At 51.4% G+C, this 56,391-nt stretch carries 59 protein-coding genes and 1 pseudogene (2 of these 60 only partly in view); 29 read left to right on the forward strand and 31 right to left on the reverse strand.

The window, feature by feature from the left end:
• Both FDX04_RS08830 and gapA read right to left on the reverse strand, forming a co-directional pair.
• Positions 1–101, reverse strand: partial view of a D-hexose-6-phosphate mutarotase gene (locus FDX04_RS08830; RefSeq protein ID WP_137370810.1) — the 5' portion only. Its footprint begins 784 nt before the window's first position; only the first 101 of its 885 coding nucleotides appear in the window; its start codon is at positions 99–101; its stop codon lies off the left edge, out of view.
• Between the two features lie 198 nt (positions 102–299).
• Positions 300–1,295 (reverse strand): glyceraldehyde-3-phosphate dehydrogenase, encoded by a 996-nt coding sequence (gapA, locus tag FDX04_RS08835; RefSeq protein WP_003030697.1) that lies wholly within the window; start codon positions 1,293–1,295, stop codon positions 300–302.
• A gap of 341 nt (positions 1,296–1,636) precedes the next feature.
• Here gapA and msrB point away from each other — a divergent pair, with 341 nt between their 5' ends.
• Both msrB and FDX04_RS08845 read left to right on the forward strand, forming a co-directional pair.
• Positions 1,637–2,050: a peptide-methionine (R)-S-oxide reductase MsrB gene (gene msrB, locus FDX04_RS08840; protein WP_006684886.1), complete on the forward strand. Its 414-nt coding sequence runs from the start codon at positions 1,637–1,639 to the stop codon at positions 2,048–2,050.
• 42 nt (positions 2,051–2,092) lie between these two features.
• Positions 2,093–2,368, forward strand: a complete 276-nt coding sequence (locus FDX04_RS08845; protein WP_079224512.1) for a YeaC family protein — start codon at positions 2,093–2,095, stop codon at positions 2,366–2,368.
• Positions 2,369–2,411: 43 nt separating this feature from the next.
• On the opposite strand, the gene yajD is transcribed toward FDX04_RS08845, so the two are convergent.
• Both yajD and FDX04_RS08855 read right to left on the reverse strand, forming a co-directional pair.
• Positions 2,412–2,756, reverse strand: a complete 345-nt coding sequence (gene yajD / locus FDX04_RS08850) for an HNH nuclease YajD (protein WP_137359980.1) — start codon at positions 2,754–2,756, stop codon at positions 2,412–2,414.
• A 94-nt stretch (positions 2,757–2,850) separates the two neighbouring features.
• Positions 2,851–4,104: a glycoside hydrolase family 18 protein gene (locus FDX04_RS08855; RefSeq protein ID WP_137370811.1), complete on the reverse strand. Its 1,254-nt coding sequence runs from the start codon at positions 4,102–4,104 to the stop codon at positions 2,851–2,853.
• Positions 4,105–4,245: 141 nt separating this feature from the next.
• On the opposite strand from FDX04_RS08855, the pseudogene FDX04_RS08860 reads away from it, so the two are divergent.
• Positions 4,246–4,823: pseudogene (locus tag FDX04_RS08860) on the forward strand (serine hydrolase); the annotation flags it as partial.
• Positions 4,824–4,862: 39 nt separating this feature from the next.
• Here FDX04_RS08860 and FDX04_RS08865 read toward each other — a convergent pair.
• From FDX04_RS08865 to ansA, 6 genes are all read right to left on the reverse strand, one after another.
• Entirely contained in the window at positions 4,863–5,279 is a 417-nt protein-coding gene (locus tag FDX04_RS08865; RefSeq protein WP_137359982.1) for a hypothetical protein, read from the reverse strand.
• Positions 5,251–7,122 (reverse strand): hypothetical protein, encoded by a 1,872-nt coding sequence (locus FDX04_RS08870; protein WP_137370812.1) that lies wholly within the window; start codon positions 7,120–7,122, stop codon positions 5,251–5,253. Before FDX04_RS08870 ends, FDX04_RS08865 begins: the two co-directional genes overlap by 29 nt.
• 155 nt (positions 7,123–7,277) lie before the next feature.
• Complete coding sequence (locus FDX04_RS08875) at positions 7,278–7,724, reverse strand: hypothetical protein (RefSeq protein WP_137370813.1); 447 nt, start codon at positions 7,722–7,724, stop codon at positions 7,278–7,280.
• A 176-nt stretch (positions 7,725–7,900) separates the two neighbouring features.
• A complete protein-coding gene (locus tag FDX04_RS08880) occupies positions 7,901–8,236 on the reverse strand; it encodes an Arm DNA-binding domain-containing protein (protein WP_170972895.1) in 336 nt (111 codons plus the stop codon).
• Positions 8,237–8,502: 266 nt separating this feature from the next.
• Entirely contained in the window at positions 8,503–9,141 is a 639-nt protein-coding gene (pncA, locus tag FDX04_RS08885; RefSeq protein ID WP_137359986.1) for a bifunctional nicotinamidase/pyrazinamidase, read from the reverse strand.
• Positions 9,142–9,154: 13 nt separating this feature from the next.
• Positions 9,155–10,171 carry an asparaginase gene (gene ansA / locus FDX04_RS08890; protein ID WP_042308891.1) on the reverse strand — a complete coding sequence of 339 codons (1,017 nt, stop codon included), beginning with the start codon at positions 10,169–10,171 and terminating at the stop codon, positions 9,155–9,157.
• A 200-nt stretch (positions 10,172–10,371) separates the two neighbouring features.
• Here ansA and FDX04_RS08895 point away from each other — a divergent pair, with 200 nt between their 5' ends.
• Positions 10,372–11,307 (forward strand): DMT family transporter, encoded by a 936-nt coding sequence (locus tag FDX04_RS08895; protein WP_249935523.1) that lies wholly within the window; start codon positions 10,372–10,374, stop codon positions 11,305–11,307.
• The gene (locus FDX04_RS08900) at positions 11,304–12,395 is read left to right on the forward strand and encodes a GlxA family transcriptional regulator (RefSeq protein ID WP_042308886.1); all 1,092 of its coding nucleotides are present in this window, start codon (positions 11,304–11,306) and stop codon (positions 12,393–12,395) included. The genes FDX04_RS08895 and FDX04_RS08900 overlap by 4 nt, the downstream gene beginning before the upstream one ends.
• Here the strand turns inward: FDX04_RS08900 and sppA are convergent.
• Entirely contained in the window at positions 12,392–14,248 is a 1,857-nt protein-coding gene (gene sppA, locus FDX04_RS08905) for a signal peptide peptidase SppA (RefSeq protein ID WP_137370814.1), read from the reverse strand. The genes FDX04_RS08900 and sppA overlap by 4 nt on opposite strands.
• A gap of 174 nt (positions 14,249–14,422) precedes the next feature.
• Here sppA and FDX04_RS08910 point away from each other — a divergent pair, with 174 nt between their 5' ends.
• The 3 genes from FDX04_RS08910 to topB all read left to right on the forward strand — a co-directional run bounded on the left by FDX04_RS08910 (position 14,423) and on the right by topB (position 18,085).
• Entirely contained in the window at positions 14,423–14,974 is a 552-nt protein-coding gene (locus FDX04_RS08910; protein ID WP_042308883.1) for an NAD(P)H nitroreductase, read from the forward strand.
• A gap of 116 nt (positions 14,975–15,090) precedes the next feature.
• The gene (selD, locus tag FDX04_RS08915) at positions 15,091–16,134 is read left to right on the forward strand and encodes a selenide, water dikinase SelD (protein WP_137359987.1); all 1,044 of its coding nucleotides are present in this window, start codon (positions 15,091–15,093) and stop codon (positions 16,132–16,134) included.
• Positions 16,135–16,138: 4 nt separating this feature from the next.
• Entirely contained in the window at positions 16,139–18,085 is a 1,947-nt protein-coding gene (gene topB, locus FDX04_RS08920; protein ID WP_038640087.1) for a DNA topoisomerase III, read from the forward strand.
• A gap of 89 nt (positions 18,086–18,174) precedes the next feature.
• Here the strand turns inward: topB and gdhA are convergent, their stop codons facing one another.
• Entirely contained in the window at positions 18,175–19,518 is a 1,344-nt protein-coding gene (gene gdhA, locus FDX04_RS08925) for an NADP-specific glutamate dehydrogenase (protein ID WP_038640089.1), read from the reverse strand.
• Between the two features lie 237 nt (positions 19,519–19,755).
• On the opposite strand from gdhA, the gene FDX04_RS08930 reads away from it, so the two are divergent.
• Positions 19,756–20,031 (forward strand): YnjH family protein, encoded by a 276-nt coding sequence (locus FDX04_RS08930; RefSeq protein ID WP_042308875.1) that lies wholly within the window; start codon positions 19,756–19,758, stop codon positions 20,029–20,031.
• Here FDX04_RS08930 and FDX04_RS08935 read toward each other — a convergent pair.
• Positions 19,991–20,404 carry a pyrimidine (deoxy)nucleoside triphosphate diphosphatase gene (locus FDX04_RS08935; protein ID WP_165407492.1) on the reverse strand — a complete coding sequence of 138 codons (414 nt, stop codon included), beginning with the start codon at positions 20,402–20,404 and terminating at the stop codon, positions 19,991–19,993. The genes FDX04_RS08930 and FDX04_RS08935 overlap by 41 nt on opposite strands.
• 79 nt (positions 20,405–20,483) lie before the next feature.
• Between FDX04_RS08935 and FDX04_RS08940 the strand changes: the two genes are divergently transcribed.
• Together FDX04_RS08940 and FDX04_RS08945 are read left to right on the forward strand one after the other, a co-directional pair.
• Positions 20,484–21,053 (forward strand): carboxymuconolactone decarboxylase family protein, encoded by a 570-nt coding sequence (locus FDX04_RS08940; RefSeq protein WP_069324284.1) that lies wholly within the window; start codon positions 20,484–20,486, stop codon positions 21,051–21,053.
• A complete protein-coding gene (locus FDX04_RS08945) occupies positions 21,046–21,669 on the forward strand; it encodes a CDP-alcohol phosphatidyltransferase family protein (protein ID WP_079224499.1) in 624 nt (207 codons plus the stop codon). Before FDX04_RS08940 ends, FDX04_RS08945 begins: the two co-directional genes overlap by 8 nt.
• 44 nt (positions 21,670–21,713) lie before the next feature.
• Here FDX04_RS08945 and FDX04_RS08950 read toward each other — a convergent pair whose 3' ends face one another.
• From FDX04_RS08950 to xthA, 7 genes are all read right to left on the reverse strand, one after another.
• Complete coding sequence (locus tag FDX04_RS08950; protein ID WP_137370815.1) at positions 21,714–23,021, reverse strand: sulfurtransferase; 1,308 nt, start codon at positions 23,019–23,021, stop codon at positions 21,714–21,716.
• A gap of 87 nt (positions 23,022–23,108) precedes the next feature.
• The gene (locus FDX04_RS08955) at positions 23,109–23,741 is read right to left on the reverse strand and encodes an ATP-binding cassette domain-containing protein (protein WP_042308867.1); all 633 of its coding nucleotides are present in this window, start codon (positions 23,739–23,741) and stop codon (positions 23,109–23,111) included.
• A complete protein-coding gene (locus tag FDX04_RS08960; RefSeq protein WP_137359993.1) occupies positions 23,741–25,276 on the reverse strand; it encodes a thiamine ABC transporter permease in 1,536 nt (511 codons plus the stop codon). Before FDX04_RS08960 ends, FDX04_RS08955 begins: the two co-directional genes overlap by 1 nt.
• Positions 25,249–26,418, reverse strand: a complete 1,170-nt coding sequence (locus FDX04_RS08965; RefSeq protein ID WP_137370816.1) for an ABC transporter substrate-binding protein — start codon at positions 26,416–26,418, stop codon at positions 25,249–25,251. The genes FDX04_RS08960 and FDX04_RS08965 overlap by 28 nt, the downstream gene beginning before the upstream one ends.
• A 31-nt stretch (positions 26,419–26,449) precedes the next feature.
• Positions 26,450–27,160: a TVP38/TMEM64 family protein gene (locus FDX04_RS08970; RefSeq protein WP_137370817.1), complete on the reverse strand. Its 711-nt coding sequence runs from the start codon at positions 27,158–27,160 to the stop codon at positions 26,450–26,452.
• Complete coding sequence (locus tag FDX04_RS08975; RefSeq protein ID WP_170975153.1) at positions 27,157–27,813, reverse strand: TVP38/TMEM64 family protein; 657 nt, start codon at positions 27,811–27,813, stop codon at positions 27,157–27,159. The genes FDX04_RS08970 and FDX04_RS08975 overlap by 4 nt, the downstream gene beginning before the upstream one ends.
• Positions 27,814–28,036: 223 nt before the next feature.
• Positions 28,037–28,843: an exodeoxyribonuclease III gene (gene xthA, locus FDX04_RS08980; RefSeq protein ID WP_038640136.1), complete on the reverse strand. Its 807-nt coding sequence runs from the start codon at positions 28,841–28,843 to the stop codon at positions 28,037–28,039.
• A gap of 444 nt (positions 28,844–29,287) precedes the next feature.
• On the opposite strand from xthA, the gene FDX04_RS08995 reads away from it, so the two are divergent.
• From FDX04_RS08995 to spy, 6 genes are all read left to right on the forward strand, one after another.
• Positions 29,288–30,508: an aspartate aminotransferase family protein gene (locus FDX04_RS08995; RefSeq protein WP_079224492.1), complete on the forward strand. Its 1,221-nt coding sequence runs from the start codon at positions 29,288–29,290 to the stop codon at positions 30,506–30,508.
• Positions 30,505–31,539, forward strand: coding sequence for an arginine N-succinyltransferase (gene astA, locus FDX04_RS09000; protein WP_079224490.1), 1,035 nt, complete (start codon positions 30,505–30,507; stop codon positions 31,537–31,539). Before FDX04_RS08995 ends, astA begins: the two co-directional genes overlap by 4 nt.
• On the forward strand, positions 31,536–33,014 hold the full coding sequence (astD, locus tag FDX04_RS09005; protein WP_137370819.1) for a succinylglutamate-semialdehyde dehydrogenase: 1,479 nt from the start codon (positions 31,536–31,538) through the stop codon (positions 33,012–33,014). Before astA ends, astD begins: the two co-directional genes overlap by 4 nt.
• Positions 33,011–34,354 carry an N-succinylarginine dihydrolase gene (astB, locus tag FDX04_RS09010; protein WP_137370820.1) on the forward strand — a complete coding sequence of 448 codons (1,344 nt, stop codon included), beginning with the start codon at positions 33,011–33,013 and terminating at the stop codon, positions 34,352–34,354. The genes astD and astB overlap by 4 nt, the downstream gene beginning before the upstream one ends.
• Complete coding sequence (astE, locus tag FDX04_RS09015; RefSeq protein ID WP_137370821.1) at positions 34,347–35,312, forward strand: succinylglutamate desuccinylase; 966 nt, start codon at positions 34,347–34,349, stop codon at positions 35,310–35,312. The genes astB and astE overlap by 8 nt, the downstream gene beginning before the upstream one ends.
• Positions 35,313–35,660: 348 nt before the next feature.
• Entirely contained in the window at positions 35,661–36,146 is a 486-nt protein-coding gene (spy, locus tag FDX04_RS09020) for an ATP-independent periplasmic protein-refolding chaperone Spy (RefSeq protein WP_003832537.1), read from the forward strand.
• A 25-nt stretch (positions 36,147–36,171) separates the two neighbouring features.
• Here the strand turns inward: spy and FDX04_RS24160 are convergent, their stop codons facing one another.
• Positions 36,172–36,312 (reverse strand): hypothetical protein, encoded by a 141-nt coding sequence (locus tag FDX04_RS24160; RefSeq protein ID WP_154050572.1) that lies wholly within the window; start codon positions 36,310–36,312, stop codon positions 36,172–36,174.
• Between the two features lie 132 nt (positions 36,313–36,444).
• Here FDX04_RS24160 and ves point away from each other — a divergent pair, with 132 nt between their 5' ends.
• Positions 36,445–37,020, forward strand: coding sequence for an environmental stress-induced protein Ves (ves, locus tag FDX04_RS09025; RefSeq protein ID WP_061381460.1), 576 nt, complete (start codon positions 36,445–36,447; stop codon positions 37,018–37,020).
• On the opposite strand, the gene cho is transcribed toward ves, so the two are convergent.
• Complete coding sequence (cho, locus tag FDX04_RS09030) at positions 36,980–37,867, reverse strand: excinuclease Cho (RefSeq protein ID WP_137370822.1); 888 nt, start codon at positions 37,865–37,867, stop codon at positions 36,980–36,982. The two genes, ves and cho, sit on opposite strands and share 41 nt — an antisense overlap.
• Before the next feature lie 126 nt (positions 37,868–37,993).
• Positions 37,994–38,824, reverse strand: a complete 831-nt coding sequence (nadE, locus tag FDX04_RS09035; protein WP_042308840.1) for an ammonia-dependent NAD(+) synthetase — start codon at positions 38,822–38,824, stop codon at positions 37,994–37,996.
• 209 nt (positions 38,825–39,033) lie between these two features.
• On the opposite strand from nadE, the gene osmE reads away from it, so the two are divergent.
• From osmE to chbG, 7 genes are all read left to right on the forward strand, one after another.
• Positions 39,034–39,372: an osmotically-inducible lipoprotein OsmE gene (gene osmE, locus FDX04_RS09040; protein ID WP_006684842.1), complete on the forward strand. Its 339-nt coding sequence runs from the start codon at positions 39,034–39,036 to the stop codon at positions 39,370–39,372.
• Positions 39,373–39,673: 301 nt separating this feature from the next.
• A complete protein-coding gene (gene chbB / locus FDX04_RS09050) occupies positions 39,674–39,994 on the forward strand; it encodes a PTS N,N'-diacetylchitobiose transporter subunit IIB (protein ID WP_003030620.1) in 321 nt (106 codons plus the stop codon).
• A gap of 87 nt (positions 39,995–40,081) precedes the next feature.
• Positions 40,082–41,440, forward strand: a complete 1,359-nt coding sequence (chbC, locus tag FDX04_RS09055) for a PTS N,N'-diacetylchitobiose transporter subunit IIC (RefSeq protein ID WP_006684840.1) — start codon at positions 40,082–40,084, stop codon at positions 41,438–41,440.
• A 54-nt stretch (positions 41,441–41,494) separates the two neighbouring features.
• Positions 41,495–41,842, forward strand: coding sequence for a PTS N,N'-diacetylchitobiose transporter subunit IIA (gene chbA, locus FDX04_RS09060; RefSeq protein WP_038640158.1), 348 nt, complete (start codon positions 41,495–41,497; stop codon positions 41,840–41,842).
• Between the two features lie 13 nt (positions 41,843–41,855).
• Positions 41,856–42,695 carry a transcriptional regulator ChbR gene (chbR, locus tag FDX04_RS09065; protein ID WP_003030617.1) on the forward strand — a complete coding sequence of 280 codons (840 nt, stop codon included), beginning with the start codon at positions 41,856–41,858 and terminating at the stop codon, positions 42,693–42,695.
• 124 nt (positions 42,696–42,819) lie between these two features.
• Positions 42,820–44,175, forward strand: a complete 1,356-nt coding sequence (locus FDX04_RS09070) for a 6-phospho-beta-glucosidase (RefSeq protein ID WP_038640160.1) — start codon at positions 42,820–42,822, stop codon at positions 44,173–44,175.
• A 12-nt stretch (positions 44,176–44,187) separates the two neighbouring features.
• Positions 44,188–44,946, forward strand: coding sequence for a chitin disaccharide deacetylase (gene chbG / locus FDX04_RS09075; RefSeq protein ID WP_042308835.1), 759 nt, complete (start codon positions 44,188–44,190; stop codon positions 44,944–44,946).
• A gap of 36 nt (positions 44,947–44,982) precedes the next feature.
• On the opposite strand, the gene katE is transcribed toward chbG, so the two are convergent.
• Positions 44,983–47,241: a catalase HPII gene (gene katE, locus FDX04_RS09080; RefSeq protein WP_137360006.1), complete on the reverse strand. Its 2,259-nt coding sequence runs from the start codon at positions 47,239–47,241 to the stop codon at positions 44,983–44,985.
• A 191-nt stretch (positions 47,242–47,432) separates the two neighbouring features.
• On the opposite strand from katE, the gene cedA reads away from it, so the two are divergent.
• Positions 47,433–47,696, forward strand: a complete 264-nt coding sequence (cedA, locus tag FDX04_RS09085; protein WP_071600734.1) for a cell division activator CedA — start codon at positions 47,433–47,435, stop codon at positions 47,694–47,696.
• A 63-nt stretch (positions 47,697–47,759) separates the two neighbouring features.
• On the opposite strand, the gene tcyP is transcribed toward cedA, so the two are convergent.
• The 4 genes from tcyP to hxpB form a co-directional block, all read right to left on the reverse strand.
• Positions 47,760–49,151 carry a cystine/sulfocysteine:cation symporter gene (gene tcyP, locus FDX04_RS09090; protein WP_006684833.1) on the reverse strand — a complete coding sequence of 464 codons (1,392 nt, stop codon included), beginning with the start codon at positions 49,149–49,151 and terminating at the stop codon, positions 47,760–47,762.
• Between the two features lie 135 nt (positions 49,152–49,286).
• Positions 49,287–49,886, reverse strand: coding sequence for a metal-dependent hydrolase (locus FDX04_RS09095; protein ID WP_137370823.1), 600 nt, complete (start codon positions 49,884–49,886; stop codon positions 49,287–49,289).
• An 83-nt stretch (positions 49,887–49,969) separates the two neighbouring features.
• Positions 49,970–50,731: a 2-dehydro-3-deoxy-D-gluconate 5-dehydrogenase KduD gene (gene kduD, locus FDX04_RS09100; protein WP_137360008.1), complete on the reverse strand. Its 762-nt coding sequence runs from the start codon at positions 50,729–50,731 to the stop codon at positions 49,970–49,972.
• Positions 50,732–50,870: 139 nt separating this feature from the next.
• A complete protein-coding gene (gene hxpB, locus FDX04_RS09105) occupies positions 50,871–51,539 on the reverse strand; it encodes a hexitol phosphatase HxpB (RefSeq protein WP_137370824.1) in 669 nt (222 codons plus the stop codon).
• Between the two features lie 167 nt (positions 51,540–51,706).
• On the opposite strand from hxpB, the gene FDX04_RS09110 reads away from it, so the two are divergent.
• Positions 51,707–52,243 carry a YniB family protein gene (locus FDX04_RS09110; protein ID WP_042308823.1) on the forward strand — a complete coding sequence of 179 codons (537 nt, stop codon included), beginning with the start codon at positions 51,707–51,709 and terminating at the stop codon, positions 52,241–52,243.
• Positions 52,244–52,299: 56 nt separating this feature from the next.
• Here the strand turns inward: FDX04_RS09110 and FDX04_RS09115 are convergent, their stop codons facing one another.
• Positions 52,300–53,160 carry a fructosamine kinase family protein gene (locus FDX04_RS09115; protein ID WP_042308821.1) on the reverse strand — a complete coding sequence of 287 codons (861 nt, stop codon included), beginning with the start codon at positions 53,158–53,160 and terminating at the stop codon, positions 52,300–52,302.
• 268 nt (positions 53,161–53,428) lie between these two features.
• Positions 53,429–54,358 (reverse strand): 6-phosphofructokinase II, encoded by a 930-nt coding sequence (gene pfkB / locus FDX04_RS09120; RefSeq protein WP_137360009.1) that lies wholly within the window; start codon positions 54,356–54,358, stop codon positions 53,429–53,431.
• A 287-nt stretch (positions 54,359–54,645) separates the two neighbouring features.
• Between pfkB and FDX04_RS09125 the strand changes: the two genes are divergently transcribed.
• The gene (locus tag FDX04_RS09125) at positions 54,646–55,404 is read left to right on the forward strand and encodes a YdiY family protein (RefSeq protein WP_042308816.1); all 759 of its coding nucleotides are present in this window, start codon (positions 54,646–54,648) and stop codon (positions 55,402–55,404) included.
• A 165-nt stretch (positions 55,405–55,569) separates the two neighbouring features.
• Here FDX04_RS09125 and yniD read toward each other — a convergent pair whose 3' ends face one another.
• A complete protein-coding gene (gene yniD, locus FDX04_RS09130; RefSeq protein WP_003030590.1) occupies positions 55,570–55,677 on the reverse strand; it encodes a small membrane protein YniD in 108 nt (35 codons plus the stop codon).
• 302 nt (positions 55,678–55,979) lie between these two features.
• Here yniD and thrS point away from each other — a divergent pair, with 302 nt between their 5' ends.
• Positions 55,980–56,391, forward strand: partial view of a threonine--tRNA ligase gene (gene thrS, locus FDX04_RS09135; RefSeq protein ID WP_032939806.1) — the beginning only. The gene runs 1,517 nt beyond the window's last position; only the first 412 of its 1,929 coding nucleotides appear in the window; it begins with the start codon at positions 55,980–55,982; its stop codon lies beyond the right edge, outside the window.

Below are 56,391 nucleotides of genomic sequence, written 5' to 3' on the forward strand. Positions count from 1 at the left end.
GGGTGATCGACAACAATGACCTCAAGCTCATCAAGCTGACGGCGGGAGAGTACCGGGGCAATTTGTTCGACTACCGGAAGTGCAAAAATTTTATTAATCATTACGCAATCCTTTTTAACCCTAAATAATTCGGGTTGCAGGACGGCGGCAAGTGAACGAACCCCGATGAGCTTACTGTAGTAAGTGATTCGGGTGAGAGAGCGTAGCCAACACACCTGCAACTCGAAGTATGACGGGTATCTTCAGGCAAAAAAAAGAGCGACCATAGTCGCTCTTACAGATTACTGTTTCATCTCAACTTATTTGGAGATGTGAGCAATCAGATCCAGAACTTTGTTGGAGTAGCCGGTTTCGTTGTCGTACCAGGATACCAGTTTCACGAAGTTGTCGTTCAGTGCGATACCTGCTTTAGCATCGAACACGGAAGTGCAAACTTCACCGTTGAAATCGGTAGATACTACGTCGTCTTCGGTGTAACCCAGAACGCCTTTCATCGGGCCTTCGGAAGCAGCTTTGATTGCTTTCTTAATTTCTTCGTAAGAAGCAGCTTTTTCCAGACGAACGGTCAGATCAACAACGGATACGTTCGGGGTAGGAACGCGGAACGCCATACCAGTCAGTTTGCCGTTCAGTTCTGGCAGTACTTTACCTACAGCTTTAGCAGCACCGGTAGAGGACGGGATGATGTTCTGGGATGCGCCGCGGCCGCCGCGCCAGTCTTTGTGAGACGGGCCATCAACGGTTTTCTGAGTAGCGGTGGTCGCGTGAACAGTAGTCATCAGACCTTCGATGATGCCGAAGTTGTCGTTGATAACTTTAGCCAGCGGAGCCAGGCAGTTAGTGGTGCAGGAAGCGTTAGAAACGATGTCCTGACCTTCGTATTTGTCAAAGTTAGCGCCTTTAACAAACATCGGAGTGTTATCTTTGGACGGACCAGTCAGAACCACTTTTTTCGCGCCAGCAGTGATGTGCTTACGAGCGGTTTCATCTGTCAGGAACAGGCCAGTAGCTTCAGCTACTACGTCAACACCAACTTCGTCCCATTTCAGGTTAGCCGGATCACGTTCAGCGGTAACACGGATTTTTTTACCGTTTACGATCAGATGACCGTCTTTCACTTCAACGGTACCGTTGAAACGGCCGTGAGTGGAGTCATATTTCAGCATGTAAGCCATGTAGTCAGCGTCTAACAGGTCGTTGATTGCAACGATCTCGATGTCAGAGCGTTCTTGAGCAGCACGGAAAACAATGCGACCGATACGGCCAAAACCGTTGATACCTACTTTGATAGTCATATATTCCACCAGCTATTTGTTAGTGAATAAAAGGTTGCCTGTAAAATTACAAAAACCTTACGCAGCGTCAAGCGGAATCGTGTCAATCATTGCGACAAATCAATCTGCTGCCTAAGCTTTGCGCAACTGACTCGCCTCACTCTTCCTTTGGGCTTGAAACCACATGGGGTCGGCGGCCCGAATTTTAAAGGGCAATCAAGATAAAAACGTGATTCTGATCACGAATTGCAGGCTGCCATTTCGCAAGGATCAAGTTTAGAACAAAAGTTCGCACTCCGGTGTTAATGTTTTGTTAGAATCTGTCTCGCGATGTGAGTTTAGATAAAGCGAGATGTGAGCAAATGGCTAATCAACCTTCTCCAGAAGAACTGAAAAAAAATTTAACAGAAATGCAGTTCTACGTGACGCAGAATCACGGGACAGAACCGCCATTTACCGGGCGTTTGCTGCATAACAAGCGTGACGGCATCTACCACTGTTTGATCTGCGATAAACCGCTATTTCGTTCCGAGACAAAATATGACTCTGGCTGCGGCTGGCCCAGTTTTTACGAGCCGGTCAGCGAAGAGGCTATCCGTTACATAAAAGATACCTCGCATGGTATGCAGCGCATTGAAATCCGCTGTGGGAACTGTGATGCGCACCTGGGACACGTCTTCCCGGATGGCCCAAAACCTACCGGCGAGCGCTACTGTGTCAACTCAGCCTCTTTGAACTTTACCGATGGCGAAAACGGTGAACAAATTAAGGGCTGAAGAAACGATTCAGCAAATTATTCTACGGAGAGGGGATTTAACATGAATCTTGATGAGATGATCAACAGCATGACGCCGGAAGTTTATCAGCGCTTATCTACCGCCGTTGAACTCGGAAAATGGCCGGATGGCGTGGCGCTAACGGCGGAACAAAAAGAGAACAGCTTACAGCTGGTGATGTTATGGCAGGCGCGCAACAACGTTGATGCGCAGCATATGACGATTGATACCAACGGTGAGATGGTGATGAAGAGCAAGCAGCAGCTAAAAGTCGAATTTGGTATTACGCCTGAGCCTATAGCAACGTTCAAATCCTGAGAATCCTGGCCCGGCAGTCACGATGTCGGGCCCGCTGTCGCTGTTATTTTTTGTTCATCATCGCCTTCAGATCGGCAAATGGATTATATTTAGCTTCGCCGACAGCCTTCTGCGCATCTTCGCCGGCAACCACCGTTGAGCCATACTGATCCGCTTCTGTATATTTGGAATGTTCGTGATCGTGGCAATACAAGCACAACATTTCCCAGTTGCTACCATCTTCCGGGTTATTGGAGTGATCGTGATCGATATGGTGTACCGTCAACTCGCGCAAATTTGAATAGGCAAACTCGCGGGAACAGCGTCCGCAGACCCAGGGGAAGAGCTTAAGCGCTTTTTCCCGGTAACCAACCTCCAGACGAGCGTAATTTTTAGGGATAAAAGCCATAAAAGCTCATGCCTCCAATAGAAAATGAATAGCTGCGCCAAAGATTGGCGCAGCGGAATTCGGTAATCATAACCTATTGTGTCAGGCGTTGGGATCAGTGTTTGATGCCCAATGAATCAGCCAACTGCTTAGCCAGTTGATTGTTGTCATCCGCACCGTATTCCCAGAACATAGCGCCTCCCAGCCCCTTACTCTTGATGTAGTCGGCTTTGATCGCCACCGAGCGCGGGTTTTCATAGGAGAGGGCAAAGAGCGCTTTCCCGTCTGCTGACTGTACCGACAGCCACGGTACTTTCGCCTCATCATCCCAATGCTGGCTAAAGCGCTTCTGCGGATCGTTGATCAGCTTCGCCACGATATCGTTGTACTTCACATAGGTATCTTTGCTCAGATCGACGCCCAGTGATTTGAACAACGCAATTTGTGCTGCTTCGAAATAGGGCTGGGTGGCAGGGTTCTTCTGCGCGTCAGGTTTGCTCCAGTCAATTCCCGGTTCAACGGCGCGTTTTGGTACGCGTCCATAAAAACCAATACCCAGATTCATCTGGTTCGGCTTTAACCCGGCGGCGAGATAGTTATTGACCACAAAATCCGCACTGTACTTATCTGCGGCGGCGACGGTCGGCCATTTCGTCGAATCATACAGGTTGGAGTTGAAATATTGAGTGCCGTAGGCCATGTCATATGTCATCAAATTGATGTAGTCGAGTGATGGCGCAATGGCTTTTACATCCACCCAGCTTTTCGGACTTTCCGCATTCGCGCCCACGGCAATGGTCAGTAGCTTTTTATGCCCTAATGCTGCCCGCAGTTCTTTTAACAGCGCGGTAAAGTTAGCGCGATCGGTTGGTTGGCTTTCGACCAGTCCCCATGCGCCATTGACCGGATATTCCCAGTCGAGGTCGATGCCATCCAGACCGTATTTCTCAATAATTTCCTGCGCAGACTGAATGAATACCGCTCGTGTTTCTTTCGTTGCTGCCGCGCCTGAGAATCCACGCGCCCCCCAACCCCCGACAGAAAGCAGAACTTTCAGATTCGGATTCTGCTTACGCAGCTCCGGGATTTTCTGCAAATCAGCCTGCACTTTCTCTGAAAGCCAAATCTGATGCAGCTTGCTGGCGTCTTTTAGGGCGTCATTGGTTTCGTCTTTCTCGTTGTTGTAGACAAGACCAAACGAATAGTTGAGGTGGGTTATCTGGCGCACATCCAGTTTATTGATATCGCCGCCTGGACCGGCAGTGACATCGCCACCGCCATTAAAGTAGCCAACTGACATCAGTGAATTGGCGGAAACAACGCTGGCGCAGAGCAGGGGGAATGCTGCCAACAAAGGCAATAGTTTCATCGGTGTTCCTCTTTGACATTTAAACAAGTAAACACGCCACGGAAATGGCGTGGCGAAAAAAACAGCTCTTGCAGATTAACAGTTCAATAACAGGAAAAATGCGAAGGGGTTCACGGCGTGCTGGAGAAGCGGTATACCAATGTGTTTAATCAACTTATTGAAGGTTTTACGCAATAGCAAATTGCTGCAACAGAGTTAAATGGTAATACTCGCGATGGAGTAATCAGTTTTCCTAACATCCGCACAAGTACGATATGGGGCCAGGTACATGATGAAAAAGCCTAGTACTCAATGGGCGGTGTATCAGGCCACGCTGGATTGTTTTCTAACACAAGCGATATGGCTGTGTTGATGCAGGTTATGCTGAATGGAGGCGGCTATGGCAACGTTAAATTGTTCGATAAGGCAACCGTCAGGGAGTTTACGCACAGTTCGCCAGAAGACGTTACGTTTGGTCTGGGGGGCGTGTAAACGGCAACTCATCGATGACGCCAACGTTTGGTGTGTTAGCCAGTTCGGAAACGTATGGTTATACCGGATGGACCGCAACGTTAACGTCGATCGATCCGGTAAACCATATGGCTATTGTGATTTTAGGTAACAGGCCACATTCGCCAGTTGCAGATCCTAAAGTGAATCCAAATGTTTTTGTGAGTGGGTTATTACCTGCTGCTACGTATGGCTGGATTGTTGATCAAATTTATGGGGCATTGAAATAAAATTAAAGAAGGGACTCTGATAAAGTCCCTTCTTTAAATTCACACTATATTTTCAATAAAAATCAAACCAGATATTAGTATAGTCAATATGAGCCAAGTGGCAGCTTCCACCCTAAAACCTGTAATCAGATAACCAGGTAGACTGCGAATAAATCTATATCCTTCCACGCTCATATCATGATTTGTAACACGATTATATGGAAATATTAAGCTACCCATTATAAAACCAATTTTTGCATAATATGCAGCCGGGGAACCAATCAAACTTGCCCCCCTTGCCATACGCGCAGTCAGAGGTAAATGGTCAAATTTTTCCTCATATAATTTCACGATTTTTTCATAGCTATCTTTATTAATTATATATGAAACAAATACTAATACAGAAAAACTAAATAAAATAGCCGTAATAAATAAAAATCTTATATTATCAAAGTTTTCTATCAAAAAGTTTTTCATATATTAGCATCCCTGATTCTTCATTAAACGTGTCGGGGGAATGGGTTAATTTATCAGGATTATTATCTATCGCATTATTAATAGTTTTTCCCCAAAACTCCCCCCATCCTTCACCTTCTTTCTCTGCTACTTTTCCAGCTACAATTCCCGTACCGATTCCTGTTACCAGGCATAGTCCCGCACCGATCGCACCTACTTCTGATGTGACAAGCCCCAATGCCCACATACAGATTGCCCTTGCTGCTGGTCCAGCGGCACCTCCCGCAGCAATACCCACTACCTGTTTAGCGCCAAATTTACTATACTCCGTTATTGCGGCTTTTCGACATTCGCTTTCTCGTCCCTTCGCGCATGCGTCATACACATTTGTTGTATAGCTGGCAAAGTCAAGGCCAATACCTACATAGCCTGTTGTTCTCATTATTTTCATCAGTTTGGCAGATTTTTCTATGTAGCTTGCATAACCTTCAATATCTTTCACACCTGTTTGATCCCACTTATGCATAATGGATTTGGTGGATAAACCCAATGCGTCTTTTATTTGTTCGTATTGTTTTAAATTCAATTGCTCTTTTGAAAATTTATTCAATATACCATCTAATTTTTTAAATAATCTTTCTCGCTGACCAAAAAATTCCTCTCCAGAAATGCGACCAGAATTTTGGTTATATGTTTTTTTATAAAGATCCTGAATTTCGTTTAGTATTTTATTTATTTCTTCATAATAACCTACGCCAGCATCCTTTATATAACCAAAAATATCCCCGCTTTGTCCTAAAGCATCGCTGTATATATTAGATGAAAATATCTCTATTGGGGTTCTGTTTTCATACAGTAATTTGGCTTCCTCAGTAGTCAGTGGTTCAAGTGCTTTATCAATTCTGTCCCTTGCTGTTTGTACTTCCGCAATTTTTTCAGGTGACTGGGATAGTGGATCAGCAACAACTAAAATTGAACCGGGCTTTTTCTTTTTTTCTGGATTCAACTGATGATATAACTCTTTTACTCCTGATGGTGGACTAACCATTAATTCACATTCATAAGATTTTGGTGTCGTCAATTCTGGTACTACACAAAAGCCCGGTTCAACTGATTGTCTCGACTTTGAAATTTGTCTTGTTGCGCGAACTGGTGGTGTTGAATTTTGAGGCCTGTTTGCTGCTTCATAGCTTGCTAAAATATAATCATCATATCTGTAGGTAATATTCAAATGGGGTATAAATCGACATTGGCAAGGACATGTACCTCTGCTGTGTGCTGAACCTGCCAGCAGGCATATGATTTCTGTCTCGTATTGAGACATATCACGACCCATTTTTAAGTAATGATTATATAATTCATTACTTATTCTGGTGCGGAATCGGAAATTAGATGTTCTATGCGAAAAAATATCTTCTTTTTCATTCTTAAGGATTATTCTTTTTCTCAGGTTTATCGTTCCCCCCGCGCTTCCGACAAATCTACTACGTTCATTTATGTTTTCAGAACCCCGAAGATAATCGGGTTGACGCCTGTACAAAGATGTTTCTTCTTTGAGTCGCTTTATCCTTGATGATGGTGATTCTATTTTTCGACCCTCCGAATCAATATCACTATCCCAGGAACTTAGGCTTGTTCGACGAAATAAACCCTTCTCTCTTTCAATCCATGAACCTTTCGGTACGCCACCTTTTATTTTATATGTTCTGCCATTTACTCCACATACATACTCATCCATTTCATATGCTATTGCCATTCCTTCGACAGTATGGCACTCCTTACCCCTTAATATAAATCCACCACAACTCGTTTGATCTCCCGGCGATAATAAAAACCCTTCAGAACGTCTATCAAAAAAGCTCATAATTTAAGCTCTCACATATAGTATCAAAGTTTGATATCAGACTATTTTTATTACTTTTATTGTGATGTTAATCTCAAACTTCAAAAAAAACCTGAATCTTTAATATGAAGATTCAGGTTGTGAATATTACACAAGCGATTCATTCGCTCAATAATTTAAATCTCTCGTTCCTTCTCAATTATCAATTGAATCTCAGTAATCCCATCATTTGCTAGCAGTATATGCATTGCTTTCTCCCATTTTATTGTTGTCTCACGTTTTTCAACAATGTAATCGTATCTATCATAATGTTTCTTGCCTATGCTTTTATTTGCATGCTGATTAACAATATCTTTCTCATTCTGAGTAAAATGAAGCACTCCTGATAATATTTTAAAAGTTCTTCTTATATCACGCATTGAAAAAATTGACTCCAAATGTTTTTTGGCGAAGTTATTCAATGGTGCTGACCAATATGAAGATCTTAACCCAATTGTAGGCTTTAATGCACGATTAAGCGGATCTTTTTTTATTTTGGTATTATAGGCATTTAGTTGTTTTTCGTAATTTTTGTTCGGAAAAAAGAAATCACTATCAGGATATTTCTTCGCTTGTCCGTCCAATATTTTTTTAGCCGATTCGCAAATGTATACAACATTATTCCTATTTAATTTAGTAAATTCTTTCGAAATGGTTAGTTTATTATTATCAGTGTCATATAAGCTTTTTTTGCATGCGCTAGTTCAAAAGGTTGTTGACCACATGTGCAAATACCTTCGTTAGCAGTACTTCTCTGTCCCTATCTTCCTTTGTATACGATAAAAGCCGCAAATATCTCTCTTAATGTTCCATAGCTCATTTTCTTAACGAAATTTTCAGTTCTTCCTTTGTGCGTCATCCCTGCTAACTCAGCGTAGCGCTGGCTAGCCTGATCTAGAGTGTAATGAGGACAATCCCCCAATGTTATTAATTTACGTTTACCGTCTAACTGGAAGCGATAGACAAAAGATTTTCGCCCTGATGGAAAAAACTTGATCCCGAGACGCCCTGTTCCGCGAGTCCCATCTTTTCTAAAAACGTAGTAAGATTGGTCAGTAGCTTTAAGGTTTTTTATAACGCTATCGCTTAACCACATGTTGTTTCTCCTTTGCGTAACGATTGCATACAGTCTGCATAACATCGGATGATGTTGTGCGTGCTGTTACTGTAAAATCGTATGCACGTATTTGAGATTTCACAACTGTTAAATAAATCGTAAAATCATGGTGTTATGATTAATTTTGCGATTAAATTGTAGTCAATGATTTTGAATGATGTAGGCCTTGTACGGCCTACAAAATTGAGTAATTATGCCATTTGAGTGGGAATAATATGCAGTTTATGTCGCCATCAGGTAAAACATTAACGTTGGGTTTCCAGCCAGTCATCCAGCGTATACAAAGTCGCACCCGCCGCCGACATTTCCATAAAAGCGTTTGCGCTGTCCTGTGGGTGAATATTGACGCCACGACAACCGTCGGTGATGACGCTGACGGCGTAGCCCAGATCGAGCGCATCCAGAACGGTAAATTTGACGCAATAATCGGTAGCCAGACCCATGATAACAAGCTCGGCAACGCGATGTTCGAGCAGCCATGCGTTCAGTGCGGTTGCCTGACGACGACCATTATCAAAAAACGCACTATAACTGTCGACCAGCGGGTTTTCGCCCTTAGTGAACGTTTGCGCTATCGCGCGCTGGTTCAGCAGAGGATGCAGGGCAGCCCCTTCGCTGTTTTGCACACAATGATCGGGCCAGAACGTCTGCGGCAGGCCATCCAGTTGCCCCTGACTGTAAGGCGCGACCTGGTGCTGGCTGGCAAAACTACCATGATTAGCTGGATGCCAGTCCAGACTGGCGACGACGCTGTCACCGCGTGATGCACACCAGTCGATCATGCGGTTGGCAATATCGATTGTGCTGTCACCTTGCGGGACGGCGAGGGCGCCGCCAGCACAAAAGTCATTTTGTAAATCGACCAACAGTAAGGCTCGGGCCATGGCATAGACTCCTTTATTCGTCTGGGGTGAGCTCGCCACGCAGATTTTGCGACATTGCTTGACGAATGCTCTGCGTATCCAGCCCCTGACTCAGCAAATAGTGCAGTTTGGTGAGGGTTGCTTCGACCGTCATATCCGCGCCGCCGATAACGCCAGCATGCGCCAGCGCGTTCCCCGTTGCATAACCGCCCATGTTCACCTTGCCAGACATACACTGCGTAAGGTTAACCACCACGATGCCGCGTGAGCTGGCATCTTCTAGCTCTTGCAGAAACTCTTTATTTTGTGGCGCATTGCCCACGCCGTAAGAGCGCAAAATTAACGCTTTAACCGGCTGGCGCAAGAAGTTGCGTACCACATCGGCAGAGATCCCAGGATAAATGGTGACCACGCCAATCGGTTGGGGCGTGATAGGGTGAACAATCAACTCGCCCGTACCGTGGGGCGCTGGTGGTGTTCCCAGTCGACGGATATGGATCCCGGCTTCCAGTAATGGGGCAAGATTGGGTGAGGCAAAGGCGTCAAAACCATCAGCGTGCGCTTTGGTGGTACGGTTGCCGCGAAACAGTCGATTATTGAAGAACAGGGTCACTTCGTTGATCGGATAATTCGCTGCAACGTAGAGCGCATTCAGCAAATTAATTTGTCCATCGGAGCGTAATTCTGCCAGCGGAATTTGTGACCCTGTCACAATGACCGGTTTACCGAGATTCTCCAGCATGAAAGAGAGCGCCGAAGCGGTAAACGCCATGGTGTCTGTACCGTGCAGAATGACAAAGCCATCGTAATCGTCATAGTGCGATTTAATGTCTTCCGCAATATGCTGCCAGTCTTCCGGCGTCATATCAGAAGAATCCATCAGCGGATCGTATTCATGGATGGTGAAGTCTGGCATCTCAGGGCGGTGGAATTCAGGCATCAATGCCAGCTGGCGCTGGAGATGACCAGAAACAGGGATATAACCCTGTTCTGAGCGCTGCATACCAATGGTACCGCCGGTATAGGCAACGTAAATCGATTTCTTTTGCATGGGCGTCACAGATTAAGTTGTGCATAAACAGGCGCAGTATAAAGTCCCTCCTGAAAAAAGACAGCGCAAATGACGCATACCGGTTGTCTGATCAATATGTCATTTACGTTCAGTGCGTTGTCCCGATTATACAGTGTGGTTCTCCCCCCTCAGTCCTACAGTATCGACCTTCTTTTACGCGTACTTTTACGGATCGAGAAATGATCAGAAAGAGAATTGATAATGCCGCTATTTTGCTGATGGTGGTGATTTGCGGTGTCTGGGGTAGTCAACAGGTTGCGATTAAATCCGCGGCTGATGATATGTCGCCGTTTCTTCAGGTGGGCTTTCGTTCTGCAATCGCCGCGCTGCTGATTGGACTGCTTTTTCACCGCCGGGATAATATATTTGGCCGCCTGCGTGAGCGCAGTATTGCCAGAATGGGTACTATCGTTGGGCTGCTTTTTGCGCTTGAGTTCGTGTTGGTTTCTGTCGGAATAACGCTGACGACTGCTTCTCATATGGCGCTTTATCTGTACACCGCGCCGTTGTTTTCCGCTGTCGGGTTACATATTATTTTGCCTGAGGAACGCCTGAGTCGCCTGCAGTGGTGCGGGCTGGGCATCGCCTTTTTCGGGATTGCCGTCGCCGTGATGTGGGTTGCGCATGACGGGAATACGCAGTGGAGTCTGGCAGGCGATTTGTGCGGGCTGTTTGCGGGCATTGCCTGGGGAACGTCCAGCGTCGTGATTCGCTGCAGTCGTCTCGCCACCATTCCTTCATCGTGTACGTTGTTTTATCAACTCGCTATCACCGGTATTGTGTTATTGCTTATTGGTTTGATGCTGGGTGAAACGACGATACTTATGACCTCGACATTGATTGCTAGTCTGACTTTCCAGACGCTGGTCGTCGCATTTTCAAGCTATCTAATCTGGTTTACTCTGCTGCGTAATTATCATGTTGCTTCGCTGGGAACGCTGGTTCTGATGACGCCTGCGATGGGGATTATCGCCGGCGTGATGTTTCTGGGAGAATCTCTACAGCCTGCGTTTATCGTAGGGGCGCTGTTGATACTGACAGGATTGCTTTGTGTTTCATTACCGTCCCGGGCAATTTTGCACCATCGCCCGGGTTTAAACCGGAGCCTGAAGTGAAGAAATACAACATTACGTTGCCCCCAGGTGGAAAAGCAGATCGCGATATTATCACCGCCATTGATGCGAACCAGACAGCGATGCCCCTCAGGCCGCAATTAAATGTCGGGATTGTACTGTGGCCTGAATTTCCTTTACTGGCACTGGCGGGGTTGACGGATGCGCTGCGTCACGCGGCGGATATGGGGGATGACAGCCAGAAGATCCGCTGTTCCTGGCGTCTGATGAGCGCTACGCCAGAACAGCCTGTTTTAAGCAGTTCGGGCATGGCGATGATGCCGGATAGCGCATTTGTTGCCCCGGAGCAGTTCGATTATATCGTGGTGATCGGTGGGCTATTGCGCAGTATGGCAAAAGCGGACCCTGCCGCGCGGCGTTACCTGCATCTTGCCCGTCAGCGGAATATCCCGCTGGTCGGTGTTTGTACGGGCAGCTTTGTTCTGGCGCAGGAGGGTTTTCTACAGGGATTAACTGCGGCGGTCCATCCCTGGCATCTGAACGATTTTAAGGCGCAATTTCCTCTGTTGACCGCCCGAACCGGCGTCGATTTCCATGAAGAAAAGGGGATACTGACTTGCCCGGGCGGTATCTCAACGATCGGGCTGGCGACGGAGCTTATTCGTCGGCACTGTGGCCCCGATAGAGCCACAAAAGCCATTTTCCAGATGTCAGTGCCTAACCGAATAGACGGCACTTCCGTGGCGGTTTCCAGAGCGATAGGCTTTACGCATGTGAGCGATAGCCGCTTACGTAAGGCCGTATTTTTGATTGAGAAAGGGTTGGTTAAACCTATCTCAACCCAATGGCTTGCCTCAGAAGTCAATCTGAGTCCACGGCAGTTGACCCGGTTGTTTAATGCTGAGTTCTCTCAGTCACCGGGGGAGTTTATCCGTAGCGCCCGATTGCGCTATGCCCATTGGCTGTTGATAAATTCTGGAGAGAGCGTAACGGAGATTGCGCTGCGTCTGGGGTTTAGCGACTGCGCGCACTTTATTCGCATGTTTAGTCGGGAATTTGGCTGTACGCCTGGGGACTGTCGGAATACCCGAATCAATGCTGCCCCATCCGGGGCAGCATTTGACAGTTAACGAACGTTGGCGCAGGTCAGGCAAAACGCATAGCGGTTTTGCGGATCGTTAAACGCGGCCAGCTTATCGGTTTCAGCTTTTACCGTACTTGCCGCAGAAGCCAGCGGAGCCGGAAGCATTGCCTGAATGGCGGCGGGCAGCATGGCGCGAACCGAACCTGACATACTGTCCATGACCATATCCACGAATGTGGGTTCGTCCTGGTAATACTCAATGTGCCATTGTTTCAGTTTGGCCAGTTCAGCCGCTTTCGCGACGGCGTCGTCAAAATCACCCAGACTGTCGACCAGACCGTTGGCTTTCGCATCCTGGCCTGTCCAGACGTGGCCTTGAGCGATTTTGTCAATCTGCTCTGGCGTTGTCTTACGTGCATCCGCGACCAGTGTGATAAAGCGCTTATAGCCGTTCTCGATGCTCAGCTGCATCATTTGCTGCACTTCAGGCGGTAACGCTTTGGTGATGGAAATGTCCGCCAGCGGGGAAGTGGCTACGCCGTCGGTATGTACGCCAATGGAATCCAGACTGTTCTCCACGGTGTTAATCACACCAAAGATCCCGATTGAACCGGTCAGCGTGCTGGGGTTAGCCACAATGTAACTGGCTGGCGTGGAGATCCAGTACCCGCCTGATGCCGCCATGCCGCCCATCGATACGACGACCGGTTTGCCCGCCGCTTTTGCCGCAGCCAGTTCAGCGCGGATCACTTCGGAGGCGCTGACGCTGCCGCCAGGACTGTTCACTCGCAGAACAATGGCTTTTACCTTCGGATCAAGACGCGCTTCGCGGATCTGTGCGGCAGTGGTGTCGCCGCCCACATTCCCTGGGGTTTCTTCACCGTCCATAATCGCGCCATTCGCGAAGATGACGCCAATGCTCGCACCGGTATCCGCCGGGGTTTTCAGTGAGTAATCGTAGTAGCTGACGGCGCGGAAGTTTTTATCCGCTTTGCTCCAGCCGAACTGTTTGGTCAGTATTTTTTCGACTTCGGCACTGGAGGCAAGGGCATCCACCAGTTTGTTGTCGAGCGCGTATTTTGCGGTATCACCCTCGACTTTTGTCAAACCGTCCAACATCGCCTGCGCGCCGGGGAACACCTGCTGGGCTGGGATCTGACGGTTTGCGGCTACCGTATCGAGATAGTTCTGCCACAGCTCGCCGATCCAGCGGCTATCGGCCTCGCGCGCGGCAGGGGACATATCATCGCGGATGAAGGGTTCTACCGCAGACTTATAGGTACCGACGCGGAACACGTGCGTTGAGACTTTCAGTTTATCCAGCAGGGACTTGTAGTACAGACCGTTAGTGGCAAAACCATGCAGATCAACGGACCCCTGCGGGGAAAGGTAAATGTTGTTGGCAAAACTGGCGAGGTAATATTGCCCCTGGCTGAAGTTATCGCCCACGGCAAAGACCGGTTTGCCGCTGTCGCGGAATTCCCGCAGCGCTTTACCGATGTACTGCATTGAAGGCTGGTCGGCCCCGGCAAAGTTTTTCAAATCCATCACGATGCCGGTGATGTTGCGGTCATCTTTCGCCTGGCGAATGGTATTCACGATATCAAACAGGGAGTTTTCCTGCAGTCGGTCAGAACTGGCGCCAAACAGTTGACGGCCAATGACGCTCAAGCGGCTGGTGCTCGAAGGTTTGTCGACAATCACGCCCGAGATATCCAGCAGCAGTGCGCCACGTTCAGCATGTTCACTGGTGTTGCTGCTACTGACCTGCATCCAGATCCCCACGCCAACCAGCACCAAAAAGATAAAGAACAGGTTAAGCACTAATTCACGGACGAAATTGAGTAATCGCCATGTCCATTTAAAAAATCCGGCAATAAATCGCCACAGGGTTCGCATGTATTCTCCCTACCGATTAACAACACGCCACCCGGTTATCCCGAAAAAGGCGTTAAGATGTGGCTATCGTAATGACCCGACGGGCACTTGTCAGCAGGAATCACCGCCTGTGCTGTAACAAAATCCGCTCACGTGTTAATTTTGTGAATAAATCTCATTGTTGGAGTTAAACAAATGGATGCACTCGAATTACTCATCACCCGTCGTAGCGCTTCTCGTCTTGTCGAACCGGCACCGGCGGGAGAGCAACTGCAAAACATTCTGCGGGCGGGAATGCGCGCGCCAGACCACAAAACGCTGCAACCGTGGCAATTCTTTGTCATTGAGGGTGAAGGGCGCGAACGCTTTAGCGCCGTGCTTGAAAAAGGCGCTATTGCCGCAGGCAGCGACGAGAAAGCTCAGGAAAAAGCGCGGACGGCGCCGTTTCGCGCCCCGCTGATCATTACCGTCGTCGCGAAATGTGAAGAAAACGACAAGGTTCCGCTGTGGGAACAGGAAATGTCTGCCGGTTGCGCGGTAATGGCCATGCAGATGGCCGCTGTTGCCCAGGGCTTTGGCGGCATATGGCGTAGCGGCGCATTAACGGAAAGCGCGGAAGTGCGCGAAGCGTTTGACTGCCGCCCGCAGGATAAGATCGTCGGTTTTCTCTATTTGGGTACGCCGCAGCTAAAAGCGTCCACGACCATTAACCTGGCCGATCCGAGCGCTTTTGTTCGTTATTTCTGATATCAACGGCAAAACTGTCTGGATTATGAGCAAAGACACCTGAATTCAGACAGTCACTCTTACCACATCATGGAATGAGCGCTACCATATCCGAATTGCAATGACAGGAGATGTCCATGAGCGAGCAAGCTATTCGTTTAACGCAATACAGCCACGGAGCCGGTTGCGGTTGTAAAATTTCCCCTAAAGTGCTGGAAACCATCCTGCACAGCGAGCAGGCGAAGTTCGTTGATCCAAACTTACTCGTGGGTAATGAAACCCGCGATGACGCAGCTGTCTACGATTTGGGTAATGGCACCAGCGTTATCAGCACTACCGATTTCTTTATGCCGATTGTCGATAATCCGTTTGATTTTGGCCGTATTGCCGCCACCAACGCCATCAGCGATATTTTTGCTATGGGCGGCAAACCGATTATGGCAATTGCTATTCTGGGCTGGCCGCTTGATAAGCTGGCGCCGGAAATCGCCCGCGAAGTGACCGAAGGCGGACGCTTTGCCTGCCGTCAGGCGGGTATCGCGCTGGCGGGCGGTCACTCTATCGATGCCCCGGAGCCTATCTTCGGTCTTGCGGTTACCGGCGTTGTACCGACTGAACGCGTGAAGAAAAACAGTACTGCCGAGGCGGGATGCAAGCTGTTCCTGACCAAACCTTTGGGCATTGGCGTCCTGACTACCGCAGAGAAAAAATCGCTGCTGAAGGACGAACATATTGGGCTGGCGACGGAAGTGATGTGTCGGATGAACATTGCCGGTGCGGCATTTGCCGATATCGAGGGCGTGAAAGCCATGACCGACGTTACCGGTTTTGGTCTGCTGGGACATCTGAGCGAGATGTGTCAGGGCGCAGGCGTTCAGGCGCAGATTGTCTACCAGGATATTCCTAAGCTTCCTGGCGTTGAAGAGTACATCGCGCAGGGCGCAGTGCCGGGCGGTACCCAGCGTAACTTTGCCAGCTACGGACACCTGATGGGTGAAATGCCGCAGTCGGTACGCGACCTGCTCTGCGATCCGCAAACTTCTGGTGGCTTGCTGCTGGCGGTAACGCCGGAAGCGGAAGCCGAAGTGAAAGCGGCAGCGGCGCAGTTTGGTATCGATCTCACTGCAATTGGTGAGTTAGTGGAAGCTCGTGGCGGTCGCGCCATGGTTGAGATCCGTTAACTCGATGCGGTTGTTTATTGCCGAAAAACCGAGTCTGGCGCGCGCTATCGCCGATGTGCTGCCAAAGCCGCATCGCAAAGGTGACGGTTTTATTGAATGCGGAAACGGACAAGTGGTGACCTGGTGCATTGGTCACCTGCTTGAGCAGGCGCAGCCAGACGCCTACGACAGCCGTTATGCGCGCTGGAGTCTGGTCGATCTACCGATTGTCCCGGAAAAGTGGCAACTGCAGCCGCGTCCTTCGGTGACCAAACAGCTCAACGTTATCAAGCGCTTTTTACATGAAGCCAGCGAAGTTATTCACGCAGGAGACCCCGATCGTGAAGGACAACTGCTGGTGGATGAAGTGCTGGATTACCTGCAACTGGCTCCCGAAAAGCGCCAGCAGGTGCAACGTTGTCTGATCAATGACCTCAACCCGCAGGCTGTCGAACGGGCTATTGAGCGTCTGCGCGCCAACAGTGAGTTCATCCCGCTGTGCGTGTCGGCCCTGGCGCGGGCGCGGGCAGACTGGCTGTACGGCATCAATATGACCCGTGCTTACACCATTCTTGGGCGAAACGCAGGCTATCAGGGTGTGCTCTCGGTCGGGCGCGTACAGACGCCGGTGCTCGGCCTGGTTGTGCGTCGCGATGAAGAGATTGAAAACTTCGTCGCCAAAGATTTCTTTGAAGTGAAAGCGCATATCGTGACGCCCGCCGATGAGCGGTTTACCGCTATCTGGCAGCCCAGCGAAGCATGTGAGCCGTATCAGGACGAAGAAGGGCGCTTGCTGAATCGTACGCTGGCCGAACACGTGGTGAACCGTATTAGCGGGCAGCCGGCGCTCGTTACCAGCTATAACGATAAACGGGAATCAGAATCCGCGCCGCTGCCGTTTTCGCTGTCGGCGTTGCAGATTGAAGCGGCGAAACGCTTTGGTTTGAGCGCGCAGAACGTTCTGGATATCTGCCAGAAACTGTATGAAACCCATAAATTGATTACTTATCCGCGTTCGGATAGCCGTTATCTGCCGGAAGAACATTTTGCCGGACGTCATGCGGTAATGAACGCAATTAGCGTTCATGCGCCGGATCTGCTTCCGCAACCCGCGGTGGATCCCGATACGCGAAACCGCTGCTGGGACGATAAAAAGGTGGATGCCCACCACGCCATCATTCCTACCGCGCGCAGTTCGTCCATCAACCTGAATGACAACGAAGCGAAAATTTACAACCTGATTGCCCGTCAGTATCTGATGCAGTTTTGTGCGGATGCGGTATTCCGCAAGTGCGTTATTGAGCTGGATATTGCCAAAGGCAAGTTTGTCGCCAAAGCGCGTTTTCTGGCGGAGGCCGGATGGCGCACGCTGCTTGGCAATAAGGAGCGCGATGAAGATAACGACGGGACGCCGTTGCCGGTGGTGGCTAAAGACGATGAATTGCTGTGCGAAAAAGGCGAAGTGGTTGAACGTCAGACTCAGCCGCCACGCCATTTTACCGATGCGACGTTGCTGTCAGCGATGACCGGGATTGCGCGCTTTGTGCAGGATAAAGATCTGAAAAAGATCCTGCGCGCCACGGATGGATTAGGTACGGAAGCGACGCGCGCCGGGATTATCGAGCTGCTGTTTAAACGCGGATTCCTGGTGAAAAAAGGGCGCTATATCCATTCGACCGATGCCGGAAAAGCGTTGTTTCACTCGCTGCCGGAAATGGCGACGCGTCCGGATATGACGGCGCACTGGGAATCTATTCTGACCCAAATCAGCGAAAAACAGTGTCGTTATCAGGATTTCATGCAGCCGCTGGTGGGAACGCTGTATCAGCTCATCGATCAGGCGCGCAGTACGCCGGTACGGCGCTTCCGGGGAATTGTCGCGCCGGGTGGCAGTGGTGGCGATAAGAAAAAGAGCGCGCCGCGTAAACGCCCGGCGAAAAAAAGCCCGCCATCCGAAGAGGCAGGCGTGTAAGTCTGTAGGCCTGATAAGCGTAGCACCATCAGGCTTTGCCGGATGCAGCCCCCGTGCCTTATCCGGCCTACGGTTCTACAGAGACAATATTAAATCACACCCTGGCCCAGCATCGCGTCGGCAACCTTCACGAAGCCCGCGATGTTGGCGCCACGTACATAGTTGGTTTGTTTGCTTTCGCCGCCGTATTCAACGCAGGCATGGTGAATATCCAGCATGATGTGGTGCAGGCGCGCGTCCACTTTCTCCGCTTTCCAGCCCAGACGTGCGGCGTTTTGCGCCATTTCCAGACCGGAGGTCGCTACGCCACCGGCGTTGGCGGCTTTACCCGGCGCGAACAGAACGCCCGCTTCGAGGAACAGGTCGGTGGCTTCGATGGTGGTCGGCATGTTGGCCCCTTCGGCGACAGCTTTCACGCCGTTGGCGATTAGTACGCGCGCCGCGTCGACATCAAGTTCGTTCTGGGTGGCGCACGGCAGGGCGATATCGACCGGAACCGACCACGGCTGCTTGCCTTCGAGATAGGTCAGGCCAAACTCCCGGGCGTAATCCGCCACGCGACCGTCACGGCTGTCTTTGATCGCGCACAGACGCGCCAGTTTTTCTTTGGTAAATCCACTTTCGTCGACCACTGTGCCGCTGGAGTCGGAAGCGGTCACCACCCGGGCGCCAAATTCCATGGCTTTCTCAATGGCGAATTGTGCAACGTTACCGGAGCCAGAGACCGCCACGCGCATGCCTTCAAAGCTGAGGCCATGACGTTTAAGCATCGCTTCGGTGAAGTACACCAGGCCATAGCCGGTCGCTTCCGGGCGGATCAGGCTGCCGCCGAAAGAGAGACCTTTACCGGTAAAGACGCAGGCGCTGTTGTTGGACAGTTTTTTCATCATCCCGGCCATAAAGCCGACTTCACGACCACCCACGCCGATATCGCCCGCCGGAACGTCGGTATCGGGACCTAAATGGCGGAACAGCTCAGTCATCAGCGCCTGGCAGAAACGCATCACTTCACCTTCGCTTTTACCTTTCGGGTCGAAGTCACTCCCGCCTTTACCCCCGCCCATCGGCAGCGTGGTGAGGGCATTTTTAAAGGTCTGCTCGAAACCGAGGAATTTCAGGATCGACAGGTTTACGGAAGGGTGGAAACGCATACCGCCTTTGTATGGGCCAATGGCGGAGCTAAACTGCACGCGCCACGCACGGTTAACCTGCACCTGATTACGATCGTCGAGCCAGACTACGCGGAACTGGATTACGCGCTCCGGCTCAACCAGACGCTCCAGCAGCGACATCTGGCGATAACGTGGGTTTTGCTCAAGGAAGGGCCACAGCGTCGTCATCACTTCACGAACGGCTTGCGCGAACTCGGTTTGGTTTGGGTCGCGCTTTTGTACATGGTTAAGAAACGACTCCAGAGAACATGTCTGATCCATAGATATAAAAACCTCTTATGTATTGATATGGTTATATTTTTGATATTTGTGTTAAGTGTTTTGCAGTTTTTGACTATACCACCAGCAGCGTGACGGGACGCAAGAAAAAATTAACCCCGCTAAGTAAATTAATATCGTGGCGTGGGTCATAACCAAAAACGATGACGGGAGGGACTAAAGTTTCTGCCGATTTATACCGTTATACTGAGCATAACTGTCAGTCACAAAGGAAAGAATATGCGCCGTTTAATCATGGCAGTAGCGTTGGTATTGGTGTCCAGCGCGACGCTGGCAAATCAGCTTTATCGCCCGGATGTGCAGGTGAATGTGCCGCCGGAAGTGTTCAGTTCCAGCGGGCAGCGAGCGCAGCCCTGTAGTCAGTGCTGTATTTACCAGGATCAAAACTATTCCGAAGGGGCGGTGATTAAAGCGGATGGTGTACTGCTTCAGTGCCAGCGCGATGATAAAACGATCAGCACGAATCCGCTGGTCTGGCGGCGCGTAAAAGAATAAAGGCTTCTAACAGTGGGATATCGGCAGGCGCCAGCGGATAACGCCGCGCCTCTTCGGGTGAACACCAGACAATATCCTGATGTTCATACGCATTCAGTTCTCCCTGAAAAGACGGCACATGCCAGGCATGTAAATGGATCAGCCGGTCCGAAACCTCACGTTGGTGGCTGGCGATATAGCGCCCAACGACTGCGTCGATGCCTAACTCTTCACGCAGTTCGCGGATCAGCGCCTCGGGCTGACTTTCGCCCGCCTCAACCTTACCGCCAGCAAACTCCCACATGCCTGGCTGATCCGCATCCGGCGAACGTTGAGCCAGTAAAATTTTGCCATCACGTTCAATGATAGCAGCGACCACGTCGAGGGTTTTCATCATATTCATCAAGATCTAACAGCAGAAAATGACATACTATATTTATCTTTGAGTTATCTAAAGTATTCAGGAGTCATCGTTGAACGATCCTCACTCGTGGGTAAGTCCGTTAACGCGTATTCCCTCCAGTTTGCAACCGCTCGTCGCGACGCAGAAAAAACATTATGGCGATGTGCTGCATCCCACGCGCTGGTGGGGGCGGATGCCGTTTCTGTTCTGGCTGGTGGCGCTGTTTGTCGGCTTTCTGGAGCGTAAAAAGGCGCGCTTAACGCCAGTGATGCGCGCATTGTTAATGACCCGCGTTTCTCAGGTATGCCACTGTGCTTTCTGCGTTGATGCCAACAGTTTGCGGTTGGCGGAACGTTGTGGCGCGCTGGATAAAGTCTTGCAGGTCGCCAACTGGCAAGAATCAGCGCTGTTTAACGCAGAAGAGCGCATAGCGCTGGCCTATGCGGATGCGGTGACCGCCACGCCACCGCAGGTAGACGATGCGCTGAAAACGCAAATGAAGCAGCATTTTACCGATGACGTCATTACTGAAATGACCGCGCTGATTGCGTTTCAAAATCTCTCGGCGCGTTTTAATGCCGCCCTCGATATTCCTGCGCAAGGACTGTGCGACAGTTTTAAAGGACGCCCGCATGCTTGACCGTCATCTTCATCCACGGTTAAAACCGCTGTTGCATCGCGGTGTGGGCATTATTGATAAACCAGCGATTACCCCGGATGGCCTGACGCTGGTCGGTTTTGCTATCGGCGTGTTGGCCCTGCCATTTCTGGCGTTAGGCTGGTATCTGGCGGCGCTGGTGGTCATTGTGCTTAATCGCTTGTTTGACGGGCTGGACGGGGCGCTGGCACGGCGCAGAGGGCTAACCGACGCGGGAGGATTTCTCGATATCTCACTCGATTTTCTGTTTTACGCCTTAGTACCGTTTGGTTTTATTCTTGCCGCACCTGCGCAAAACGCACTGGCTGGGGGCTGGCTGTTGTTTGCGTTTATGGGTACTGGTAGCAGCTTCCTCGCCTTCGCAGCCCTGGCAGCGAAATACGATATTGATAACCCAGGCTACGCGCATAAATCGTTTTATTATCTGGGAGGGCTAACCGAAGGCACTGAGACTATTTTGCTGTTTGTTTTGGGCTGTTTGTTCCCGGGATATTTTGCCGTGCTGGCGTGGGTCTTTGGCGCGCTGTGCTGGATGACGACGTTCACCCGGATCTGGAGCGGATATCTGACGCTGAAATCGGTTCAGCGTCAGGCGTAATGTCTTGCGTTGCCGGATGCGCTTATCCGGCAATCATGACCATTTTACTTGCTGCTGTCCGGACCCCGTTCACCGCTGGCGACCGGGTTTTTCGGATTGCTGCTCCACTCATACCAGCCACCGTCGTAAACAGAGACGTTTTTCCAGCCCATCGCACGAGCATACATAAACGTTTCTGAAGCACGCCAGCCGGTGCCGCAGTAGAAAGAAACCTGCTGGTCTGGCGTGATATTCCACTGTTTCCACATGGCGGCGATATCATCCGCGCTGCGCATGGTGCCGTCCGGGTTATGGAAATCTTCCATATGCGTGGAATCACTCCCCGCGTGGCCCCAGCGTGCGCCTGCGATCTCACCTTTTGGCTTGATGTAGCTATAGCCGCTGGTGGTACCAATAAACTCAGGCCACGAGCGGATGCTGACCAGCGACGCATCCTGGCGATGCAGCAGGCCGCGAGCCTGTTCCGTATTCAGCATCAGTTGTGGTTGGGCAGGGATAGCAACGCCAAAATCAGGAGCCGCTTTCACCGTCGGCGGCGTTCCGCGTTCCACCGGTAAACCTGAATCTGACCAGGTTTGCCACCAGCCGTCGAGCAGACGCACATCTTTCACGCCTGCATACAACATGATTTGCGCCACGCGCGCGGCGGCATAGACATCACGACCGTATAAAATCACCGTGGTGTCGTGGCGAATACCATGTTTTGCCAGCATGGCTTTGAGCTGCGCGTCGGAAACTTTATTCCATAGCGGTTCGCTTTCGACTTCGTTGGTATCAATGTAGCCCGCACCAGGGATATGGCTGAGCAGATACAGCTTCGGCGCGCCCCAGGCGGCTTCAATCACTTTCCAGTCACCCGACGGCTTGGCGGTCACGTCTTTTCCCTGCTGCAGGTCGTGCAGCCACTGCGGGTAAACCAGTTGTTCGAAGTGCGGCAGACGTTGCAGGCGGGCAGGATCCGCAAGGGCGTCGCTGAGGGTTAAAATATGGCTAAAACCGACTTTCTGCAGGCGGGATTTAACGGCCTGTATCTCGCTATCGCTGCCATATAACGCCACCGGCGCATCGGTTTTCAGCTGATGCGCCTTAACCCAGGCATTGAGTTGTTCATCATTCATTTTGTCGAGCCAGGCGGCAGACAGGTTCAGTGCGGAGGGTTCATGTCCGGAAGGACCATTGAGCGATTGCGGCCAGCCGTTGTAAAAAGCGCTCTGACGGGTATCGATCGCCGCGCCTTGCTTTTGCTGTAACTGGTTGAGGGTGAGGGTCTGTGCTGTTTCAGCAGCCCAGGAAGGAGCGCAAGCGAGCCCTAAAGCCAGTGCCAGCGCGGTCATTTGAGAAACACGTTTCATCGAATAGCCCGACGTTGAAAAAAGAAGACGACATTCTGTGCCGCCGGTTAAGTTAAAACCTTGCGTTAACGCAGCATATCGCCACATTCACGCCCAGTTTTCCATCTGTAATACACGGCCTGCTGGCGGGACATCCTGCGCATCATGCGTAACTTGTACCACCGGAATATTCAACTTGCGCACCTCGGTAAAGACCCACTGGCGAAAGGTATCGCGTAGCGACGCATCCAGTCTGCTAAAGGGTTCATCGAGCAGCAGCGCCTGAGGCTGAGCCAGCAGGGCGCGCAGCAGGGCGACACGCGATCGTTGACCGCCGGAGAGTGAGGCCGGGTCGCGATGATAAAATCCTGCCAGATCCGCGCGCGTAAGGGCGTTTTCAACAGTATGGCGTCTGGCGGAACCTTGCAAACTGGCGGGTAAGGCCAGCAGTAAATTCTGCCCAACGCTGAAATGGTCAAATAGCAACGCATCCTGGAACAGGATGCCAATCTGGCGCTGCGCGGTGGGCAGCGTGTCTATGCGCCGTTCATTGAGCCACAGTTCGCCTGAAGCCTGAAACTGAGGGGATAATGCGCCGACCATCCACGAAAACAGCGAAGACTTACCACTACCGGAAGGTCCCATGATAGTGACGATGTCACTTTTGTTAACCTGGAAATTCACGTCTTTCAGTAGCGTTGTCGCGCCCCGGTACACTGAAAGGCTTTGAACGATGAGCATTAACGGAGTCCTTGTCGAAAGCGGCCGAGCCACGCGGCGAAAAACGCCGTCAGTACGAAAACGGATAGCGGTAACAGAAGTTGCCATAGCGCCTGTGTCGCTAAAATAGCCGTGCTGCCGCCGCTGCTTAATGCCACCGCCTCGGTGGTCAGGGTGGGATAGCGTCCGGCTCCTAACCACAGGGTTGGCATATATTGGGCAATACTGACCGAGAAGCCAACCGCGAAGGCGATCAGTGCCGGGCGTAACAGCAGCGGGCATTTTACCCGCCAAAATATGCGGCCTCGCGCCCAGCCCAGCGTTTGTGCAATCAGAATCAATCGTGGGTCAATGCGTTGCCACGCCGGTTTGAGCACAAACAGCATCCATGGCATCACCCACAGCAGGTGGCCCCAGATGATGGTCGTCATCAGCCCATCTTGTCCGGTATATAACGCCACCAGATACTGTCCGGTGACCAGCGGCAGCGCGGGCAGGATAATGGGCAGCCAGACCCAACGGTGTCCGGTTTGCGGTCCCCATTCCAGCCACGCAAAGAGTATCAGTAATCCCAGCACGCTGGAGATGAGTCCCAGTTGCAGACTATTGCTGAGCGCCTCGCTGTTGAGCGATGAAGAGTTGGCGGAAAGCGCCAGTACCAGGGAGCATACCACTCCGCTGATGGGCAAAAGTTGTACCAGCGGGCGTGCGATTGTAGCGGACGAAAAACGCAGGCGTATTCCGTTTACTGCCGGAATCATGCTCCGCCAGCCACGCCAGAACAGATAGCCCACCAGCGCGAAGATAAATAGCAACAACACCAGCAGCAGGCTGGAGAGTGCACCTTTGGCCTGCTGTTCGGCATCACCCTGGCTGAGCCATTGCCAGCTCAGCACGGCAAGCGTGGGCGGATTTCCGGGGCCAAGGACGATGGCCACATCCACAACGGAGAGTGACCAGGCCACGACTGCCAGCATGGCTTTGCCTAAAGCAGGGGCGATGGAGGGCAGAACCAGCCAGTTCAGGCATTGCAAACGGCTGTAACCCAGCGAATCCAGGACGATAACCTGTTGTGAAAGTTGTTTCTCACTCAGCAGGGCTGAGAGGATCCACAACAAAAAGGCGCTCTCTTTCACCGCCAGCGTGATGCCAAGTCCAATCCCATAGCGGTCCGGTTGCGAGTTGAGAAAAGGCAGCCACTGCCAGAGCATGCCGCCTTCGGCAAAAATCAACAGCATGCTGGTCGCGAATGCGACGTGCGGGATCGCCAGCAGCAACGGCAGGCGTGAGCACAGTCGCGCCCAGCCAGCGCCGGGCCACAAAAAGAGGATCGCCAACAGCGCAATGGACAGTGCGCCGAACGCCGCCAGACTTACGGAAACCAGCGTTGCCAGCAACGCCTGCGGGAGTTGAGGATCGTCAAACAGCGCCAGCCAGTGCGTGGTGCTAAGCGCTGGGGCTAGCAGAGAGAACGTTGCAGGCACCAGCGGCAGATAAACTGCCGTCATGATGCCCCACAGCAACAGAATTAATGCGTACCGTAGCGGCGTAGCCATTCTTGTTCCAGAGCGTTTACCCAGGCTGCATGTGGTTCTGGCAGTACGGCAGGGAGTCCTAGCGGGATATACGCCAGCAGGGCGTCACGCTGTTCGTCTGGCAGTTTTTGCGGATCAAGCACCGAAGGATCTCCCCAGATAGCAGGGTCAGCTTTACGCAGTTGCGCTTCGGGAGACAGCAGGAAGTTTGCCACGACTTTGGCTCCGGCGCTGGCGCGGGCATTCGCCGGAATAGTGACAAAATGCACGTTGCCGATCATGCCCTGTGAGAAACCAAAACTATAGCTGGTTTTGGGCAATTCGCCGCTGGCCACTTTTTGCTGCGCGTGGGCTGGGTTAAAGGTCAATGATAAACGCAGCGTACCGGTATTCAGCAACGCATCCATCCGCGCAGGCGTGGGCGGAAAATCTTTGCCTTCACGCCATAGTACAGGGTGTAGAGCGTCAAGATAATGCCATAACGGAGCGGTAACGTTGGCGAATGTGGCGGCATCGGGCGCAACTTTCAATGCTTGCGGTTCCGTGGTAAGCATAATCAGCAACTGCTCGAGAAAAGCCGTGCCGGTAAAGTCTGGCGGGCGCGGGTAAGTTACTGTGCCAGGGTGCGCCTGCGCAAATTCAAGCAATGCCTGCGGGGATTGCGGCGGCTGGGCAGTGAGATCGCGTCTGGCAATGAAGGTTAGCTGTGCGCCGCCCCATGGCGATTCTGCCCCTTCCGTGGGGATGGCAAAGTCTTCACTGACTGGTTTCCGGGTATCAACATAGCGCCAGTTAGGCAATGCCTGCGCCCACTGGGTTTGCAGCAGGCCAGCGCCTTTTAAAGTGCGGAAGTTTTCACCGTTTACCCACAATAAGTCGACAGAACCGCCGGTTGTTCGCCCGGATGCCGCCTCGGTCTGGATGCGTTTAACGGCGTCGGCGGCATCCGCCAGCCGCACAATTTTCAGGTTAATGGCATAGTGCGTTTTTATCTCGCCGCTAACCCAGTCGAGATACTGATTAACGGCGTTATCGCCACCCCAGGCGTTGAACCATACCGTCTGACCGCGGGCGTCATTTTTGATTTGCTGCCAGCTGGCGTCCTGGGAAAAAGCCGCCAGCGGGCAGAGCAGCAAACTCAGGCACAATAAGCAGTAACGCATAATATCTCCATTGCTAAAAATGGCGTATGTCTCAGGTTTTCTTCCGTTGACGCTCAAGGTAAAGGCTTCTTGCTCCTGCAATCACCACGCTCAGGGCAAACAGGATGAACAGGCCGGTAACAAACCAAAATGTACCGCCGGTTAACAGGCTACCGGCCCACGAATAGACAATCGTGGCGGGTAACTGACCGAAGCCGGTGGCGAAGAGAAAGTGGCGAAAACGAATCGAGGTCAGGCCTGCGGCATAGCTTACCGGGTCGAAGGGCACAAAAGGCAACAGGCGACAGATGAGAATAGTGTGCTTGCCATAACGTTCGAAAAAAGTGTCCATGTTGTTCAGCACTGTTTTCCCGGTCAGCTTTTCCACCGCACTGCGACCCAAAACGCGGGCAATAAAAAAGCACAGCGCTGCGCCGACCATCGCGCTGCTCCAGGACAGTACGCCGCCCCAAAACGCGCCAAACAGCGAGGCATTGGCAAACGTAATCACAAAGGCGGGAAGCGGCGCGACGATGGCCTGTAAGATCATCAGGAAGAACGATACAACCGCCGCCTGGGTCCCATACGAACGAATGAAGTTCTCAAGAGCGCGTTGATCCAGCGTAGTAAACGCCGCCAGGCTGCCCCGGAGAAAATCACTGACGCCAGGTATCCACATCCATGCCATCAGCGCGAGCAGCAGCACAACTATTAATCCTGTCCGGTAATAGCGGGTTAATCGCGCTTTGTTCAGCTTTGTCATTTACCTGCGCACTCGTGGCTGGACGACGGATCGATATGTTTATATCTGGCCCAGGCTTTTGCCGCCTGAATAAGAATGAATAACGCCAGGCCCGCAACGCTGAGTTTGCCGACAAATGCCAGAGTCATGCCTTCGCTGGCCAGTTCGTGCGACATCAGCGTATAGATAAAGATGCCGGGCAAGGTGGTTACCGCGGATATCACAGTAAATGACCAGAACGGAATAGCCGTCAGTCCATAGGCGTAATTTTGAATATTATAGGGGAACAGTGGGACGAGTCGGGTCAGGATCAGAAAGTCCAATCCGCTATGGGCGATGCCTTTCTCGATTGCCTGAAAAGTCGCCGTGTGCCCAACGTATTTCAGCAGTAGTTCCCGACCAAGCCAGCGAGCCAGCAAAAACGACAGCGCCGAGGCGACGGTTGCCGCCACTAACGAGACAAGCGTCCCTGTGACAGGGCCAAACAGCACACCGCCGACGATCACCAGAATACTGCCGGGGATCAGACACAGCGCCGCGATGATAAACAGCAAGATGTAAAGCGTATAGCCGAACATACCGCTTTGGCGGATGACGTCTTGTAAATGCTGGAAATTGGTTATCAGGTCGGTCAGGCCGAAATAATGGAAAACTCCCGCCAGAATGCAGAACAGGACCGCGACGATCAGCAGCCGGTATTCTGCGTTATGCGAACTTCTTTTTCATGGGGGTTCTCCTGTAAAACCGAGTGTAACGCAGCGTTTTCGTCAGCGAAAAGTGCGCGCGAAGATATAATAAATTCCCGGACACAACAATGTATTACCGTCGATTTATTGATTTTACACAGAATAAACAGACTCTCCAGGCGAGGCCCGGAGAGTGAAAAATCGCAGGAGGTCAGACGCGGAATTTAGCCCATACCGGCGCATGATCGGACGGTTTTTCCATGCTGCGGATCTCATAGTCGATGCCGGTTTCTTCGCAGCGCTCCGCCAGTGGGTTGCTCGCTAACAGCAGATCGATACGCAGGCCACGGTTATCATCAAAGCCTTTTGAGCGGTAATCAAACCACGAGAACTGGTCATTTTTTTCAGGATAAGCATGACGATAGGTGTCCACCAGGCCCCAGCCCAGCAGACGCTCCATCCACTCACGCTCTTCCGGCAGGAAGGAACATTTACCGGTACGCAGCCAGCGTTTACGGTTTTCCTCGCCAATGCCGATATCGAGATCGGTTGGGCTGATGTTCATATCGCCCATGATCAATACCGGATTGTCGCGTTTCAGTTCAGTCTCCAGATAGTTTTGTAGATTCTGGTAAAACGCGGCCTTGGCCGGAAATTTGGTTTCGTGGTCACGGCTTTCGCCCTGCGGGAAATAGCCGTTGATCACGGTAATGCTGCCCAGAGGGGATGGGATTTCCGCCATGATGATACGACGCTGCGCTTCTTCGCCATCGTCCGGGAAGCCACGACGCACTGCGATTGGCGTTTCTTTCGTTAGCAGCGCCACGCCGTAATGACCTTTCTGACCATGATAAAAGACGTTGTAACCCAGCTTTGCTACCTCTTCGAGAGGGAACATGTCGTCGTGGACTTTTGTCTCCTGTAAGCCAATCACATCCGGTTGGTGTTTTTCGACAATGGCTGCCAGTTGATGAGGACGGGCACGCAGGCCGTTGATATTAAAAGAGACAAATTTCATAGTCGCTGCCGTTTTGCAAGATGAATAGTGCAAGGATGGTAGCAGAATTTCCGCTGGCTGACTGCTTCTTGTCACCTGATTCCAACAATGATTGCCAATGGTGTTAACGATGGAGCAAAAACTGCACCGTTTTGGCGCGAAGCGCGTCAGAACAGAGCAATAATTTCCGATAAATTTCGTATACGATCACAATTCCAGAATTATATTTGGCAACTGAATAAAACTGCGGTTTTTCCTCTATTTAGTCGCCTGATGCGCGAACATATTCACTTTTTATGCGCATAAAGTGAATATCGCCACGTTGTAAGCTGTTGATATTCCGTCACCGACCTTTGTTTATGCACTTTTTTTGCTGGCTGGCACGAACCCTGCAATCTACATTTACACCGCAAACACTATATTTATTAACATATAAATAACTTTTTATTTACCGTTGAGGTCGCTATGTCTCTGTCAATTACGCGTGAAAATTTTGATGAATGGATGATGCCCGTATACGCTCCGGCTCCTTTTATTCCGGTGCGTGGTGAAGGTTCACGTCTGTGGGATCAGCAGGGTAAAGAGTATATCGATTTCGCGGGAGGCATTGCGGTTAACGCGCTGGGGCACGCCCATCCGGCTTTGCGCGAGGCATTAAACGACCAGGCGAGCAAATTCTGGCACACGGGAAATGGCTACACCAACGAGCCGGTGCTGCGTCTGGCGAAAAAGCTGATTGACGCCACCTTCGCCGAGCGTGTTTTCTTCTGTAATTCTGGCGCGGAGGCAAACGAAGCGGCATTAAAGCTGGCGCGTAAATTTGCTCACGATCGTTTTGGCAGCCAGAAGAGCGGCATCGTGGCGTTTAAAAATGCTTTCCATGGCCGCACGCTGTTCACCGTCAGCGCCGGAGGACAGCCTGCTTATTCACAAGATTTCGCGCCGCTGCCGCCGGATATCCGCCATGCCGTCTACAACGATCTCGACTCAGCCCGCCAACTGATTGATGACACCACCTGTGCGGTCATCGTTGAACCGGTGCAGGGTGAAGGTGGCGTAGTACCGGCAACAAATGAATTCTTACAGGGGCTGCGTGAATTATGCGATCGCCACAATGCGCTGCTGATTTTTGACGAAGTCCAGACCGGAGTAGGCCGTACCGGCGAACTGTATGCCTATATGCACTATGGCGTTACGCCAGATCTGCTGACGACAGCCAAAGCGTTGGGCGGCGGTTTCCCCATCGGTGCGTTATTGGCGACGGCAGACTGTGCCAGCGTGATGACGGTTGGTACGCACGGTACAACATACGGCGGAAACCCGCTGGCCACGGCGGTGGCGGGCAAACTGCTGGAGATTGTTAACACTCCGGATATGCTCAACGGTGTTAAGCAGCGCCACGACTGGTTTGTGGAGCGTATTAACGCCATTAACGAACGTTTTGGACTGTTTAGTGAAATTCGTGGGCTCGGCCTGCTGATCGGCTGCGTACTGAACGCGGAATTTGCCGGGAAAGCGAAACTCATCTCGCAAGAGGCGGCCAATGCCGGAGTGATGGTGCTGATCGCCGGCGCTAACGTGGTGCGCTTTGCGCCAGCGTTAAACGTCAGCGAAGAAGAGGTTGCTAGCGGACTGGATCGTTTTGCGCTGGCCTGCGAACGCATTAAAGCAGGAGGTTCATCATGATGGTGATTCGTCCTATTGAACGCGCTGATATCACCGCGCTGATGCAACTGGCCGGTAAGACCGGCGGTGGGCTGACCTCGTTACCGGCCAATGAAGCCACGCTGATGGCGCGTATCGAGCGATCGCTACAAACCTGGCGCGGTGAGTTGCCGAAAAGTGAGCAAGGCTATGTTTTTGTACTTGAAGACAGCGCCAGTGGAACTGTGGCAGGGATTTGTGCCATCGAAGTGGCGGTGGGGCTTAACGATCCCTGGTACAACTATCGGGTTGGCACGCTGGTGCATGCCTCGAAAGAACTGAACGTATATAACGCGCTGCCGACGCTGTTTCTGAGCAACGATCACACGGGTAGCAGCGAGCTTTGCTCTCTGTTTCTCGATCCCGACTGGCGTAAAGAGGGCAACGGCTATTTGTTGTCTAAGTCGCGCTTTATGTTTATGGCGGCATTTCGTGACCGGTTTAATGAAAAGGTCGTGGCCGAGATGCGCGGCGTAATCGATGAGCATGGTTACTCCCCCTTCTGGGAAAGCCTCGGCAAACGCTTTTTCTCCATGGAATTCAGCCGGGCGGATTTTCTCTGCGGCACCGGACAAAAAGCCTTTATTGCTGAACTGATGCCCAAGCATCCTATTTATACCCATTTCCTGTCTGATGAAGCGCAAAGCGTAATTGGTCAGGTACATCCGCAAACCGCACCAGCGCGAGCGGTGCTGGAGAAAGAAGGATTTCGCTACCGCAATTATGTCGACATTTTCGACGGCGGGCCGACGCTTGAATGCGATATCGACCGGGTACGGGCGATTCGTAAAAGCAGACTGGTGGAGGTGGCGGAAGGTCAGCCTGCAACCGGCGATTACCCGGCCTGTCTGGTCGCCAATGAAAACTATCAAAACTTCCGCGTCATGTTGGTTCGCGCTGACCCGGATACCCAACGTCTGGTACTGACGGCGGCGCAACTGGACGCCCTGAAATGTCACGCGGGCGACCATGTACGTTTTGTGCGTCTTTGTGCAGAGGAGAAAACAGCATGACATTATGGATAAACGGCGACTGGGTGACGGGGCTTGGCGAGCGTCGGGTGAAAACGAATCCGGTAAGCGGTGATGTGCTGTGGCAGGGCAATGACGCCGATGCAACCCAGGTGGCGCAGGCGTGCCGGGCTGCGCGCGCAGCCTTTGCCGGTTGGGCTAAACACCCCTTTAGCGCGCGTCAGGCTATTGTTGAAAAATTTGCCTCATTGCTGGAAAGCAATAAAGCCGAGTTAACGCAGATTATCGCCCGGGAAACCGGCAAACCGCGCTGGGAAGCTGCCACGGAACTGACGGCGATGATCAATAAAATTGCTATCTCCGTGCAAGCTTACCATGCGCGTACCGGGGAGCAGCACAGTGAACTACCGGATGGCGCGGCGACGTTGCGCCATCGACCGCACGGCGTGCTGGCGGTATTTGGCCCGTATAACTTCCCAGGCCATTTGCCCAATGGCCATATTGTTCCGGCTCTGCTGGCAGGCAACACGTTGATTTTCAAGCCCAGCGAGCTGACGCCGTGGACCGGTGAAGCCGTGACAAAACTGTGGCAGCAGGCGGGCTTGCCGCCGGGCGTGCTGAATCTGGTGCAGGGCGGACGCGAAACGGGGCAGGCGCTGAGCGCGTTGGATGATCTGGATGGTCTGCTGTTTACCGGCAGTGCCAATACCGGTTATCAACTGCATCGACAGTTATCCGGCCAGCCGGAAAAAATCCTTGCGCTGGAGATGGGCGGTAACAACCCGCTGATCATTGAGAACCCGGAAGATATAGATGCGGCAGTTCATCTGGCCATTCAATCCGCGTTTGTCACCGCCGGGCAGCGTTGTACCTGCGCCCGTCGCCTGTTGGTTAAAAACGGCGCGCAGGGGGACGCGTTCCTCGCGCGTCTGGTGGAAGTTAGCCAACGTTTAATGCCGGGTCACTGGGATGCAGAACCGCAGCCGTTTTTAGGTGGGCTGATTTCTGAACAGGCCGCACAGCACGTTTATGATGCCTGGCAACGTCTGGCGTCGTTGGGGGGGCACACGCTGCTGGCGCCACGCATGGTGAAAGCCGGCACGTCGCTGCTGACCCCTGGTATTATTGAACTGACCGACGTGCCAAACGTACCCGATGAAGAGGTTTTTGGTCCTCTGCTCGGCGTCTGGCGCTACGACAGCTTTGATGACGCGATTCGTATGGCGAACAACACCCGCTTTGGGTTGTCTTGCGGGCTGGTTTCACCCGATCGCAGCCAGTTTGATCAGCTCCTGCTGGAGGCGCGGGCCGGGATTGTTAACTGGAATAAACCGTTAACCGGCGCGGCAAGCACCGCGCCGTTTGGTGGCGTGGGCGCTTCCGGCAATCATCGCGCCAGCGCGTGGTATGCCGCCGATTATTGCGCCTGGCCGATGGCGAGCCTGGAATCGCCGGCCTTAACTTTGCCGTCGGCGCTCAGCCCCGGTCTGGATTTCTCTCGCGAGGATAAACGATGAAAGCGCGTGAGGTAAATTTCGATGGTCTGGTGGGGCTGACCCATCACTATGCGGGACTGTCATTTGGTAATGAGGCTTCGACCAGCCACCGTTTTCAGGTGTCGAACCCTCGTCTGGCGGCGAAGCAGGGTTTGTTAAAAATGAAAGCGCTGGCGGATGCGGGATTCCCTCAGGCGGTGATCCCGCCTCATGAACGTCCCTATATCCCGGCGCTGCGTCAGCTGGGCTTTTGTGGCAGTGATGAGCAGATTCTGGACAAAGTGGCGCGTCAGGCGCCGCACTGGCTCTCCAGCGCCAACTCCGCATCACCTATGTGGGTGGCGAATGCGGCAACGGTCTGTCCTTCGGCAGATTCACTGGACGGAAAAGTGCATCTGACGGTGGCGAATCTGAATAATAAGTTCCACCGTTCGCTGGAAGCACCGACGACCGAAGCGTTGTTACGCTCGATTTTCCGCGATGAAAGTACCTTTGCGATTCACGGCGCGTTGCCTCAGGTTGCTTTGTTCGGTGATGAAGGGGCGGCAAACCATAACCGACTCGGCGGGGACTATGGCGATCCCGGCGTACAACTGTTTATTTACGGTCGTGAAGAGGGGAACGCGTCACAGCCGAGGCGCTACCCGGCGAGGCAATCCCGTGAAGCCAGTGAAGCCGTAGCCCGACTCAATCAGGTCAATCCACATCAGCTTGTTTTTGCTCAGCAAAACCCGGACGTCATCGATCTTGGCGTGTTTCATAACGATGTGATTGCGGTGTCGAATCGTCAGGTGCTGTTTTGTCATCAGCAGGCGTTTGTCAGACAGCAAGCGTTGTTAGAGCAACTACGCCGTCAGGTGGACGGTTTTACCGCGCTGGAAGTCCCGGCCGCGGAGGTGTCGGTGCAGGATGCGGTAACAACCTATCTGTTTAACAGCCAATTACTGAGTCGTGACGACGGTTCGATGATGCTGGTTTTACCGCAGGAGTGTCGGGAGCATGCGGGCGTGTGGCGATATCTGAGCCGTTTGCTTGCAGATGACAATCCGATCGATGACCTGCGGGTCTTTGATTTGCGCGAAAGCATGTCCAACGGCGGCGGCCCGGCTTGTTTACGCCTGCGAGTGGTGCTTACCCCACAGGAGCTGCAGGCCGTGAATCCGGCGGTTATCATGAACGACACGCTGTTCAATACGCTGAATAACTGGGTCGACCGCTACTATCGCGATCGTCTTATCGCAACGGACCTCGCGGATCCGCAGCTGTTGCGCGAAGGGCGTGAAGCGTTGGATTCACTGACGCAATTGCTCAATCTCGGCTCTGTTTATCCCTTCCAGCAGGAGAGAACGAGCCATGGATAATTTTCTGGCCCTGACGCTCGCGGGTAGCATACCGGAGAAAACGCAGGGCACAATTCACGGTTTTGTCTGGCAATGGCTTGGTCGCGGGGTGCTGGAACTGACACCAACTGCGTCGGTTGAACAGTCGCTGGTGCTTTCTGCGGGGATTCACGGCAATGAAACCGCGCCGGTAGAAATACTTGATTCATTGCTGACCAGACTGTTTAACGGTGAGCTGGCGCTAACATGGCGCCTGCTGGTGATTCTCGGTAATCCGCAGGCGCTGGCTGCGGGGAAACGTTATTGTCATAGCGACCTGAACCGTATGTTTGGTGGCCGGTGGCAGAGTTTTGCCGAGAGTGAAGAAACGCATAGAGCTCATGAGCTTGAGCTGTGTCTGGAAGATTTTTACTCGCGCGCGAAAGAGCCTGTGCGCTGGCATCTGGATCTCCACACCGCGATTCGCGGCTCTCAGCATCTGCGCTTTGGCGTGTTGCCACAACGCAACGTTGCCTGGGACGAAAATTTTCTGGGCTGGCTGGGGGATGCGGGGCTGGAGGCGTTGGTTTTCCATCAGTCCCCAGGCGGCACGTTCACCCATTTTAGCGTTGAACATTTTGGCGCGCTGGCCTGTACGCTGGAGCTGGGTAAAGCGCTGCCGTTCGGGCAAAACGATCTGGCCCAGTTTGCGTGCACGGCAGATGCGATGGTGAAGCTGCTACGGGGCGAGCGAGTGTCTACCGGAGAAACATCCCCGCTGCGCTACCGCGTGGTCTCTCAGATTACGCGGCGGAGCGATGATTTTATTCTCCACATGGATAACCAGACGCTCAACTTTACCCCCTTTACCGAGGGAACGTTACTGGCGCAGGACGGAGATGAACGTTTTATCGTCACCCATGACGTTGAATACGTTCTTTTTCCGAACCCAAACGTGGCCTGTGGTTTACGTGCCGGATTGATGCTCGAAAGGTTTTGATAAATATAACCGCTCTCAGGTTTATTTCTGAGGGCTTATTTTTACGTGCGCTTTAGCTTTATTACGGATTATTCCTGGTAAGTTGCTTTCTTAATAATCACAGCTCAGGTATAGTTCTTCATAATTCTCTCAAAATCATCTGGTTGTAATTTTTCATTTCAACTCTGCGCAATTTATTCTTTTTTTCTCCATAATTGATCAAAGTTTGTTTTTTACACTTTCATTGTTTTACCGTTGCTCTGATTAATTGACGCTTAAGCCGGTAAAGTTAATCTCGTCAACACGACATCACATTGCATAAGAGTCGCATGAATGTCGTAAAAATAACTGAAAGAAAGGATAGAAATTATGCGTAAACTGACTGCTCTGTTTGTTGCCTCTACCCTGGCGCTGGGCGCTGCAAACCTGGCCCATGCTGCTGACACCACAACAGCTGCGCCAGCGGATGCCAAACCAATGATGCATCACAACGGGAAGTTCGCCCCGCATCACGACATGATGTTCAAAGACCTGAACCTGACCGACGCGCAGAAACAGCAGATTCGCGAAATTATGAAAGGTCAGCGCGATCAGATGAAACGTCCGCCGCTGGAAGAACGCCGCGCAATGCACGACATCATCGCCAGCGATAGCTTCGATAAAGCGAAAGCCGAAGCGCAGATTGCGAAGATGGAAGAGCAGCGCAAAGCCAACATGCTGGCGCACATGGAAACCCAGAACAAGATTTACAACATTCTGACGCCGGAACAGAAAAAGCAGTTTAATGCCAATTTTGAGAAGCGTCTGACAGAACGCGCAGCGCAGAAAGGTAAAATGCCGGAAGCTGCTGAGTAAACGCCAGGCGTCTACACTAAATTAGTCATGCTGTGTCGGCGTTCAGTGCCGCACAGTGTGCAACAAACTCAAGACCGCCGCTCTTGTCCACAACACGTTTAACGATGTGGGCAGGATCGGCGGTTTTTTCTTTCTCGCCAGGATGATGCGTTAATCTTTTTTGCAAAATACCGTATTCAGCGCTAAGGCTAACCAACCCTGTTGCCGATAACGATACTCTGCAGGGTAAATATCACAATGATGATTTATGGCTGGCTGTTCACGGCAGGTTGACGTGCTACGCCTTTCTGGAGGGGTGATGGAATATTTCGATATCCGCAAAATGCCGGTCAGTCTGTGGCGCAATGGGGCGGGAGAAACGCGAGAGATTTGCTGTTTTCCGCCAGCAACACGCGATTTTCACTGGCGGGCGAGTATCGCCTCCCTTGCAGCGAACGGAGAGTTTTCTCTTTTCCCGGGCGTAGAACGCGTTATTACCTTGCTGGAAGGAGGTGAAGTGACCCTGGAAGAGGCGAACATGTTCACTCACACCCTGAAACAGCATCAACCTTTTACTTTTGCTGGTGACAAGGTAGTAAAAGCAAAGCTGACGGAAGGACGGATGTCGATGGATTTTAATATCATGACCCGACGAGATGTTTGCCAGGCGAAAGTCAGAGTTGCCGATCGCACTTTTACGACCTTTGGTTCTCGTGGCGGCGTCGTGTTTGTTATCAGTGGCGCCTGGCAATTGGGTGAGAAGCTGCTGACGGCCGATCAGGGCGCGAGCTGGCACGACGGTAAACACACCCTGCGCCTGTTGGAGCGCGAGGGAAAGCTGCTGTTCAGCGAGATTAACTGGATGCCGGGACACTCTCCGGATTCAGTTCAATAATGTCGTATTTACCAGACAAAACAGGCCGACAGAGAATTTTGTAGCCATCATGGTCAAAGCCAGCCGGCATTCTCGCCAGGGTTGTCGCCTCATCCAGCGTTGAAACGGCGCCCAGCCAAAACCAGTTATTGATGATATGGTACTGAGTCATTTCAGCGCGGGTTTCTTGCAGCGCAATGGCATTGCTCCACGGCCAGCAGATGACGCGCACTCTTTCCAGCGCTTCCAGCAGGCGCGAATGATGCGCCTGCGGGCTCTCTTTCCCACAGCACGCTCCGGCGCAGCGCTTTAGCGCTGAGCGAAAGCAGGCGCGCCCTCGACTCAGGGGCTCCAGCCCCAACAGGCCGTAGCACAGTTGCTGTTCATCGGCGATGCTTTGCAATGTTTGTAGCGCGGCACGACGATTGGCAAACAAACCAAACAGATTGGGGGCATGGGAGAAATCAATATCTCGTGCGTAAACAACCTGCACAGTCTGGTCGGTGAGCTGCAGGGCGCAAAGCTGACGATTGCGCCGCAGACGTTTGTTAAACAGAGGCTGTTGCTCTTTGATCAGCCGCGCCTCTAACAGTAGGGCGCCAATTTCTCCAGCCGTACAAATCCAGCTAATGCGTTTGGACTGGCGCAGCATTGCCGCTTCGTCCGTGGTACGCAGGTGCGACAACACGCGGCTGCGAATATTAACACTTTTGCCTATATAAAGCGGCATGGTGTCGCTTTCGCTATGAAACAGATAGACGCCGGGCACAGCGGGAAGCGCACTCAAAAATGGGCGCAGGTGCTCAGGATATTCATAAATTGCTGCTGCCTCTAATGTCAGGCGAGGGGCTGATTGACGGCGTACCACTTTTCACTCCGCTGCTGGTTATCCATCCAGTATAACAGCTGAGGGGCGATTAAAAAAGCGGCATGGCCATGCCCCTTAGGCCGGAGAGCAGCGAGAGGGGCGCTATCCGGCCTGAGGCAGAAAAAATTACGCTTTTTTCCAGAAATCATCAAACACCGTGATGGGTGGGCGACGTTTGTGCTCAGTCTTCACGTACCAACCTTCAATTATTTTCGCGACGTCGGCAGCCAGGGTTTTTCCTTCCAGATAATCGTCGATGTTGTCATAGCTCACGCCCAATGCGGCTTCATCCGGCAGAGAAGGGCGATCGTCTTCAAGATCGGCGGTCGGTGCTTTCTTATATAAATGTTCCGGGCAACCCAGCGCGGCAAGCAGTTGTTTACCCTGGCGCTTGTTCAGGCGGAATATTGGGTTGATGTCAGTACCGCCATCGCCATATTTGGTGAAGAATCCGGTGATGGCTTCTGCTGCATGATCGGTACCCACGACAACGCCGCTGGTCATACCGGCGATGCTGTATTGCGCCTTCATACGTTCACGGGCTTTTTCATTGCCACGCACAAAATCACTCAGCTCAATACCCGCCTCGCGCAGCGCCTGCTCACTGGCCAGCACCGCACCTTTAATATTGACGGTGAGTACGCGGTCCGGTTGTATAAAGGCAATGGCGTCCTGGCAATCCTGTTCGTCAGCCTGAACGCCATATGGTAAACGCACCGCAATAAACTGTAGCGCGTCATTCCCTGTTTCCTGGCGGAGCTCGGAAATGGCCATTTGGCAGAGCTTCCCGGCGAGTGTTGAGTCTTGTCCGCCGCTAATTCCTAACACCAGTGATTTCAGAAAGGGGTAAGTTTGCAGGTATGATTTGAGGAAATCTACGCTGCGACGAATTTCCTCTTCTGCATTAATGTGCGGTTTTGCGCCAAGCGCTTTGATTATCTCTTGCTGCAGAGTCATGCAACCCCCTGTGAAAAATAAAATGATAAAAAATGATATGTTAAAGCTAACGCGTTGAGGCCCAAACGACAAGGGATGCAAGCCTGATATAACATCATTTTGTTTTAATAGAATTTTCCGAAACGGCCTAAGTATCATCTGATTGCTTGAAAAATGTGTTGTTGTGCTCCAGGCTTACATAACACGCTGAAAAACAAGAGGACGAAAAAATGAACAAGAATCTAACAGGAATTCTGGGTGCAGCGGCTGTTTTGACTATGCTGGCGGGGTGTACGGCCTATGATCGTACCAAAGACCAATTTGTTCAGCCCGTAGTGAAGGATGTGAAGAAAGGGATGAGCCGGGCGCAAGTCGCGCAGATTGCCGGTAAGCCTTCTTCAGAAGTAAGCATGATCCATGCGCGCGGGACCTGTCAGACCTACATCCTGGGTCAACGAGATGGTAAAGCTGAAACCTATTTTGTTGCTTTAGACGATACCGGCCATGTGATTAACTCTGGCTACCAGACCTGCGCAGAGTACGACACAGACCCACAGGCAGCGAAGTAGTAACAACTGTTTATTGCCTGAACACTCTGAACAACCGGCCATCGCGCCGGTTTTTTTGTGCCGCACGATCTTATTTATTGCCGCGAATTATTTGCCCGAAATGTGAGGGGGGTCATAACGACAGGTCAAGGAGAGACAATTTAGTTGGTCAAGGAAATACCATCCACCGGTACAATCCCGTATACTCGTTTCAGCCACCTAAAAAAGTAATTTAGCTGACGCAAGTTACCCAGAGCATGGATGCAGGTTATGGCTTGCGGAGTGTCTGGTTGACAGATAATCGCACATGAGGATCGTTTTAATGGAAAAGAAACACATTTATCTGTTTTGTTCTGCGGGCATGTCGACTTCATTGTTGGTTTCGAAGATGCGTGCTCAGGCCGAAAAATACGAAGTGCCGGTTATTATTGAAGCGTTTCCTGAAACGCTGGCTGGAGAAAAAGGCCCTGCGGCCGATGTTGTGTTATTAGGTCCACAAATTGCTTATATGTTGCCCGAAATTCAGCGTTTGTTACCCAACAAGCCTGTGGAAGTGATTGACTCGCTGCTGTATGGCAAAGTCGATGGTTTAGGCGTGCTTAAGGCTGCTGTTGCAGCAATTAAAAAAGCCGCAGCAAATTAATTATTTTATTTTAATTTTTCCCGTCAAAGAGTTATTTCATTAACATTCACCGCAATTATTAATTGCGGTATTTAAGGGTATTTTTCTATGAGTAACGCTATTGCTTCACTTGAAAAGGTACTCCTTCCTTTTGCTGTAAAAATTGGAAAGCAGCCACACGTTAATGCAATCAAAAACGGTTTTATTCGTTTGATGCCGTTAACCCTCGCAGGGGCAATGTTTGTATTAATTAATAACGTTTTCCTGAGCTTTGGGGAGGGGTCGTTTTTTTATTCGATGGGCATTCGACTTGATGCTTCAACTATTGAAACGCTGAATAGTTTGAAGGGCATCGGTGGAAACGTCTATAACGGTACGTTGGGTATCATGTCCTTGATGGCGCCGTTCTTTATCGGTATGGCGCTGGCGGAAGAACGCAAGGTCGACTCACTGGCTGCCGGGTTGTTATCTGTCGCCGCGTTTATGACCGTAACGCCATATAGCGTGGGTGAAGCCTATGCTGTTGGTGCTAACTGGTTGGGTGGTGCCAATATTATTTCCGGTATTATTATCGGCCTGGTGGTCGCGGAAATGTTCACTTTTGTGGTCCATCGTAATTGGGTGATTAAATTACCTGATAGCGTACCAACGTCCGTATCGCGTTCCTTCTCTGCGCTGATTCCTGGCTTCCTTATTCTCTCGATTATGGGGATCATCGCCTGGGCGCTGAACACCTGGGGTACCAACTTCCATCAGATCATTATGGATTCCATTTCAACGCCGCTGGCATCGCTGGGTAGCGTAGTGGGTTGGGCCTATGTGATTTTTGTTCCGCTGCTGTGGTTCTTTGGTATTCACGGTTCTTTGGCGCTGACTGCGTTGGACAGCGGAATCATGACGCCATGGGCGCTGGAAAACATCTCTATCTACCAACAGTTTGGTTCCGTAGACGCCGCGCTGGAAGCCGGTAAGACCTTCCACGTCTGGGCGAAACCGATGCTCGACTCCTATATTTTCCTTGGGGGTAGCGGGGCAACGTTGGGTCTGATTATCGCTATCTTCCTGGCATCGCGTCGTCCAGACTATCGTCAGGTTGCTAAGCTGGCACTGCCGTCAGGTCTCTTCCAGATTAACGAACCTATCCTGTTCGGTCTGCCGATCATCATGAACCCGGTTATGTTTATTCCGTTCATTCTGGTGCAGCCGATTCTGGCGGCGATTACGCTGGCAGCTTACTACTCAGGCATTATTCCACCGATTACCAACATCGCACCGTGGACCATGCCAACCGGTTTGGGCGCGTTCTTTAACACCAACGGTAGCGTCGCCGCTCTGCTGGTCGCGCTGTTCAACCTCGGTATCGCAACGCTGGTTTACCTGCCGTTCGTGGTGGTAGCCAACAAAGCTCAGAACGTTATTGATCAAGAAGAAAGCGAAGAAGATATCGCTAACGCATTGAAATTCTAAATTTAATCCGGCATGGCTTCACCGTCATGCCGGACTGAACCAGAGGAAAAAAGTATGTTGGATATCGAGAATATCGTCGACACGCAGTCAGAAGCAGAAGAACTTGAAGAAGTGGTGATGGGGCTCATCATCAATTCGGGTCAGGCGCGTAGCCTGGCATACGGCGCGCTCAAAATGGCCAAGCAGGGTGATTTTGAAGCAGCGAAGACCATGATGGATCAGTCTCGCCTGGCGTTGAACGAAGCGCACCTCGTGCAAACGAAATTGATTGAAGGCGATCAGGGCGAAGGTAAAATGAAAGTCAGCCTGGTGCTGGTCCACGCACAGGATCACCTGATGACGTCGATGCTGGCGCGCGAGCTGGTCACTGAACTGATTGAACTTCACGAGAAGCTGAAATAGCGAGGAGTGCACAATGCAGCTACAGATTAACGCACCGGAAATCAAAACCGTCTATGAACAGCAACTGTTTAATGGCAAAAATTTCCATGTGTTCATCTATAACAAAACTGAGAGCATCAGTGGGCTGCATCAACATGACTACTATGAATTTACGCTGGTTTTAACCGGACGCTATTATCAGGAAATCAACGGTAAACGCGTATTGCTTGAGCGCGGGGACTTTGTTTTTATCCCGTTGGGATCGCATCACCAGAGTTTCTATGATTTCGGTGCGACAAGGATCCTCAACGTCGGTATCAGTAAACGTTTTTTTGAACAGCACTACCACCCGCTGCTGCCATTTTGTTTCGTTGCATCGCAGGTCTATCGGGCGAATAACTCGTTTCTTACCTACATTGAAACGGTTATTGCATCACTGAACTTTCGTGAGAGCGGACTCGATGAATTTGTAGAAGTGGTCACCTTCTATATTATTAATCGACTGCGCCATCATCGCGAAGAGCAGGTGCTGGATGATATTCCTCAGTGGCTTAAAACCACCGTCGAGACCATGCACGACAAACGGCAGTTTAGCGAGAATGCGCTGGAAAATATGGTACACCTGTCCGCGAAATCCCAGGAGTATCTGACCCGCGCAACCCAGCGTTATTACAGTAAAACGCCGATGCAGATCATTAATGAAATTCGCATTAATTTTGCTAAAAAACAGCTGGAAATGACTAACTATTCTGTAACGGATATTGCTTATGAGTCTGGTTACAGTAGTCCAAGTTTGTTTATTAAAACGTTTAAAAAACTGACGTCGTTTACGCCAAATAGCTATCGTAAGAAATTAACTGAATTTAATCAGTAGATATTATTTTCCAATAACTCATTTTTTATAGCTTGCCCTAAATAGCGTCGGGACAGCCACGCTATACCTGACAAACGGGTTGAGCATAATACATGTCAGTGTTTTGACACTGAAGGGAGAACGTATGAGCCAGAAATTAAAAGTCGTCACTATCGGTGGCGGGAGCAGCTACACCCCTGAATTACTTGAAGGCTTTATTAAGCGCTATCACGAATTACCGGTTTCTGAATTGTGGCTGGTTGATGTAGAGGGTGGTAAAGAGAAGCTGGATATTATTTTTGACCTTTGCCAGCGGATGATCGACAAAGCGGGCGTTCCGATGAAGTTGTATAAAACGCTGGATCGCCGCGAAGCACTGAAAGATGCGGATTTCGTTACCACTCAGCTGCGTGTCGGGCAACTTAAAGCCCGTGAGAAGGATGAGCGTATCCCGCTGAGCCACGGTTATCTGGGACAGGAAACTAACGGTGCGGGCGGTCTGTTCAAAGGTTTGCGTACCATTCCGGTTATTTTTGACATTGTGAAAGATGTGGAAGAACTGTGCCCGAATGCGTGGGTGATTAACTTTACTAACCCGGCCGGGATGGTGACTGAAGCGGTCTATCGCCATACGAATTTCAAGAAATTCATCGGCGTGTGTAATATTCCCGTCGGCATGAAAATGTTCATTAGCGATGTGCTGGCGCTCAAAGAGAGCGATGATTTATCTATCGATCTGTTCGGTCTGAACCATATGGTCTTTATCAAAGACGTACTGGTGAACGGCGTGTCACGTTTTGATGAGCTGCTGGATGGCGTCGCATCGGGCGAATTGAAAGCGTCTACCGTGAAGAACATCTTTGACCTGCCGTTTAGTGAAGGACTGATTCGTTCGCTGAAACTGCTGCCGTGCTCTTATTTGCTCTACTACTTCAAGCCAAAAGAGATGCTGGCGATTGAAATGGGTGAATACTATAAAGGCGGGGCACGCGCTCAGGTGGTACAGAAAGTTGAGAAACAACTTTTTGATCTCTATAAAAATCCTGAGCTGAACGTTAAGCCGAAGGAGCTGGAGCAGCGCGGTGGCGCTTATTACTCTGATGCAGCCTGTGAAGTGATCAACGCTATCTACAACGACAAGCAGACCGAACACTATGTCAACATTCCACACCATGGGCATGTCGATAACATTCCTGCGGACTGGGCGGTAGAAATGACCTGCACGTTGGGACGCAACGGCGCCACGCCACACCCACGTATTACTCATTTTGATGAGAAAGTCCTTGGTCTTATCTATACCATTAAAGGTTTTGAAGTGGCAGCGAGCAACGCGGCACTGAGCGGCGAGCTAAATGACGTGCTGCTGGCACTGAACCTGAGCCCGCTGGTGCATTCTGACCGCGATGCTGAAGTCCTGGCGCGTGAATTGATTCTGGCGCATGAACAATGGCTGCCAAATTTCGCCGGGTGCATTGAGAAACTGAAAAGCGAACAACACTAACTGAGGTCGGCTATGGAACGCGTACTGATTGTAAATGCGGATGATTTTGGCCTGAGTAAAGGACAAAACTACGGCATTGTTGAAGCCTGCCGCAATGGCGTGGTCACCTCGACGACGGCGTTGGTGAATGGCGCGGCGATTGACCATGCGGTACAGCTGAGTCGTGACATACCTGCACTTGCCGTCGGGATGCACTTTGTTCTGACGCTGGGCAGACCGTTGACGCCTATGCCGGGCCTTACACGTGACGGATTGCTGGGGAAATGGATCTGGCAGATGGCAGAGGAAGATGCTTTGCCGCTGGATGAAATTTCGCAAGAGCTGGCCGCACAGTATCAGCGTTTTATAGACCTGTTTGGGCGGGAACCGACGCATCTGGATAGTCATCACCATGTGCATATGTTCCCGCAGATTTTCCCCATTGTCGCAAGCTTTGCAGCCGAACGAGGGATTGCGTTGCGTATCGATCGTCAGGCGGTGTTCCAGGCGTCTGATTTACCCGACCGGTTGCGTACTTCCCAGGGATTCAGCAGCGAGTTTTATGGTGAAGCGATTTCTGAGGCGCTGTTTTTACAAACGCTGGACGCCTCAGCAGACCGGGGAGAGTCCTCACTGGAAGTTATGTGTCATCCAGCCTTTATTGATGACACTATTCGTCAAAGTGCCTACTGTTACCCCCGCTTAACTGAGCTTGACGTACTGACGTCTTCGTCACTGAAATATGCTATTGCGGAGCGCGGTTATCGTCTTGGCAGTTTTCTGAACGTGTAATTCCTGAGTTTGCGGCGCAATTATGCGCCGCATTTTTTAGGCAGGGATCGCGTCGATTTTTCCGGCCCGCGACCAGACACGATGCGCAGTCATCAGTGTCAGCAAGGTATCCATAAACTGTGCGTCTGCACTGTCCGCTTCTACCACGCCTTCCTCACTCTGATTTGTGATATTCAATGCAGCTTTAAGCTGGCGAGCATCTCCAGCCAGGGCGATAGGTTTCAGGTGTTTATACGCTTCGAGTAAGTAATATTTAGCATCTCCATTCATGGCGATATCCGCGATATTCCCACCCGGAACGATAACCGCATCAACCGTCAGCGACGGCGAGCCGGCAAAGGTGCCCGCGATCGTCAGGACGGAGCCATCGTCGGCAACCACATTACCCATTCTGGAATAGAGCAACCTGGCATGAACGCCTTTCGCCTGCAGGGCCTGCATAATGGTGAGCAGATCGTCCGCCTTTATCTGATCATTGAGCAGAATGGCGACCACGCGGCCTTTGATATCGCCTTTTGATCCCGCATATAGACTAAGCGAAGGCGCATTGGTTAATCCGTTGACATCCGGCGGAGGGGAAATCTGGGTTTGCTGTTCGGTCAGCTCAAAACCGAGGTTGCTGGCCACGGACTGCGCCAGCGTAGTATCAATATGCGCCAGATGATCGACCACTCTTTCGCGAATATAAGGCCGGGTCACCTTACTGAGTTCGAAACTGAATCCGCCAATAATATGCTGTTGCTCTATTGGCGTCTGGCTTAGCCAGAACAGGCGAGGGTGGGCATAGTATTCACCGAAAGAGGGGCTACGCTCACGAATTTTATTCCCGTCAATGCGCTCCTGATATGACTCAAATCCACCACGTTTTGGCCCAGGCGGCGTTTCTCGTGGCCAGTTGTCATTGATGGAGTTAGGTTCATAGTTGGCGGGATTGGTATCAATATCCATGCGATGCATACCGTCGCGCTGGAAGTTATGATAAGGGCAAGTAGGACGATTGATCGGGATTTCATGGAAGTTGGGCCCACCCAGGCGACTGATCTGTGTGTCCGTATACGAGAACAGTCTGCCCTGTAACAGAGGATCATTGGTAAAATCGATGCCCGGAACGATGTGACCGGGATGAAATGCCGCCTGTTCGTTTTCCGCGAAGAAATTGTCTGGGTTGCGGTTTAGTACCATTTTACCGACGCGCTGAACCGGAACCAGCTCTTCCGGGATGAGTTTGGTCGGATCGAGCAGGTCAAAATCGAATTTAAACTCATCTTCCTCCGGGATTAACTGCAGGCCAAGTTCGTATTCCGGGTAATCACCAGCTTCAATTGCCTCCCACAGATCGCGGCGATGGAAATCAGGATCGCGTCCCGTCAGTTTCTGTGCTTCATCCCATACCAGAGAAGCTTTGCCAGCCAGCGGTTTCCAGTGGAAGCGGACGAAAGTGGCTTTCCCCTGCGCATTAATCAGCCGAAAAGTATGGATACCGAAACCTTCCATCGTGCGATAACTGCGTGGGATCCCCCGGTCAGACATCGCCCACATCACGTTGTGCAGGGTTTCAGGTTGCAACGAGACATAATCCCAGAAGGTATCATGTGCGCTTTGGCCCTGCGGGATAGCCCAATGTGGCTCCGGTTTTACGGCATGGACGAAATCCGGGAATTTATGTGCATCCTGAATAAAAAAGATCGGCGTGTTATTTCCTACCAGATCAAAGATGCCCTCTTCGGTATAAAATTTTGTCGCAAATCCCCGAATATCTCTGACCGTATCTGCTGAGCCCGCGCCGCCCTGGACAGTTGAGAAACGGACAAAAACGGGTGTTATCTTGTTTTCTTCGGATAAGAAATCGGCTTTTGTCGTTGCGCTTAAATCGGTATAAGACTGAAAGTAACCGTGCGCGGCTGACCCTCGGGCGTGAACGATACGTTCTGGTATACGTTCGTGATCGAAATGGGTGATTTTTTCTCGCAGGATAAAATCTTCCAGTAATGTTGGCCCGCGATTACCGGCGCGCAGCGAGTTTTGATCGTCCGCAATGCGTACGCCCTGATTGGTGGTCAGGGCAAAATCTTCGCTTCCTTTGCGAAAACTGTCCAGCGCGTTGAGTTTGTCACTTCTGATGTCAGGTGCTTTTAAGCTGCCGGACGTTGTAGGTTGCATGCCCGGAGGCGTCGGTTCAGGCGTTGGACGATGTGAACCGTCTGCTGGCGCCAGAGAATCAAGACCAGGTTTGGACTCGCTGGCGTCATGAACCGGCGCAGTGTGATGGAGCGGATGCTTATCTTTCTGTGACATTAAACTCGTCTCCTGTATTCATCGCTGAAAGGGTCGTTGTTGCTGTCAAAAGCTTTAACTATAGACCACTCATTCAGCCCTGCAGGAATATACGAGGAGGTAAAGCGCGATGAGGCAGACAAACCGCGCACGCAAGGCAGGACGCAGGAGGGGAAAATCGGCTAAGATAGCAGTTTTCTGATTTTTAGAATTTGTCTTTAGTGAAACAACTGATTATGAAACCTCTTCGCCAGCAAAATCGTCCGGTTATTAGCTACGTGCCACGCGTGGAGCCTGCTCCGCCAGAGCATGCGGTTAAAATGGATGCGTTTCGTGACGTATGGATACTGCGCGGGAAATATGTCGCTTTTGTCTTAATGGGGGAGTCGTTTCAGCGTTCGCCTGCATTTACTGTTCCGGAATCAGCGCAACGCTGGGCTAATCAGATTCGTCAGGAAAATGAACTGAGCGATTGACTGGATATAAAAAACCGCCGGGGCATTACACGCCGGCGGTTTTTTGTTTTTCAGCAAACAGGCTTAGCGATGCGCCAGTTCCGCGTTATCGTCACTGTCCAGAATCGTTTTATCGGTCTGCTTCAGCCATTGGCTGGTCAGCGTACCGGCAGTCATGGAGCCGCTGACGTTCAGCGCAGTACGACCCATATCAATCAGTGGTTCAACGGAGATCAGCAGAGCAACCAGCGTCACCGGCAGACCCATGGCAGGCAGAACGATCAGCGCAGCAAAGGTCGCGCCGCCACCCACACCCGCAACGCCTGCGGAACTCACTGTCACGATACCTACCAGCGTGGCAATCCACATTGGATCCAGCGGGTTAATACCGACGGTCGGGGCGACCATCACCGCCAGCATGGCCGGGTACAGGCCAGCACAACCGTTCTGACCAATCGTGGCGCCAAATGAGGCGGCAAAACTGGCAATGGATTCAGGTACGCCCAGACGACGGGTTTGTGCTTCCACGTTCAGCGGGATAGACGCGGCGCTGGAACGGCTGGTGAAGGCGAAAGTCAGCACCGGCCAGACTTTACGGAAGTATTTCAGCGGGCTAACGCCGTTCACACCCAGCAGGATCCCGTGTACCACAAACATAATACCCAGACCGAGATACGAAGCGACGACGAAGCTACCCAGCTTGATGATGTCCTGCAGGTTGGAGCCTGCAACCACTTTAGTCATCAGCGCCAGAACACCGTACGGCGTTAATTGCATGACCAGACGAACCAACTTCATCACCCAGCTTTGCAGGGTATCGATAGCGACCAGAACGCGCTCGCCTTTTGGTGCGTCATCTTTCAGCAGTTTCAGTGCGGCTACACCGAGGAATGCTGCGAAGATAACTACGCTGATAATCGACGTCGGGTTCGCTCCGGTCAGATCGGCAAACGGGTTTTTCGGGATGAACGACAGCACCAGTTGCGGAACGCTGAGGTCGGCAACTTTACCAACATAATTGGTTTCGATGGCGTTCAGGCGAGCGGTTTCAGCCCCACCTTGTACCAGACCTTCGGCGGTCAGGCCGAACAGGTTGGTCACCAGAACACCTACCAGTGCGGCAATCAGCGTGGTAAACAGCAGCGTGCCGATCGTCAGGAAGCTAATTTTACCTAACTGAGAGGCGTTGTGCAGACGCGCAACGGCACTGAGTATAGAGGCAAAGACCAGCGGCATAACAATCATTTGCAGCAACTGGACATAACCGTTGCCGACAATGTTGAACCACTGTACGGAATCTTTAAGAACCTGGCTGTCGGAGCCATAAATGGTGTGCAGCGCGAGGCCGAACACCACACCCATGACCAGACCGACCAGTACTTTTTTTGCCAGACTCCACTGTTTGTGACGGGCTTGCGCCAGCACGAACAGCAGCACTACGAACACGATAATGTTCGCGATTAATGGAAAGTTCATCCCCGTTCTCCTGATCTTATTATGCGGATCACCGTACGATGGTGATTCTGTTGGCGCAAGATTAGCAGAACTGTGACATGCCTCTTATATTCAAATGGAATTGTTTATGCCAAAAATGACATTTCGGCTGATTTATTAGTCAACCTGGTGCGTTATGAAACGATTAAACTGCATTTGTAGCGTATTTATCATTTGCGATGACCAGCGTACTGCACTGTTTTCTTGTACGGTCTGCGGCATCCAGATGGCCCAGGCAAACAGCGCCATACACAGGAATCGCTCCAGTTGATTCCCTTTTTGCGGCACAAGGATCGGCAGGCGAAAACGCCAGCGGCAGGGCCAAAGCAGGGGCACGCCCGCCGGGGTCAGCATATCGGCCAGAATATGGCTGAGATAACCGAGAACCATGCCTTGTAAGGCATCGGCCGGAATTATCCAGGTATCAGGAACTTTCAGGTAAAACGTGGCCAGCAGGGCAAAGACTGCCAGCAGGCTATGCGTAAACCCGCGATGGCCAAATGCGCGGGCAATGGGTTTTGATATCCACTTCAGACGCTGGCCGAGCAGGGATTTTGGATGATCGATATCCGGTAGCAGACATGTCAAAATGGCTGAAGGGACAATATGCCACCAGTCACCCTGTGCAAGAACGGGCGTTAGCTCGGCATTCTTGGCAAATACCGCACAGGAAATAGAAAAAAGAAGGTGGCCTTCCGCCGTCATGATAAAACCCAATAAACTGTCGATTCATACAGTATAGGGGTTTTATACAGTAGGCGGAAGAGGTGACGTTGTAACCCTTTGTCACAAGTGCGCCTTTACCGCGCCAGCCAACCACCGTCCACGGCCAGCGTATAACCATGAATATAGTCAGAGGCTGAACTTGCGAGGAAAACGACCGGGCCTTTCAGATCGTCAGGCTTTCCCCAGCGTCCGGCTGGAATACGATCGATAATCTCCTGATTGCGCTCGCTGTCTTCACGTAGTTGCTGCGTGTTATTGGTCGCCATATAGCCGGGCGCAATAGCGTTGACATTAATACCTTGCGCAGCCCATTCATTGGCCAGCAGGCGGGTGATACCCAGTACACCGCTTTTAGATGCGGTATAGGAAGGAACGCGGATCCCGCCCTGAAATGAGAGCATTGAGGCAATATTAATTATTTTCCCACCGTTACCCTGCGCCACAAACTGGCGCGCCACGGCCTGCGACAGAAAGAACACGGACTTGAGATTCAGGTTCATCACGTCATCCCAGTCTTTTTCGCTGAAGTCCAGCGCATCCTGGCGACGTATGGTGCCCGCATTATTGACCAGAATATCGATCCGACCAAATGCCGCCACCGTTTGTGTCACGATGCCGGAGAGTACGTCCTGTTGGCTGAGATCGGCCTGAATCGCCATAAAACGTCGACCGAGCGCGTTAATTTTCTCTGCGGTTTCATGCGGAGTTTTACGATTCACGCCGACCACATCACAGCCAGCTTCAGCCAGCGCGAGTGCCATACCTTGTCCAAGGCCGGTATCACATCCGGTGACGATGGCGACTTTACCTGCGAGACGAAAAGCATCCTGAATCATATTCACCTCAATTATTCATTCCATTCACACTTTACCATGCGGAAAGAATAGGAGAGGCTGAGCAGAAATACAATAAAAATGAAACGCTGTTTTAAAAAAACAATCTCACGGGCAATGATTCGCATTGCCCGTGAGAGGATTAGCCGCGCAGATGAACGGCTGTAAGTTCGGTGAGCGAGGACAGTTTTACGTCGGCCAGTACATAGCGAGGATCGTCCTGATTTTCATGTGCAGGCACCACGATAGAGCGCATGCGAGCCGCTTTCGAGGCGATCATGCCGTTGACTGAATCTTCCAGGGCAACGCAACTCAAAGGATCAATGCCCAGTTTCGCTGCGCAATCAAGATACACCTGTGGGTGCGGTTTACTGTAGGGCAGTTTCTCCGCGGAGGCCAGCGCATCGAAGCTGTCGCGCAGATCAAACATGGTCAGCACTTTTTCCAGCATATGCAACGGTGATGCGGATGCCAGCCCGACCAAAAGTCCCTGCGATTTGCACAACGCCACGGCTTCACATACGCCAGGCAGCAGCGGTCTTGTTTCTTCAACTAATGCAATAGCCCGCGTGATGATACGTTCAGTCACTTCCTGACGTGTGGGGCCATTCCACGGTTGCTGCGCAAACCACAAATCAACCACCATGTCGATGCGTAAGCCAAGGGTATCGGGAAGTTCATGGCGGCGAGTGATATCAACGCCTAAACTTGCCATCACATCCAGTTCGGCCTGATCCCAGAGCGGTTCTGAATCGACCAGTAATCCATCCATATCGAAAATTGCAGCAAGAATTTGACGCGGGGTTGACATCACAACCTCTCCTTTAGGGTGATAAAAGGGATTTCGAGCCAGTCATAACAGGCTCTGAGCGTTCATTATGGCTAATTCTCTATTATACCGCCTTTAAAGATCAGGCGAAAACGGTTATCAACGGGTAAACTTAGGCCAAAATGACACGTCTTTATCAAGGGGAACTCATGACGTATCAACAAGCTGGACGCATTGCCGTCTTGAAAAGGCTGGTGGGATGGGTGATTTTCATTCCCGCGCTGATTTCAACACTGGTTTCTGTACTGAAGTTTATGTATGCGCACAGCGAAAAGCAGGAGGGGATTAATGCGGTAATGCTCGATTTTGCCCACGTAATGATCGACATGATGCGGGTGAACACCCCCTTTCTTAACGTATTTTGGTATAACTCGCCGACTCCCGATTTTCAAAGTGGACTCAATCTCGTTTTTTGGCTGATTTTCATCCTGATTTTTATCGGCTTAGCGTTGCAGGATTCAGGTGCAAGAATGAGCCGTCAGGCGCGTTTTTTACGCGAAGGCGTTGAGGACCAGCTGATTCTGGAACAGGCAAAAGGCAGTGAAGGGTTATCACGTGGACAAATCGAGTCACGTATCGTGGTGCCGCACCATACGATCTTTTTACAAATTTTCCCGCTGTATATATTGCCGGTGATTGTTATCGTCATCGGCTACTTCTTCTTCTCATTGCTGGGCTTTTTGTAAGCGTGGACATATCAGGCCTGACTCATGGTGTAACGCCAGGCCTGATAAGTGCGTTGCTAAGCCGCCAGTAACCTATCCATCGCTTTCTGCGCCACAACCAGATGCTGCCCTCCGAACAGAATAGCCCGATTCAGCAGCGTATAGAGCTGGTAGACAGGCTGTCTGTCGAGAAAATCCAGGGGGAGCGGCGAGACGGACTGATAACCATCATAAATTTGTGGCGGCTGTTCGGTATGTAACGGCAGCATTGCCAGATCGCACTCCCTGTCTCCCCAGTAGCAGGCAGGGTCGAAGATGTAGGGACCATTCGGGCCGAGCGCGCAGTTCCCCGACCACAAATCCCCATGCAGGAGCGACGGCTGCGGCTGATGGGAAGCGAGGCGTTGCTGAACATGCTCGACAATGGCGTCAATATTGCCAAACGCAATACCTTTCTCAGCGGCGAGTTCCAGTTGCCAGCCAATACGCTGCTCGGCAAAAAAAGTTGACCAGCGACGTTGCCAGGTATTGGGTTGCGGCGTGGTTGAGAGCGCATTGTCGAAGTCGAGTCCGAACTGCGGCTGATCGCTCCATTCATGCAAATGCGCAAGTTGTTGGCCGAGGATAAACGCGTTGTGCGCGTCAAGCGGACGGGGAGGGAGGAAGTCCATCACCAGGAAACTGTAATCTCTGTCTGCGCCTACCGCCCAAACTTTCGGTACTGATACGGTTTGGCTGCGGGAAAGTAGCTCCAGCTGATCGGCTTCCGCCGTAAAGCCGGTTAACAACTCTCTTTCATCGCATTTGACGAAAAAATCGCGCCCCGCATAGCGTAAATGCCATGCGGCGTGGATCTCTCCGCCGGGCAGTTCATTACGCAGTTCGATTTCGCCTTCACCTAATTGCTCGCTTAAAAGACGACTGATAGCCTGCCACATGATGTCTCTCCCCATGTTGTCTGCCAGATCATAAGGTTAGCGCAAGAATGCGGTTAAAAAACACGAACTGACGCACACCACGGACGCGTCATCGCTCGAAAGGCACTTAATGTTTGTCGTTCTTCTTCATCTCGCACCGTTGTGGAGAGGTCCGGTTGTACATGATTCACTTCTTTGTAATCACGTGATTTTTTAGCATAGACGTATAACACCCATGACGACAGTTTTACCGGAACATCCCCCTTCTGTTAAAAGGGGGACGGTGCCATTACTGAGCAAGGTATGCATATATTTTTTGCGTATCGTACAAAGCGCACAGACGCGTACCCTGATTCAGGGTTGCTGCGCTACCGGCGGCGACACCGAAACGAACAATATCGTCAAAAGGTGCGTTTTCAGCCAGTTTAAGCGTCATAGCGCCGACCATGCTGTCGCCTGCCCCTACGGTACTTTGGCTCTTCACCGGGGGGGGAACCACCTGGACGCAGGTGTCGCGATCAACGCCCAGCGCCCCTTGTGGCCCAAGAGACACCACGACGCGGTGTGCTTTACCCGATTGCACAATCTCCTGTGCGGCTTTACGCACGTCATCGGGCTGGGTGAGTTCGCGGTTCACCAGCGCGCTCAGTTCTTTGAGGTTGGGTTTGACCAGTTCGATATTGCCGATGGCTAACGCCGCCGTTAGCGCCTCGCCTGAGCTATCGACGATGCAGCGAATACCCTGTTTTTGTGCTGAGGTAACGAGTCGGGTCAGCTTCTCAAGCTGTACGCCAGGCGGCAAACTGCCGCTAATCACCAGCAGCGCGCCGGATTCAATTTCCAGCACCTGATCCTGAAGTTGATAGAACTCATCATCGGTCAGCGCAGCCCCGGGCATAACGAAGCGATACTGCTCACCGCTGGCCTCAACGTGGACGTGCAGATTTTGGCGGGTCCAGTCTTTGGCTTCGACCGTAGAGACGGGAACATTTTCGTCGGCGAGCAATGCAACAAGATGCTCTCCCGTGGCCCCGCCCGCGGGGAAGATAGCCGTCGCAGTACCGCCAAGATGAGCTATTGCACGAGCGACGTTGATGCCGCCGCCACCGGGTTCAAAAACCGGCGAAGTACAGCGAAGTTTACCTTCTGGGTAGATTTGCGGAGTAATTGTTGCGCTATCGAGAGAGGGCGCAAGTGTTAACGTATAGATACGTATCATCTTTACCTCCTGTTAGGCTGCCTTCAGTCTGGCACTTAACACCCCGAAAGTGAAGTAATTAACAACATGATTTTTCATATCTTTATTTAAAATTATCTGGGTAAAGTTATATAAATAAAATAACGATTTAAGAACGCTCTTATTCAAAAAATGAAATAAGAATTTATTGCTATGTTATTCGAGTCTTTTTATAATTTGTTACCTTTCAAGGGTCTTTTGTCATTGATCCATATGAAAGTTTCCGAGACCGTTATGGTCTCTTTTTTTGTTGTACGGACTCTTAATAAATGAAGCTTTTGAAGACAGTGCCCGCAGCATTCATGCTGATGGGAGGCCTGCTTGCGTCAATGCATGCTGCCGCCGATGATTCCGTTTTTACTGTCATGGATGACCCTTCCAGCGCGAAAAAACCCTTTGAAGGTAACCTGAACGCGGGATATCTCGCCCAGTCAGGCAACACAAAAAGTTCTTCTTTAACTGCAGACACCAACATGACCTGGTATGGTCAAACCACGGCGTGGTCTCTGTGGGGAAATGCCAGCAATACCTCCTCAAATGATGAGCGTTCATCAGAGAAGTATGCCGTAGGGGGCCGTAGTCGTTACAACATGACCGACTATGACTATCTCTTTGGGCAGGCAAGCTGGTTGACCGACCGTTACAACGGTTATCGCGAGCGTGACGTACTGACCGCAGGTTACGGTCGTCAGTTCCTCAATGGACCGGTGCACAGCTTCCGTTTTGAATTCGGTCCTGGTGTTCGTTATGACGAGCACACTGATGGCACCACCGAAACGCAGCCGTTGGGCTATGCGTCCGGGGCCTATGCGTGGCAGATGACGGACAACACCAAGTTTACTCAGGGTGTATCGGTATTCGGTGCTGACGATACGACACTCAATTCGGAAACGGCTTTGAACGTTGCCATCAACGAACACTTCGGGTTAAAGGTGGCTTACAACGTGACCTGGAACTCTGAGCCGCCGGCAACTGCGCCGGAGCATACCGATCGTCGAACGACTGTTTCGCTCGGTTATCGTATGTAATGACAAGCCGGGTCAAATAATTGGCCCGGTTTTCCCAATTAAAGATAAGTTTATTTAATATTTAATCTACGCTTTATTTTTAACACATATCAATAACGCACTATTTATCAGATGAATTCGATTTAATAGTTAAATAAGCGGAACCGCACGGCAACTGCCAATAATTTAACCCCAGATCATGGCGGCCCAACGCAGCATCAGCATTGCCGCACAAATAACAAGCAGAATCACCACCATTTTCCAGTGTTTCTTCGCAAAGCGATTTGTTGGCATAGTTTTTTCCTGCTCATATTCGATGACTTTCGGCAAGTGTAACAAAGACGTCAGGGTGTCAGTGAATTGATTTACATCATACAGTGCGCGTTGATTGCTGCTTTGATCGACCCGTAACACCGTGTACACTGTCAACGGTGTTATCAAAAAAAGGGCGTAGGTCCAGCGTTGCCACTAAGGCAACCAGTGACATATTTCGCAGAGTGAAGCGGGAATCAGCCCACACCTTTTTGATAATTTTAAATATTGAATCTTTGTATGTGATCTTACGTGTGGGTCACCACTGCAAATAAGGATATAACATGCCTGTTATTACTCTTCCTGATGGCAGCCAACGCCATTACGACCACGCTGTAAGCCCCATGGATGTTGCGCTGGACATCGGTCCAGGTCTGGCGAAAGCCACTATTGCTGGCCGTGTTAACGGTGAGCTGGTAGATGCTTCCGATCTGATTGAACATGATGCGAAGCTCTCCATCATCACCGCGAAGGATGAAGAAGGTCTGGAGATCATTCGTCACTCCTGTGCGCACCTGTTAGGGCACGCGATCAAACAACTCTGGCCGCACACCAAAATGGCGATCGGACCGGTTGTTGACAACGGTTTTTACTACGATATCGATCTTGACCGTACGTTAACCCAGGAAGACGTCGACGCGCTCGAGAAGCGGATGCACGAGCTCGCTGAGAAAAACTACGATGTCATTAAGAAGA

Source organism: Citrobacter sp. wls615 (genome assembly GCF_005281355.1).
Lineage (GTDB): Bacteria > Pseudomonadota > Gammaproteobacteria > Enterobacterales > Enterobacteriaceae > Citrobacter > Citrobacter werkmanii.

What these genes read in the sequence shown, in the direction of transcription:
- FDX04_RS08970 (WP_137370817.1), bottom strand. Translation starts at nt 27,160, where the DNA reads ATGACAAAGCTGAACAAAGCGCGATTAACCCGCTATTACCGGACAGGA.
- FDX04_RS09125 (WP_042308816.1), top strand. Translation starts at nt 54,646, where the DNA reads ATGAAGCTTTTGAAGACAGTGCCCGCAGCATTCATGCTGATGGGAGGC.
- kduD (WP_137360008.1), bottom strand. Translation starts at nt 50,731, where the DNA reads ATGATTCAGGATGCTTTTCGTCTCGCAGGTAAAGTCGCCATCGTCACC.
- yniD (WP_003030590.1), bottom strand. Translation starts at nt 55,677, where the DNA reads ATGCCAACAAATCGCTTTGCGAAGAAACACTGGAAAATGGTGGTGATT.
- astE (WP_137370821.1), top strand. Translation starts at nt 34,347, where the DNA reads ATGGATAATTTTCTGGCCCTGACGCTCGCGGGTAGCATACCGGAGAAA.
- msrB (WP_006684886.1), top strand. Translation starts at nt 1,637, where the DNA reads ATGGCTAATCAACCTTCTCCAGAAGAACTGAAAAAAAATTTAACAGAA.
- ansA (WP_042308891.1), bottom strand. Translation starts at nt 10,171, where the DNA reads ATGCAAAAGAAATCGATTTACGTTGCCTATACCGGCGGTACCATTGGT.
- chbR (WP_003030617.1), top strand. Translation starts at nt 41,856, where the DNA reads ATGCAGCTACAGATTAACGCACCGGAAATCAAAACCGTCTATGAACAG.
- osmE (WP_006684842.1), top strand. Translation starts at nt 39,034, where the DNA reads ATGAACAAGAATCTAACAGGAATTCTGGGTGCAGCGGCTGTTTTGACT.
- astB (WP_137370820.1), top strand. Translation starts at nt 33,011, where the DNA reads ATGAAAGCGCGTGAGGTAAATTTCGATGGTCTGGTGGGGCTGACCCAT.
- FDX04_RS08870 (WP_137370812.1), bottom strand. Translation starts at nt 7,122, where the DNA reads ATGAGCTTTTTTGATAGACGTTCTGAAGGGTTTTTATTATCGCCGGGA.
- xthA (WP_038640136.1), bottom strand. Translation starts at nt 28,843, where the DNA reads ATGAAATTTGTCTCTTTTAATATCAACGGCCTGCGTGCCCGTCCTCAT.
- pfkB (WP_137360009.1), bottom strand. Translation starts at nt 54,358, where the DNA reads ATGATACGTATCTATACGTTAACACTTGCGCCCTCTCTCGATAGCGCA.
- hxpB (WP_137370824.1), bottom strand. Translation starts at nt 51,539, where the DNA reads ATGTCAACCCCGCGTCAAATTCTTGCTGCAATTTTCGATATGGATGGA.
- gapA (WP_003030697.1), bottom strand. Translation starts at nt 1,295, where the DNA reads ATGACTATCAAAGTAGGTATCAACGGTTTTGGCCGTATCGGTCGCATT.
- chbB (WP_003030620.1), top strand. Translation starts at nt 39,674, where the DNA reads ATGGAAAAGAAACACATTTATCTGTTTTGTTCTGCGGGCATGTCGACT.
- FDX04_RS08895 (WP_249935523.1), top strand. Translation starts at nt 10,372, where the DNA reads ATGATCAGAAAGAGAATTGATAATGCCGCTATTTTGCTGATGGTGGTG.
- astA (WP_079224490.1), top strand. Translation starts at nt 30,505, where the DNA reads ATGATGGTGATTCGTCCTATTGAACGCGCTGATATCACCGCGCTGATG.
- FDX04_RS08960 (WP_137359993.1), bottom strand. Translation starts at nt 25,276, where the DNA reads ATGGCTACGCCGCTACGGTACGCATTAATTCTGTTGCTGTGGGGCATC.
- FDX04_RS08930 (WP_042308875.1), top strand. Translation starts at nt 19,756, where the DNA reads ATGCGCCGTTTAATCATGGCAGTAGCGTTGGTATTGGTGTCCAGCGCG.
- chbG (WP_042308835.1), top strand. Translation starts at nt 44,188, where the DNA reads ATGGAACGCGTACTGATTGTAAATGCGGATGATTTTGGCCTGAGTAAA.
- nadE (WP_042308840.1), bottom strand. Translation starts at nt 38,824, where the DNA reads ATGACTCTGCAGCAAGAGATAATCAAAGCGCTTGGCGCAAAACCGCAC.
- FDX04_RS08855 (WP_137370811.1), bottom strand. Translation starts at nt 4,104, where the DNA reads ATGAAACTATTGCCTTTGTTGGCAGCATTCCCCCTGCTCTGCGCCAGC.
- selD (WP_137359987.1), top strand. Translation starts at nt 15,091, where the DNA reads ATGAGCGAGCAAGCTATTCGTTTAACGCAATACAGCCACGGAGCCGGT.
- yajD (WP_137359980.1), bottom strand. Translation starts at nt 2,756, where the DNA reads ATGGCTTTTATCCCTAAAAATTACGCTCGTCTGGAGGTTGGTTACCGG.
- FDX04_RS08945 (WP_079224499.1), top strand. Translation starts at nt 21,046, where the DNA reads ATGCTTGACCGTCATCTTCATCCACGGTTAAAACCGCTGTTGCATCGC.
- tcyP (WP_006684833.1), bottom strand. Translation starts at nt 49,151, where the DNA reads ATGAACTTTCCATTAATCGCGAACATTATCGTGTTCGTAGTGCTGCTG.
- spy (WP_003832537.1), top strand. Translation starts at nt 35,661, where the DNA reads ATGCGTAAACTGACTGCTCTGTTTGTTGCCTCTACCCTGGCGCTGGGC.
- FDX04_RS08965 (WP_137370816.1), bottom strand. Translation starts at nt 26,418, where the DNA reads ATGCGTTACTGCTTATTGTGCCTGAGTTTGCTGCTCTGCCCGCTGGCG.
- FDX04_RS08910 (WP_042308883.1), top strand. Translation starts at nt 14,423, where the DNA reads ATGGATGCACTCGAATTACTCATCACCCGTCGTAGCGCTTCTCGTCTT.
- ves (WP_061381460.1), top strand. Translation starts at nt 36,445, where the DNA reads ATGGAATATTTCGATATCCGCAAAATGCCGGTCAGTCTGTGGCGCAAT.
- FDX04_RS09115 (WP_042308821.1), bottom strand. Translation starts at nt 53,160, where the DNA reads ATGTGGCAGGCTATCAGTCGTCTTTTAAGCGAGCAATTAGGTGAAGGC.
- FDX04_RS08995 (WP_079224492.1), top strand. Translation starts at nt 29,288, where the DNA reads ATGTCTCTGTCAATTACGCGTGAAAATTTTGATGAATGGATGATGCCC.
- katE (WP_137360006.1), bottom strand. Translation starts at nt 47,241, where the DNA reads ATGTCACAGAAAGATAAGCATCCGCTCCATCACACTGCGCCGGTTCAT.
- sppA (WP_137370814.1), bottom strand. Translation starts at nt 14,248, where the DNA reads ATGCGAACCCTGTGGCGATTTATTGCCGGATTTTTTAAATGGACATGG.
- chbC (WP_006684840.1), top strand. Translation starts at nt 40,082, where the DNA reads ATGAGTAACGCTATTGCTTCACTTGAAAAGGTACTCCTTCCTTTTGCT.
- pncA (WP_137359986.1), bottom strand. Translation starts at nt 9,141, where the DNA reads ATGGCCCGAGCCTTACTGTTGGTCGATTTACAAAATGACTTTTGTGCT.
- topB (WP_038640087.1), top strand. Translation starts at nt 16,139, where the DNA reads ATGCGGTTGTTTATTGCCGAAAAACCGAGTCTGGCGCGCGCTATCGCC.
- FDX04_RS08880 (WP_170972895.1), bottom strand. Translation starts at nt 8,236, where the DNA reads ATGTGGTTAAGCGATAGCGTTATAAAAAACCTTAAAGCTACTGACCAA.
- FDX04_RS08845 (WP_079224512.1), top strand. Translation starts at nt 2,093, where the DNA reads ATGAATCTTGATGAGATGATCAACAGCATGACGCCGGAAGTTTATCAG.
- chbA (WP_038640158.1), top strand. Translation starts at nt 41,495, where the DNA reads ATGTTGGATATCGAGAATATCGTCGACACGCAGTCAGAAGCAGAAGAA.
- FDX04_RS08955 (WP_042308867.1), bottom strand. Translation starts at nt 23,741, where the DNA reads ATGCTCATCGTTCAAAGCCTTTCAGTGTACCGGGGCGCGACAACGCTA.
- astD (WP_137370819.1), top strand. Translation starts at nt 31,536, where the DNA reads ATGACATTATGGATAAACGGCGACTGGGTGACGGGGCTTGGCGAGCGT.
- FDX04_RS08950 (WP_137370815.1), bottom strand. Translation starts at nt 23,021, where the DNA reads ATGAAACGTGTTTCTCAAATGACCGCGCTGGCACTGGCTTTAGGGCTC.
- gdhA (WP_038640089.1), bottom strand. Translation starts at nt 19,518, where the DNA reads ATGGATCAGACATGTTCTCTGGAGTCGTTTCTTAACCATGTACAAAAG.
- FDX04_RS08935 (WP_165407492.1), bottom strand. Translation starts at nt 20,404, where the DNA reads ATGAAAACCCTCGACGTGGTCGCTGCTATCATTGAACGTGATGGCAAA.
- FDX04_RS08865 (WP_137359982.1), bottom strand. Translation starts at nt 5,279, where the DNA reads ATGAAAAACTTTTTGATAGAAAACTTTGATAATATAAGATTTTTATTT.
- FDX04_RS09070 (WP_038640160.1), top strand. Translation starts at nt 42,820, where the DNA reads ATGAGCCAGAAATTAAAAGTCGTCACTATCGGTGGCGGGAGCAGCTAC.
- FDX04_RS09110 (WP_042308823.1), top strand. Translation starts at nt 51,707, where the DNA reads ATGACGTATCAACAAGCTGGACGCATTGCCGTCTTGAAAAGGCTGGTG.